Source organism: Enterococcus ureilyticus (assembly GCF_001730315.1).
Lineage (GTDB): Bacteria > Bacillota > Bacilli > Lactobacillales > Enterococcaceae > Enterococcus_L > Enterococcus_L ureilyticus.
Window position 1 is genome coordinate 1 of record NZ_MIKC01000011.1, and the last position, 44,913, is coordinate 44,913.

Genomic DNA, 44,913 nt, shown 5'->3' on the forward strand with positions numbered 1-44,913 from the left:
ATACACCTGTTCCCATGCCGAACACAGAAGTTAAGCTTCTTAGCGCCGATTGTAGTGAAGGGTTTCCCTTTGTGAGAGTAGGACGTCGCCACGCTAAAGTGTTGTCTTGGAGGTTTAGCTCAGCTGGGAGAGCACCTGCCTTACAAGCAGGGGGTCGGCGGTTCGATCCCGTCAACCTCCATTTTTTGAGCCGTTAGCTCAGTTGGTAGAGCATCTGACTTTTAATCAGAGGGTCGCAGGTTCGAGCCCTGCACGGCTCATAGGAATATTTTGCGGGTGTGGCGGAATTGGCAGACGCACTAGATTTAGGATCTAGCGCCTTACGGCGTGGGGGTTCAAGTCCCTTCACCCGCATTTTTAGTCTTGTTTTTAACTAGGCGCTTATACGCCGGCTTAGCTCAGTTGGTAGAGCATCTGATTTGTAATCAGAGGGTCGAGGGTTCAAATCCTTTAGCCGGCATCCAGACTGCGGAAATAGCTCAGTGGTAGAGCACCACCTTGCCAAGGTGGGGGTCGCGGGTTCGAACCCCGTTTTCCGCTTAGCTTGTTCTTTCGCCGGGGTGGCGGAACTGGCAGACGCACAGGACTTAAAATCCTGCGGTGAGTGATCACCGTACCGGTTCGATTCCGGTCCTCGGCATTGCTTTGAAACACTATAAATGGCAATTGTACAATTGACAGAATAGATGTTGGCAAGTACGAAGTAGATGAATTCATCTGACTTTGATCCTTGTTTTAGCACCCATAGCTCAACTGGATAGAGTGCTTGACTACGAATCAAGAGGTTAGGGGTTCGACTCCCTTTGGGTGCATAGTTGAAATGTTTGACTACGGTTTAGAGGGTAGTGGTACTAGTTCCTTTTAAGCATTTAGTCTTTTTTATTATTATAGCTACGGGAAGTAGCTCAGCTTGGTAGAGCACTTGGTTTGGGACCAAGGGGTCGCAGGTTCGAATCCTGTCTTCCCGACCATTTTGTCATTATTTAAACCTGCACCAAAAAAATTTTTTAAGGTGTTAGGTACTGAGATAAATGTGTCGAAGAATCCGCTAGAATTAGCGGATTCTTTTTTATTGTGCGCTTTAATGCTTATTACGGGGTCGAAGCTATCAGCAGCTTCATAAGATAGGTTGCAACTTGAGTATACAAGAACTTTAGCAAATAATGCTTGGTTAAACAAGTGTTTGATATAATTGGGTGCAGTAGCATACACTTTATGGCAACCTTCGATCATCTCAAGAATTCGACTATAGTTCTCTTTTGCATGTTGACCATAATTAACATGGAGCTTCAATTGGTTATCAATACCGATAAGTGAATTTTTCAAAGTGGCTTGTTCCTTTTTGAAAAGTTCGATTGGAATTGCATCTTCATAATGGGCTTCTAGTAATTTCCTTTGTTTTCTTTTTTGACCACTCCTTATTCATTTTTTTGTGTCTCACCAATGTCTTACCTCCCTTGTCAAATAGTCTTTTGACCTCTTCTTTTTATTATATAGACATGGCTCGCAAAAGTCTTTATTCTTATCTAAATAGGACGAAAATATATAGTTCGTCCAACGCATTCCATGCTTTTCTTTTGCATCTGCAAATATTCGTTCAATTGTCTGTTTTCTCTTTCTGTACATTTCTTTATTCAACGTCGTATGGCGTTGATGTTCAAGTTTGTCCATCAGATCAGCCCAAACATATCGAGTCACAACTTTTTGATGTTTTTCACTCAGAGTACAGGGTTCAAGTAATGAACAATGAATGCAGAGTTTTGGATTAGATTTATACGTTCGATAGCTCTCACGAGTGATTGTTGAAAATGACAAATGACTTATACCTTGAGAACAAAAATAAATATCATTAAACATAAATACTTCATAATCGAAGTAACCACTTTTGAAAAGTATAACTTATGTGGTTAATAAAAGTTAAACATAATAAAATATATAGTGGTACTGATTAGTATTGAAATCAATATATAGATGGAGGTGTGTACTATGGCTTGTAAAACACGCTCATAATAGACTTTAACAGTTAGACCAGAGCTTGGGACAAACACCCATGAGGGCGATCGCCCTCACCAAACAGAATGAAAACGAAAGTGATCGACCTGCAGGCTTTTTCCTGTCATACTTAGAGATGACAGGAGTGGCTTGTAGGTCGATCACTTATTGAGGTTCTGCTCCAAGTAACCTTGAGGGACAAACTAGATCATTCTACTTATTTGCACCAATCATTAGGTCATAGAACCTGCGTATAAAAATAAATTGTTTCTATAAGTAGAATAACCTCTTCTGTAATTTTTTTCAAGGAGGAATGTTGAAAATGGAAGATGTACTTCGTTCTTGTTGTGCTGGATTAGACATCCATCAAAAAGTAATTGTTGCGTGCATTATTCGTTCTGCTGAAGGGAAAAAACGCCCAGAAAAATTCTTTGGTAGTTTTGATACGACAACTCGTGGTCTTTTTGACCTATCTGATTGGTTGACTTCTTACGAAGTCACACATATAAGTATGGAAAGTACCGGTGTTTATTGGAAATGCGTGTGGCGGATTTTACAGAATCATTTTGAGCTGCAGTTAGCGAATCCTCGTCACATCAAAAATATTCCAGGAAAAAAAACGGATATGAAAGATGCGGAATGGATTGCTCGTCTCACACGATTAGGAGTCGTTCCTACAAGTTTTGTTCCACCAGAACCTATTCAAGAATTGAGAGATTTAACACGTTATCGCAAACATTTAGTGGAAGATTTGAATCGGGAAAAAAAATCGCGGACACATGGTAATACAGAATGCTGGAATCAAATTAACCTCGGTGATTAAAGATATCTACGGAAAATCAGGTAGAGCGTTGCTCTATGCTTTAGTAAAAAACAGGCCAATCACAGAAACACTCATTTTAGAGTGTGTTTATACAACATTACGCAGAAAAGTGCCTCAATTGCTTGAATCCCTAGAAAAACAATTAGTAGAAGTCGAAGAAACAATAAACGACTATCTCGTTCCTTATGAAGAATACGTAGAACGTTTAGAGGAAATCCCTGGAATCAATCGAAGAACGGCGGCAGTTGTACTTGCAGAAGTAGGAATAGATATGTCTGTTTTCCTCTCATCTGGGCATTTGGCTTCATGGGCAGGAGCGAGTCCAGGAAATAATCAAAGTGCTGGAAAGACGCGAAGTAAACGGGTAGGAAAAGGAAATTCTTATCTAAAAAAAGTCTTAGCACAAGGGGCACTGGCGGTTTCTCAAGGGAAACCTACTCGAATTCAAGCATTTTTCTTTCGAGTAAGAAGAAATGCTGGACACAAAAAATCGGTTGTAGCGACCGTTCATTTATTGTTACGTATCATTTATCGGATGTTTTCCGATCAGTCCCGCTATGATGAACTTGGAGAAAGTTATTTAAAAAATAGAAAGAACACTCTAATATATAACTGCTAAAGTGTTCTAGACCAATTATGGCTAACTACGCATTAGGTAGGAGGTAGCCTTTTTTTGTTTTTTTTACGAGTTTAGTTTTCGTATAATAAGTCCTAACGAAAAATCCAGATACCAGTCAAATTGATTGGCATCTGGATTATTTTTAAAAATTATACCACAAATCAAGTCATTCTTCCTCTAGATTTTAGCTTTCAGTTAGAAAATAATGATATCGCATTCGCTATTGATCAATTAGTTGAAAGTATTCCCGAGGCACATTTTCTTCCTTTTCACCATCAAATGGGCCCTTCTTCTTATCATCCGAAAATGATGATGAAGATGATTTTATGTGCCTATACACAATCTGTGTTCTCTGGTCGAAAGATTGAAGCTTTAACGAAGGATAGTATCCGGATGATGTGGCTCACTCAAAGTTATCAGCCGAGCTATCGAACGATCAATCGTTTCCGTGTGAATCCCTTAGTGAACGCACTCCTTCGGGAGTGCTTCGTCCAATTCCGTAGTCAATTAGTCAAGGAACAATTAATCGATGAAGATGACATTTTTATAGATGGCACAAAGATTGAAGCCAACGCAAATAAATATACCTTTGTTTGGAGAAAATCCGTTGATAACTTTGACAAAAAGCTCACTGAGAAATCAACCTTCCTTTATAATGAATTTTCGAAATTATTCTATTCGTACAGATAAGTATGGGTTTACACGGTATTTAAAACAATATGAACGTGAAGACTGCTCGAATAGTCCTCTTCGAAGCCAATGTACAAAAGCGAAGAGTAACAAGAATTGTGGGATTCATAAGAACATGAACTGGGAATACTTTAAAGCGAGGATTCAACAGCTACTTTCAGAAGCAAAAACAGGTAAACTCTACCGTCAACGAAAAATTGACGTTGAACCAGCTTTCGGACATTTGAAAGCTTGTTTAGGCTTCACTCGGTTCTCTGTTCGAGGAAAACAGAAGACACATAATGAAATTGGCTTTGCGTTAATGGCTGTAAATTTAAGGAAATATCGATTGAATAGACCCAATAATAAACATGATTCTCCCCATAATCTAAAAAATAGAAGACTGAAAATCTTTTTTATGATTTTCGGTCTTCTATTTTTTGGTTCTTAGGACTTACGTCCCAAACTCTAGTTTGCATGGTAGGAATGGGTGTTGGAATATACTTAGTAAGATACTGTATTTGGAACAGTTAGAATAGACTAATTCTGGCTTTTTTTTTGTATTTTAAGCATAAAATAGAAGAAAAAAGTATTTCTATAATTTCTTAATAAACTGTGAATAAAAGAAAAAATTTTGTTGCTTAGCATAAAGTATTAAAAAAATGCTGGCTTTTTATTAGAATTAAGTTAAAAAAGGTGGAGATTAAATGGGTGAAAGGATGAGAATGTTTATTGCATTATTCTTATGTAAGAAAAAATGTATTCCACAAAAGAAATTATGTGAAGGAATTATAAGTGAAAGTCATTTTTCAAATATGATATCAGGTAAGTATCATTTTGACCAGCAAACATATTTTTTGATGTTAGATAGAATGCAGGTATCAAATCATTTTAAAAATATGAGATTAACAAATGAGTTATTTAAACATTTTTTTATTGATAATATTTATGAGATCGCTGATTTATTTTCAAATTGTCAATTTGAGTCTGCAATGTTCAAATTAGACTGTATTAATTTTGATATTTTCTATTCTTTAATCAATAAAATGTCTGAATTAATTTCTTCAGAAGATTCAAATGTTATAGAACTAGTTTTTTGCTTAAAAAAAATTTATGAAGGAGCCTCTGCTTGTAATGAGCAGTTGATAAAAATAGGAAGATGTACGGATAATATCGAGAAGAAAGTGAATTGGCAAGTTGAAGAAGTTATACAAATTATGGCAAGTTTAAATACAGAGGTCGAAAATACTGTTTTTCAAGATGAAGTGAGTGATTCAGACTGTAATCAAAAGCAATTAATGCTGCTTATCATGGAGCATATAACAAAAGAAAGCTTTCAAGATAGTCTAGAATTGATTGATAAGAATAATGAGAAATTACCTAAAGACAATTTTCTAAAGATCATTAAGAGTTTTTGCTTGTTAGAAATCCGCGAAAAGGAACTTGCAAAAGAAGAATTAAAAAAAGTCAAAGGAATAATTTACAATAAAACACTAGAGCATATTTATATGTATTGTTGTATTAATTTAGAAGAAAATATTAATTTTTTACATTATGAAGAGACAATGCTTTTGTGTTGTAGTTTTTTTTGTAACAATCATGTGCTTTTATATCAAAAAGCTGCTATTAGAAGCTTGGCCCATTTTTATTTTAATCATAGAAAATATAAAAAAGCTGCTGAATACTTAATAAAATCAGAAAAGTTGACTAAATATACTATGTGCAACAAAAAAGTTCGTTAATATAAAACAAGAATTCCTTAAATAAATACTGTTTGAATAGGTAAAATGAACAAAAAATTATTATAGCAACTTAGGAAGGAGAATGCGATATTCTATATAAAAATGTGATTAAAAATGCAAAAAATAGTCCTTATAAAATTATTTTTAAGTCAGGGAAAAATGAACTAACTAATAAAATCTTATATGAAAAAACTCAATGTTGTATAAATTACTTCAATGCCCATAAAATATTTGATCAAAGTATATTAATTGAATTTTTTGATGAGATTGAAATTATTCCTATATTGATAGCTACAATTACTTTAGGAATAAATGTCTGTTTAGTTGATTTAAAAAGAGAAAGTAAATCAAAAAAACAACGTAGAATTATTTTTCATCCAGAAATAATTATTATGGAGAGTGAGAATGTATTAGTTAATAATGAGATTTCTATCAAGTCAATTTATTCCTCAAAGTATACTGGAAATAAAACTGATATTGACTATTTCATTGAAGATAGACAAGTACTGACCATTTTTACTTCAGGTTCTACAGGTGTACCCAAAGGGATTAAAATAATGATGTCTAATATTTATTTTTGTATCAAATCTATTTTAAAGATATTGAAACTAAGTTCGGAGGATAGAATTGGTCTATTTCTTCCGATTACATTTGATTACGGATTGTATCATATTTTTTTTACAGTAATTAAAAATTGTAGATTAGAATTCTTTTCTGAAGAGTATTCAGAGTTTGCGCTGCTGTCTTTTATTTCAGAGAGAAAAATAACTTTTCTGCCCTCATTACCTAAAACGACAACAAATTTAATCTGGTTGGCCAAAAGAAACAATTTGTTGAATATGTTGTCGTTAAAAACGATAACAAACACAGGAGAATATTTATCTCCTTCAATACAGGAACTAATTTGGGAACAAAATCTAAATTTAAATATCTATTTTATGTACGGCATTACGGAATGTAAGAGAGTTTCTATTTTAACTCCGGAAGAATTCAAATTTAAACCAACTTCTGTAGGAAAACCATTGCCGGGAACAAAAGCTTATGTGATAGATCATGAATCAAATAAATTAAGTGAATATGGTTATGGCGAATTAGTTGTAGAAGGACCAAGTGTTACATTTGGATATTTATCAGATAAATCAACAGAAGAAGCTATCCACTATTTTGAGATTGATAAAGCGCGATATTTTAGAACTGGAGATCAATTTTATATTGATCAGCAAGGTTACTTATTTTTTGAAGGGCGCAGTTCAGAATTTATCAAATATAATGGCTATCGGATTGATCCATTTGAAATAGAATCAATCGCAATGAAAACCCCTGAAGTGGTTTTTGCAAAAGTATTTACACTTGATGACAATTTCTTTTTGGTCTATCAGGGAGAATGTTCAGAAAAAATCGTAAGAGATGGATTAAAGTTTAAACTCGATAAGTACAAAATTCCTAAAGTGTTAAAAATAAAAAAAATGCCATTGACCTCTAACAGAAAAATAGATGTTCTAAAGCTTAAAAAATATTGTGCTGAATTGGAGAGCCCTACTGAATGAAAAGTATAAATATATCAAAACATTTCAATAACAAAGCTTATCAGAAAGATGATCTTGATAATGAGGCTATGCTGACTTTATTGGGTACCGCTTTTCCTTACCCTAAAAATATATTTAGCAATCGATCAGATTATAAAATTTGCTATGATGAAGAATTAGATAATTTTGAAGCGAAAAATAATAATATTAAAATTGAAGCAAAAGAAAAATTTGATTATCTGGGAATCATCGCTTTGGGGTTGTATGGTGATTATATAGAAAAAGTCGTTGTTGGATCAGAAAGAGGCGAGTATGAAGTAGAAGTTAATTTCCCGAATTTTAGCAGAACATCTGTCAATTTTGAGAATACTTCTATTTTTTACACAACAAAATATGTTATTTCCCAACACCCAGAAGCAAGAAAAATCAATCAACAGGCTTCTGTTTTTGAGATGAAGGTACCTTTAGATTCAGAATATAAAGTAGACTATATAAAATTACCAGATAATTTATGTATTCGGATTTTTGCAATCACATTATTTTAAAAATAGAGGGGTAGATTAAATGTTACAAGAGCCACAGTTTAATTGTTTTGAGATGCTTTTAGCAGAAAAATTAAAAGCTATGAATTATGAATTTAAACATTTTTTTTGGAGAGCTGGTTTGGAATATGGAAAGCAATGCCACTCTAATTTATTTACAATCGCTACCCAAGATCATTATTATGATTACTATTTCTTGAACTATTTTGGTATACTTCTTGAGGAAAAAATTAATCCTGCTATTGAAGTGGAAATAGAGCAGAGTGGGAGTTATATAATTAAACTAGATTATTTTTTTCTGAATTACTGTAATATGTATCAAAAAGAGCATCATATTCATGCATTCATAATAGATATAAACGAAGATCTAGTTTCGATTCAGGATAATTACTTTGGCTGTGAGAAAATCATAGAGAAGGAAACCTTACTATCATGGTGGAATTATTCCCAAGAATTTGTTAAATGTAAGTTTGTTCGAATAGAAGTAATAGATGCGGCAACTTGCAAAGAGATTAGTACGTTAGAAGCATTGCAACATAATATAAAATTGATGACTGATCAGAATATATATCAGTCCTATGGGGATTACCAGTTTAGTTATGGATTCGACGCCTTAGAAAAAATTGTAACAGATATTTTAAAAGCAATAGTGAACAAAGATTTTTACAGACTAGATAGCTTCTCAGAAGGAATTGATACTATTCGAAGAAGTAGGAAACAGGCAGCCGATTTTTTTGAGCTTAGAGGTGAAGTAAAAATTCGATCTCTCTATCTTAAAATTTATACTAAATGGTCAAATGTATTTATGTCTATTTTAAAAATAATCGTATCAACTTGTATTCAAGAAGAAATTTATGACACAATGGAGCGATTATTGAAAGAAATAACAGTAATGGAACATGATGCAGTGGATTTTTTAAAAGAAAGGGTCAAAGAGATAAAAAATGAATCTTGAAAAAGTAATCGAAAACTACGGCAGCCCCGTATATATCTATGATTTGAATATAATTTCGAAAGCATATACACGACTGAAAAAAGCTTTACCAAAAGATAGTACTATTTTATATTCAGTGAAATGTAATAACAATCCAGGGGTAATTAGGCATTTAAGTAAGTTAGGTAGTCACTTCGAAGTCGCAAACAAAGAAGAATTTATGCTATTAATAAAAAATAATGTAGAACCTAGCAAAATTCTTTTTACTTCTCCGGCAAAAACGTATAATGAAGTACATTATATGATTTGTCATGGACTTAGTCTGATTTCATGTGAATCTATTCCAGAATTTGAAATGCTCAACCATCTTTGTATGTCATTAAATAAAGAAATTGGCATTTTTATTAGGTTAAACATTTCTTCAAAAAATAGTCACTCATCATTAAAAATGGGGGGCAGTTCGAGTCAATTTGGCATAGATCTCGAGGTTTTTCTAGAAAATATAGACAGGTTTAAATCGGGACACATTACAGTGAAGGGTATACACAGTTTTTTTGGTAGTAATATTACAGACTTGAATGAAATAGTTTCAAATGTAGAAGCGATAGTGGAAATAGGAAATAAAATTGAGCACATGGGTATTTCTTTACAGATGCTAGATTTAGGTGGTGGATTTCCAGCCCCGTATGCAAGTAATGATAATGCATTTGAGCTTACTTCCCTAAAAGAAAATCTTGAAAAATGTTTTATGAAGATTGATAATCGAGAAAGTAAGAAATGTTTCTTTGAATCTGGCAGATATTTGACTTCTGAATCTGGAGTTCTTTTAGGGAGTATTTTATATAAAAAAGTGAGCAAAGGCATACCGTATTTGATTTCAGACGTTGGAATACATTGTTTGAACGGTTTTTCTGGAAGTAGGAGAACACTACCACCTAAAAATGATATCAATTTTATGAATAGTAGCCGGGGAGAAAATTGTTACAGATTAGTTGGGCCGTCATGTTCTCCTTTGGATATCGTTAATTCTCGCGTTGAAACATCAAGAGAGATTTACTCGGGAGACCTATTTTATATAAACAATGTTGGAGCATACGGTTTATCCTCTAGCTTAATCAATTTTTTAAGCAGAGAAGTACCTAAAGAGATTTGCTTTTACAATAATCAAATTGTTTCTATTTCTCAGACTATCATTGAAAAAAGTGAAATTGAATTTTAATTAGATATCTTATAATATTTGGACGTTAATGATCTAAAGTATACATTGTTTTACGTTATTTTTAAAAGACAAAAGAGTTTAGTTAACAGCTTGAAAAACTTAATCACGCTAAAAAAATTTTGGAAAACAGAGATAATCTAGTTTACCTTTTTCTAGTACTTTATAATAAAAGAAGATATTAATCAGTATCAATTTTTGAAAAAGGAGGATAAAATTATGAGAATTAATTCGAAAAAAGAAGTGAAGTTTGATTCAAAAAAAGAAATGAAACTTTGTATGTGAGAAGTTGGATACAAATATGTTTTGTGATGAAATAGAAAATGGAAATATTTTTCTGAACTATAGCCGCGAACTGTCATTAAATTATGATAGTTCGCGGCTATAGTTTTTTTGAATATTTTATAAAAAGCGGTAAAACAAAATGAATGTTTGAAATATGGATTTATATGTATGATAAAAATCTTCTTTTGACCTTTATCTAAATTATTAACTTCAGTTCCTATTTTTACTATAATCGTTAATAATCAAATTCTTTTTTTGTGGAAAGGCTTTGGTAAAAAAATAAATAGTTAGCATAGTAAAATATCGAAAATAACAGGGATATTTGGGAGGAATGCCACCAGACAAAAGATAATTTTTAAAGGTTTTGAAGTCAAAAATGTAGATTGGAGTTATAAAGTGGAAAAAAAATTGGAACGTATTATAAATAATTATTTATATGAAGACATTAAGGAAATTCAAAAGAGTGAAAATTTAAGAAACCTCGGATTAGATTCTATGTCGTCAATTGAGCTTCTGATTTCAATTGAAACTGAATTTGATATTCAAATCCCTGACAGCTATTTAGTTCCTGGAACATTTGAAAATTTTGAGAAGCTTAAAGAGACGATTGAGAGCATACTACTGCCTTGACCAACAATTTTGAAAAGAGGAGAAGGGTTGAAGGAAATAGAAAAAATCAAATACTGCTTTTTTGATATTGATGGAACGATAATTACAAAAACAAATGCCAATGTAAAGCCAGTTTTAAGAAGAGTAGAGCAGTTAAAAAAATTAGGAATTATCTCCATTATTATTAGTGGACGAGAATATGATAGTCTAGAAGAATTTGTAAAAAAGGATCAAATAGATCAATATTTTTATGAGAAATCTTTGGGTCAGTTCGGAAATATTACCTATTCAGAAAGTGGAAAAAATCAATTTATTCACAGACTCAATTCGGAAAGCATAGAAAAAATAATTACGTTTGTTACTAGAAGAGGATATGATTATGCAATTGTCTGTCCAGAACACATCTATACTATAAATAAAAAAAGTAGAATAAAATATCAAATGGTTTTTCAAGTAGCTTCAAGTAGACTAGCCGAGATATCAAGTGATTTGCTTAAACAAAAGCTAAAAGAAGAAGCTGTATTAAGTATTTATATATTTCCTAACACGTCATTTAACTTGGAATATTTAGAGGTAGAAGGTGTAGTCATAAGACAGTACAGAAAGCTTAACACCGTAAGGATTTTTCCTGAAATAACAAAAAAAGAAGGGGCAGCACAGTTTCTTTTTTCAGAATTTAAGGAATCTACATTTCAGAATACGATGTTCTTTGGAAACGATAAAGATGATGTTGAACTGTTAGAAGCAGCTAGTATTGGAGTTAGTGTTAGAGAATCAGAATCAGAAGCAGTAGAAGCTTCAAATATTTCTTTAACAGGAGAATTAGTTTGTTTTTTAGATTTATTTATTGAAAAATTAATCAATTGGAGAAAAATATGAAAATCAGTGAAATGAAAAAAGAATATAGGTTAGTTACTTTGTTAGCTAAATATTATTTAGATGAAAAAGAAGAGCTTGAACTAATTCATTTAATGGAGAATGGATTAGATTGGTCCGTTGTTTTAGGTCAGTTGGCAATACATCGGATTTTCGGTATTTCTTGGGCAACTGTAAAGAAATACTGTTTTAAAAAAGAAAATTTTTTGTGTTCCTATGATCGATTTATAACGATTTTAGATCAGGAAAATAAATTATTGCAAAGCATTAACAGTGCACAAGAGAAACAAACGCTTAGGATTACCCAAAAAATGACTGAAGAAGCGATTGAATATGTTTTAGTCAAAGGTCTTGCCCTATCTGAATACGGGTATCCAGAAGATGTATACAGAAGTTTTAATGATAATGATATTCTTGTTAAACAAAAAGATCTAGATGCTATTGTCAGAATTGCAAAAGATGAAGGATATGTTTTTGGAAAAAAGGACTATATTCATAATGGAATTAAAGAAGCCACCAGAAAAGCAGTGCTGATGAGGCCTCTGTCTTCTCATGAAATTTATCCATTGATTAAGCAAGTGGATAATGAGTATCTGAATTATCATATTCTGGACTTTCAATTTTCGTTAGATTTATTTTCAACCAATAGAACAGATGAGTATGTAAATAAGATGCATGGTAGCCGATTTTTATATGCTGGAAAAAAAGATAAACAATCTTTTTATTCGTTGAGTTTAATCGATTTGCTTCTTTTCGTCTGTATCCATTTCTACAAAGAAGCTGTATCATTGGAAAAAGTTAAAACCTACAAAGATTTAGCGCTTTATAAGCTTTGTGATGTTCATATTTTGATTCATAAAGTATTGAAAGAAAAAAAACTAGATTCTTTTATTACCAGAGTGGAGGATTTTCAAGTATCTGATGAAGTACTCTATACTTTTTCAATTTGTAATGACTTCTTTGGTTTAAATGAACCTTCAATTTTAGATCTAATAAAAGAATATCCATCTGCCAAGACACATGAATTGTATTCTTTTGATGGGAAAACAAAAATAATTGATTCCTTGCATATTGGAGAACGTGTTTTTGACTTTAATCGTATGGAAAAATATCAACAATTCAGAAAGGAATGAGGCATTATGAAGTATGACTTTAAGTACCATTTACCTGTGGAGGTTCACTTTAAAAAAGGAATTTTGAAGGAGATTTTAGAATATACAAACAGACTGAATATGTCTGCTATCCTAATTCTGACAGATGAAGAAATTAGTAAAAAAAAATGGTTTGAGAAGATGCGGGAAGATTTGTGTAAGGATAGTATCAGCGTAGATGTTTGTCCTTATGTAGTATGCGAACCTACAGATCAGTCTATTAATGCAATTGCAGAAATATGTATGGATTGTTCTTATGATGGAATCATCGGAATAGGCGGTGGCAGTTGTTTGGACTCGGCAAAAGCTGTCAATATATTATTGAGCTCTAAAGCCAATAATATTGAAGACTATCTCGTCCCAAACACAACTTTGGCTGAGAAAAAAATTCCTATGATTTTGATTCCGACAACTGCAGGTACTGGTGCCGAAATTACCAGAGGGACTGTACTATATGATCAACAGCATAAAATTAAGCGGGGATTTAGTAGTGGAGGGTGCTTTGCAGACATCGCGTTGATTGATCCACTAGTAGCAAAAACATTGAAAAAAGAACAGATTGCTGCCTCTGGAGTAGATGCCTTGTCTCATGCACTAGAATCTTATCTTGTTAATGATAAGAATGAAATTTGTCGTTTATTCTCAATCTCTGCACTAAAGCTTATTAGTATGAATCTTGAAAAACTATATCAAAATAATCAGAATGAAGAGGCTGCAGAAAATATGTTTTTAGCAAGTTTACTAGCAACGATGTCTTTCGCAACTGGTGTAGGTTTAACTTTTTCACATCATATAAGTGATGTATTGGGACCAACATATAAAATACCACATGGTTTTGCGAGTGTATTTACTTTAGTTGAAACAATAAAGCAACTTCGTTCTAAGGATAAGAAAATCGATGAAAAAATGAAGAATATTGAGACTGCAATTGGTAACAGTTGTATTGAACAGACTTTGATAGAAATGTTTGAAAATCTGCAGGTTCCACATTTTACTGAGTATACTGATCCTATTAATGAACTAGAATTAGATAGTTTGTATAACAAAATAAACTCAAGTGATTACAGAGGTGTAGCTTTAGAAAACAGAGAGTTAATGATTGTTCTGAGAAAGTGTTTACAGAAAGAAAAACCCTAAGAACGATAAAATGAAAATAGGAGGGAACTATGAAAATAATTGGTTTTGGAGGATCAACTCATGATTTTTCAGTTTGTTTAGTTGAAAATGGAGAAGTGAAAATTGCGATTGAGGAAGAACGGTTGGCAAAAAAAAAGTATGGGTACGGCTGTGAGTTAAGAGAGAATCTGGCTTATAAATATGTTCTTGAAAAAACGAATACTAAAGAAGCCGAAATTGACTATTTTGTCAGTAATGACTTATTGAATAAGGACTATTTTGATTGTGTAAAAGGGAAGATGAGTCAACTTTATAATCATCACTATACACATGCAGCAAGTGCATTTTATGAGTCTGGATTTGAAGATACAGCTATTTTGGTGATTGATCATAGTGGCAGTATCATAAAGGACTCCAAAGGGCTTTCTACGGAAACTATTTCATATTATAGAGGGACAGAAAATAGAATTGCACTTATGGATAGAGTAAGTGGTGATGGTGAGATAAAAAATGGAATTGTAAAAAAACCGAATAATTCAATAGGTTATTTTTATTCCATGATAGCAAAAATGCTTGGATGTCAAAGCATGGGTGGAGATAATAAGATTCACAGTGAATCAGGAAAATTGATGGGCCTATCTTCTTATGGAAAACCTGTATATAAAGAGGATTTTGAGCGTTTTATTCGTTTTGAACAAGGGCAGGTAGAGATTGAAATTGAGAATATCAGACAATACGTAGAAAAAGTTTTGGCTGAAACTAAAAGTGAGCAGGAAACTAAAATGAATTTGGCCGCTACTGCTCAGAAGATATTAGAAGATTTAGTAGTAAAATGTGCAGATTATTTATATGAAATTACTAAAAGTAAAAACATATGTATCGCTGGAGGTGTTGGATTAAACGGATTAGCAAATCAGAAAATTTTAATGGATACAAAATTTGAAAACATCTTTATTTGCCCAGCAGCAAATGATGCGGGTACCTCAATAGGAGCTGCTTTATCAAAGTTTTATGAAAAAAATAACTGTTCAAAAAAAGAGATGAAAAATAATTTTTATGGTTTCTCGTACAATAACGAAGAAATAGAACAGAGCTTGGAAAAGCAGCAAGATAAAATTTTTTACAGTAAATTAGCGAACGGTGAAAAGCTTGCAGCAAAACTCATAAAGGAGAATAGGATTATTGCTTGGTATCAAGGAGGTTCTGAATTTGGACCCAGAAGTTTAGGCAATAGAAGTATATTGGCAAATCCTTGTAATCCGAAGATGAAGGACATTTTAAATAATAGAGTAAAGTTTAGAGAAAGTTACCGGCCATTTGCTCCTGCAGTGATGGCAGAACATGAAAAAGAATATTTTGAAATGATAAAAAGCAATGAGTATATGTTGCTAATTCCGGAAACAAACAAAGAAGTGATTTCTCGAATACCCGCTGTGGTTCATGTTGACGGAACAGCAAGAGTACAATCTGTAACGAAAACGTTCAATCCACAATTTTATTCAGTTATACAGGAATTTTATAAACTGTCCAGTATTCCAGTTGTTTTAAATACATCATTTAACATTAAAGGTCGTCCTATTTGTGAAAGTCCACACGATGCAATTGATTGTTTTTTGGAGTCAGATATTGATTATTTATTTATGGGGAATTATTTAGTATGGAAAATTTAAAGAAGCAGGAAAAAGTTATGTTAAGAAATGATGGAAAACTTGAAAAAAATAAAGAATTCACAGAAATTTCTGATTTTCCAGAATATATAGAGATTCAATTTTCCGGGAAATGTAACGCCTTTTGTAAGGTATGTCCACATCCACAGGTTAGAAAAGAAATACCTCTCGGGAAAATGGAAGTTCAACTGATTGATCGGATTTTAGAAGAATGTCAACATTATCGACATAAAATTATCAACATTGAGCCATATTTGAATAATGAACCTTTTTTGGATAGAGATTTTTTAAAGACACTAAGAAAAATTAAAAAAATAGGTTGTAATGTAGAAGTTTCAAGTAATCTTTCGGTTCTTAACTACGAAACAATCGATGCTATTGTGGAAGAAGAGCTTATCAGTGAACTAAGATGTAGTATTTTTGGTTTTTTTTATGAGACATATCAGTCGATTATGGGGTTGGACTACATCAATACATGGAATAATTTCTTTTATCTTCTGAAAAAAGTAAAGCAGAAAAAATCATTAATGACCATCCAATTCACCATGATAGATAAAGTCGGTTTAATAAGCCAAGAAGAAATTACTGTTGCAAGAAAATACTTTAAAGAGTTGGGAGTAAAATTTAAAGTTTATCCGTATTTAGATCGCGCTGAAAATAATGGTAGTAAAAATGAAAAGACGTTTTTAGAAGATAAATACAAAGTTGTTGGCTGTAAATCGGATTATTTGAAAAATCGATTGGCGATTAATTACGACGGTACAGTATCGTTATGTTGTCAGGATTGGAGAAAGCAAGTAATTATTGGCGATTTGAAAACTCAAACTATAAAAGAAATATGGGATTCAAAAAAAGTTAATAGCATAAGAGAGCAAATATATGGAGAAACAGATCCTGCGAAAGCCTTTTTTTGTCAAAAATGTGAATTAGCTTTATTGGAACAGGTGAATGTAAGATGAGAATTATTTTAGAAGGAGTAACAGGATCAGGAAAATCAAGTGTTTTTAAAGAATTAAGATTGAAACAATTGAAACTAAACACGCTGGTGTTATCAGAGTATTATACACTTAGAACATTTGAAAAAATGGCTAATAAATCTGAGTATGTATTTGATCAACTTCTAAGTTTCATAGAGCTCCAAGATCAGCTTTTTTTTGAAGCACAACTAGATAAAACATCAAATGGACAGCAACAGAAAATCAGCGTCTGTTTTGAAGGGTTTCATCTAAATGCTTATTCACGAGAGTTAATTTCGGAAGATGAATTTATAAGAATTGATCAACGATTAAAGAAACTTGGATTTAAAACAGTATTTTTTGAACTACCAGAAACATTACTAAAGAAGCGTTGTATTGAGGAAACCTTAATGTATAGGAAGAGCGGGTGGAAAAACTATATTGAAGCTTTAGGTGGAAATGAAAAGGCGCTAAAAATTTTTACAGAAAGACAGTTGCTGATGATTGAAAAACTCCAAGGAGTTGCGGGTGAAGTTTTGAGGATCGACACCAGTGAAAAAGATTGGGAATACTATACAAAGATAATTCTTTCAATGTGTGAAATGAGGAAATGACTAGATGAAAATAATGATGCTATCAGGTATAACTGGTTCAGGAAAGTCTACTTTATTTAAAAAAATGATGATGAACTGTGAAAAACTAAATTTTTCATCCGTATTTTTTTTGTCAGCTTACCACTCTCAAAACGCATGTAAAGACTTAGAAAAAAGTTTGAAGGAGTTCTATGAAACCATAGAGGAATTTCTTGCGACACTTGAACGGATGGAAGGAAAAAAAGAGATAGGTCTGCTTTTGGAAAATTCTATGAGTAACAGTTTTATAGAAAATGAGACAACGAAAGAACTAGAAGAGCGAGTACTGGATAGGTTAAACAATTATGATACAAAACAAGTATTCTTGCAGCTTGAGGAAGATTCTATAGAGAAGAGATCCGTATTGTTAACAAAGAAGTACCGCACTCCAGCGTGGAGTGCTTATCTAGATTCGTTTCACCTTAATACCCAGGAATTGACTCAGATGTTTAAAGAAAAGCAGATAAAACTAAAACAGGCACATGCAAAAAATGACTTAGAAGGTTTCATACTGAACACTACCGCTATGGAATGGCAAGACTATGTAGATAAAATGATAGATTTTTGGCAGTCTTGATTTTACTATAGATAATGACTGTAAATCTAGAAGGAGTAGAGGAAGAATGAATGATATAATATATGAGCTTTTTAATAGAAAAAAAGAATTGAATAAGAGTAAAGGATACACATTTTATGATTCTCAATTTCATTTCTATTCACCGAACAGTAGAGACTTGGATAAAATTGATAAACTAATTGAAGACTATTCACATACTGGAGTCGACAAAATGAATCATACAAGACAGTTTGAAATAGTTATGATTACTTCTCCAGTTCTGTTTGAGAACATGTTCATTAAATTAAAGAACATGGAACATAATCTAATAAAAACATTTAAAGACGGCATTTTTCATAAAGAATACCTAGTTGGAAATGAAAGTACAATCTATATAGAAGAAACCGGGAATCCACGCTACCTAATATTAAAAGTAGATCTATGTTACTTTATTATTCTAAAAAATGAGGTTGACCTTAATTTGGCATTTAGGGTGGTGAGAGAGGTTATTTTTAGAACTTCTGAAGATGATGGCTTCATAATGTTTCACGCTGGAGCAGTTGTTTTTAAAGAAAGTGGAATTATGGTTTGTGGAGATAAGGCTTCAGGAAAAACAACGATGCTACTTTCACTGATTTTAAATGGAGCGGATTATATTTCTAATGATAGACTGTTGGTAAAGGAAACAAAACAAGGTTTTTTAATGAAATATTTTCCAATTTCTATGAGAATCGGCCGTGGAACGATAGCTGCTATTCCACAACTAGCAAAAAAAGTGAATGATAATGGTCAAAAATGGAGCAGGCCGCAAGTTGAAGAAATTAGAAATCAAGTGAATCTAGATGAACGTGAAGATTTTGGCTCGGCTGTGAAACTCGAAATTACTTCGAAAGAATTAAAAGAGCTATTCGCCGTAAATCTGAAAGAACAGGCTAATCTAAAAACAATTATTTTTCCTAAAATAAATCTGAGTATATCTGACATACATGTTTCAGAAATGGACAGTAAGAAGGCGGCGACATTATTGCAGGAACAATGTATGAGCCCTTTGGATGAAAATTGGATTGAACCATGGCTAAAAAAAAGAAGAGAGACCGATCAATTCATTTTAGAGTACTCGGAAAAATTGGTTGACCATATGATTGAACAAACAAAGGTTTATCAAATTGAGTTTGGGAAAAATATTTTTAATGATAGTCAACAGCTATTAAACGATTTTGAATAACGGAAGGAAAGTAGATGCAAAATAATAGTCAGAAATTTACTGAGATCCTTACTGGGTTGGCTAATGAAGGAACACAGTTTGCTTTAGATAGTGGGACTAAGGATATATATACTTTTTTATACCAGCATAAATTGACTCCGTTCTTTTTGAGTTATCCTAATGTATTGGCTGAAATGGATTTTGGTGAGGGAAAAAAAACTAGGGTATGTTTGAAGCAATATGAAAAAAAATTACTTGGAAAGAGTGAGAAACATTTAAAGTTGTTAGTTGAGTTGGCTAGTATATTTAAACGATCTGAAATCAGCTGGCTTCCTCTAAAGGGAATTTTACTATCAAAACGTCTATATAATCATTATCATATGAGAATAGTTGGAGATATTGATCTGTTGATCAGGAAAAAAGATATCTACACTGTGGCAGACAGTCTAGAAAAAAATGGATTTTTTATTAACAGAGAAGAAATGGAAAAAAGTTTAAACAATCACTACCACTATACTGCGTTTAAACAGGATATTCCGATTGAGATACATTGGAATATTGATTATGGGAACTTGGATTATCCCGATATCTTTTTTAAAGAAGCCCAAACGAATTATCTGCTAAATGAAGAGATACAAATAGTAAGTGATGAAAATCAAATTATTTTGGCACTTGTTAACATTAGTAAAGACTGGTATACCAGAACTTGTTTATCCAAATATTTGGATTTGATTTTCTTATTAAAAATCGGGAAGTATGATTGTACCAGCTTGGCGAATAAGATTGAGCACTTTAAACTTAAAAATAGAATTTACCCAATAAAAATAATTCTTCAGCAATTATTTTCTTACTGGGGGATGACAGAGATTACCAGTAAACCATCACTACTTACGAAAATAGTTACAAAGTGCTTTATTAGATGTGAAGATGTGCTGCGATTAAAGCCACCTGCAATCTTAATACGAAAATTAGGAGAACAAATTATGTGGGATACTGCAAGTTATTATTATAGTTCAAGAGGAGGCCCTATAAAAAAATGTTTTTAGTGTTATTTTTAGTTATATTTTTTAGGTATGTAAGAATTAACTATAATATTTTATGGACATTGAACAAGTTGAAAACCCCCGCATTGGTCGAGGAACTCGATACTGGTCTCTTCACGTTGAATATTTGTATTCCATGTTTAAGAGAACAAAGTATTATTGAAAAAACCATATCAGAATTATTATCTTGTTTTAAGATTGTGAATGTTAGAATCTATGTTGTAACTACTTCAAAAGAAAATAGTGAAAAAACAGAGAATTATCATTATTTAGAAGAATTGGCTTGGAGTATATGCAAGAGGGAAAAGAGCTTTTCAATCTGTGAAAAATATAATCATTTATTTGATAGGGAAGAACTCATATGGATTTGTGAAAAGTATCAGTCAGAAGAATTCAAAGATGTTTTGGCATCTATTCAAGCAATCTATTCAGATAAAAAAACAACATACGAAACAGTAGTAGAATCGATAAAAATAAACAATTGGAAAAATGTTATTTTACTAGAAGAAAAAAACGATACCAGCTGTATGGCCTCTCAAGTTAATTATTGTTGGAAGACTATCAATAATGAAAGTAGCGAGAAATCTCCAAATGACTATTTTATGGTCTATAATGCTGATTGTAAACCATCGACTGATTTAGAAGCCTCACTTGTCAAAGAGATAAAAGCCAATGAATATCCTGATGTGTTACAGCTTATAAGGGTTTATACTTTAAATTATTCACAATATTCTGGGATAATTGGCCATTATTTAAAAGGAAGTGCACTTTATCAGTCTAGGTGGAGTCTAGGTTATGAATATCCTATGTTAAAAAGAACTTCTGATAATTGGAAAAAACAATCTTTTATGTTTAAGTTAAGAAGTAGATACATGATTGGGCATGGAATGACTTTCCGAATGGACTTTTATGGGCAAATGGGAAAATTAAATGAAAAAACTAATTTGGAGGATTTATATACAGGTTATTTATTAAGTTGCCTGAAAATTCCGATAATACCTATTTTAGCTATTGAAAATACATTGAATCCGAGTACCATCTATTCATTATTTAATCAAAAAATGACATGGTTTTCAGGTATGTTTGATGTATTCAATTATAAGAATTATTACAAAAAAAATCACAAAGAAAATTATTATCGTTTACGTTCATACTACTTTACTATCTGTTTTCTTATCAGAGATACCTTCTCATGGCTGTTTGGGCCATCGATCTTGATTATCTGTTTGTTGCTTTCATTTACTAAACTGCCTTATTTTTTGCTATTGAGTACATTGATAACAGCAAATGCTTGTTTTTGCCTATTGCTCCAATATCAGCTAATGGAAAGAAACCTAATTAATAAAAAAAAATATAATTGGCTGTTCACGGCAATAGGAGTTGTATTTTATTCTTTTACAAGAAATTTGCCTGCACTAACATTTATTTTGAAGAAAATAAAAATAAAAAATTACAAGAAATACAAAACAGATAGGTAATAATTTTTTATGAAGGAAGTGAGAGCACTAAATGGAATTTACTAAATCAATAAAAGAGTATTATGCTGCGCAATCATTGATTGTCGGTGGCGTAAAGAAAATGAATAAATTAGGACCAATAGAAAAATTTCCCATTTATTTTTCACGAGCAAAAGGTTCTATTGTTTGGGATATTGATGGAAATGAATATGTAGATTTTATTTCTGGAAAGGGTGCGATAATATTAGGTTATGCAAATGATGAAGTGAACAGTCAGGTTGTTAATCAGATAAATATGTCTAATTTTATGCCATTGAGTAATCCTATACAAAATGAACTGGCAAGAATAATCAATGAAAAAATTCCATGCGCAGAAAGGGTCAGACTTTTTAGAACCGGATCTTGTGCGGCCTCTGCGTTGATAAGATTAGCCAGAGCATATACTAAAAAAGAGATTATTCTAACATCAGGTTACCATGGGTGGCATGATACTTTTACTGGGGTACGAAATGGAGTTTTAACAGAAAATAGCAACTATACATTGGATTTCCAATATAACGTCAATCTTTTAGAAAAACTTTTAGTCAAATATTCTGGCTCAGTAGCGGCTATATTTATTACACCGGAACTCTGTTTCTTTGGTAAAGAATTTTATGAAGAATGTTTTCACCTATCGAGAAAATATAACACCCTATTCCTATTTGATGAAATAAAAACAGGTTTCAGAACGAGTTTAGAAGGATTTCAGAGTAAAATAGGAATAATTCCAGATGCAGCTACTTTTAGTAAAGCTATGGGTAATGGATATGCGATTTCTGCAGTAGCAGGTTTTGATAAGCTGATGTTTGCCGAAGAAGAAACTCATTTATCTGGGACATTTGATACAGAAGCATCTTCTATAAGGGCATCGATAAGTACAATTGAATTGCTTGAAAAATATAATGTCGCTTCATATATAGAAAATTTAGGACGATACTTTGCTGAAGAATTGGACAAATTATTTTTAAAAAAGAAATTCCCAGCAAAATGTTTTTACAAAGATGCTTCGGCTTTTCATATCATATTTGAGACTGAAGATTTAGGGAATGAATTTTATGGAGAATCGATAAATAGAGGAATCTTGTTTTATTGTTTTAATAATGTTAACCTTAATTATTCACACAAAAAACATCAAATTGATGACGTTTTGAATAAGCTGGTCAATGTTATTGACGTTTTGACATTTGATAAAGGACTTTTAACGGAATCTGCTTATAAAAATTATTTGATTAAAAATAGGTTTGTATCTGAGTATGAATAACGAATTGATTAAAGAATATCTATCTGCAGCCTATGATAGTATGCCAAAAAAAATTGAACGAATTCAATCAAAATTTGAAACGAATAACCTATATCTTCTAAAAAATGACAAACAGTGCAGAGTCTTAAAATTTTATAAATCTAGGCACTCATTTGTAACAGATACAAATTGTTTAAAGTTGATTTATGGTGATTCGTTTATTTTAAATAGGCGTATAGATAATGAAACATCAACAACTAACATTTATTCGGTGATAATGGAATATGTACCTGGAGAAACAGTCCAATTTAATGAAGAACAGTCCTCGGATACACAAGTCAAACTGGCCCGAAAAATTGGTGAAGCATTATGTTGTTTCCACAGATATTCTAGACAGCTAGTCAATCAACAGACAGGTACATTTTTACCTGTAAACTGGAAGGTATATGTTAATGATAGGATTAAGCAGTTTGAGTTAAATTTGCAAGACCGACAACTGGGTCTTGCAATAAATTATTTGAAAGAAAAAAGTATTTTTAATCAGACCAAAGAAGAAATGACCTCTCAGCTTCTCCATAACGATCTTCTTTCAGATAATATTATCTACAATCATGTAAAAGATCAAGTTTACCTAATTGATTTTGAACGAGCGATTGTTGGACACTATGAGTATGATTTTGCTAAGTTGTTTTGGCGAACCTTTCACTTTGATACTTCAACAATAAAACATTTTTTACACGGATATGGAATAGATAGGATTGATGAGACATTTGAAAAAAATCAAATTTTCTATCTTGTTTTTCATATACTCGAAATGATTAGTTATTTAAATAGTCAAAAAGAAACTATAGAAAATAAGAAAACCTACGAATCAGGATACAGTATTTTAACATTTCTTATTCAAACTGATTTTAATATCTATCCCTCATCTGATGATTTGTTGGATGAGGGAGGGTATGGTAAATTTCACAAATGATGTTTTTTCGAATGCTGTTTCAGCAACCGTTATAAAAATACAAATGAGGATAGGATAGATGAAAAAAACATATAATATTATCCAATATTTTTTGATTGTTACTTTTTTCTGCACAATATCAACAGTTATTGCAATAAAAATACCTGTTGATATTAGAGCGACAGAAACTATTACATTAGTAAAAAAGAGCGAATCAAAAAGTTATCGTTTTATAGGAAATGGGAACATAATTACGAATCAGGTATATGTTTATAAAGAACGAAATCAAGATGTTCAGGTAGGGAATGTGGTTGATCAAGAGGGAACGTATATTTATATTGATTTTCCCGCTGAGGAACACGCAGAGTTACACTTACGTCTAAAAGAAAAATATATTCTTGAATATACAACGAAACAACTTTCACTTTTAGAATTATTATTTTGCAGAGGAGGGAAGACTTTTGAATAGAAAAGAAAATTTTATCAGTACCTATAAATTTATTGATATTTTTTTGAAGGGATATAAGGGAAACCTGTTGCTTTTTTTTATTAGCTGCTTCTTTGATTATTTTTTATATATTATTACTCCGATTATTTTTGGTTTAATGCTGGATCAAATTGTCTACTACAAAAATATCAGTTTATTTTTGTCAATAAGCAGTCTCATTATCGTGTTTTTATTTTTTTATATTTTTCTCTATGTACATATGTATAAACAACACGATATTCTAACTACTGGTTTCATTATGAATGTCAAAAAGAAGGCTTACGAGCATCTGTTAGAAAGTAAATCAATATATTTTATTAATAAAAAAGCAGGTGAAATTGTTACTATTGTTAATCAGTATAGTAATGATTGTTTGGCATTTTTGATAAAAGACATTATTTTTAATCTAAATAATCTTTTTAATGTCATTTTTTGCCTAGCCTATATTTATATAATGAATGTTCAACTCGGATTCCTTATCTCACTGCTTATACCAATATCGGTATTTTTTTCTACATTGTTAAACAAGAAAATAAATAGCTTGTTTAATAACAATAGAGTACTTAAAGAAAAATATGATGGTAGAATTTTTGACTTGCTGGCTAATTTTACTGAAATAAAATTTTTGAGTGGAGAAAAAAATGCTATAAAAATATTTAGCTTTGAAAATAACAAACTTCTAGATAACAAGTTAAAGGTAGATACTTCGATAAATAATTTGAAAATTCTTTATGAAGGGATCAACCTTATTATACAGTTGATCATATACAGCCTTTTAGCGATATTTTCTTATAGAAACCAATTAACAATAGGAATGATTTCAGTCATTCTCATCTATTTTTTTGATATAGGAAAATGTTTATCTGCTATTGTTCATTCTAACTTGGTTGCACAAGAGAGAATAAACAATATACATGAACTGAAGATGTTTCTTCATTCAGAAAGTGAAAAAGAGTATGATGGTTATGATGATATCCAAATAACTGCTGGGCAAATTGATTTTTGTAAAGTCAATTTCAGTTATAAAAAGAAAGCGGATATTTTAAAGGATCTGTCACTCTCAATGTCTCCAGGAGAAAGGATCGCAATCGTTGGTGAAAGTGGTAGTGGAAAATCTACGCTAGCATTATTACTATTAAGATTTATGGAGATACAGTCGGGTGGCATATTTATCGATAATCAGGATATAACAAAATTTTCTGTAAAAAGTTTGAGAAGAAATATTGGGATTGTTCAGCAACAGATATTAGTATTTCCAGGAACATTAAGAGAGAACATCACTATGGGCAAAATGGATGTTAGCGATGAAAAAATTCTTGATGCCTGTAATCGAGCAGGCTTAAATGATTTCCTTCGAATGCAGCCAGAAAAATTGGATACTTGGATAAGTGATACAGAGAATATTTTTTCTGGGGGACAACTACAAATGTTAGGAATTGCCAGAATTTGTCTTGAGGATCCAGCCATTCTCATTTTTGATGAGGCAACGAGGGGATTAGATAAAATATCTGAGACAAAAGTTTTAGCTTCGTGGGAGAATTTGACTCAGAACAAAACAGCTATTATGATAACCCACAAATTGAGTAATACCAATTATTGTGACAGGGTGATTGTGCTAAAGGCTGGGGAAATAATTGAAACAGGTGCGCCGAATGAAGTATTAATACGGTCAGCTGAGCTAAAGAAACTATTTAATACAGGAGGGGGATATGATTAAGGAGAATGGGTTAATTAAAACTAAGGTCAGTTTATTTAAGACATTTAATTATAAGGGACTGATAAAAAGAAAGCTGTTATTATTCAGTGGACTTCTGTGTTTGTTGCTGTCTGGTTCCCAGTTCTTATTTCCACTTCTGTATAAAAGTTTCATTAATGAAGTAATTTTGGAAAAGAAAATTGCAGTATTGCCACAGTTACTGTTACTGTATGTAGTTGCTTATGTTGTTAAAAGTGCGATAAATATGATCTATTTTAAGGTGAGTTACAAAAATGCATTTGCTCTAGTTAGAGGAGTGAAAGAGCTATTATGGAAAAAAGAGATTTCCAAAAGTCTATCTGCATTGAATGGGCTGGATATCGAGGATAAATTCATAAATATCGAAGCGGATACAAGACCGTTATACACTTTTTTATCCGAACAAATTGAAGGATACATTGTTCAGCTTTTTACAGCGGTCGCAGCAATCCTGTTATTATTTTTGATTAATCTAAAACTAGGTTTTTTAGCATTAATAGTCTCAGTGATTTCAATTGTAGTGGACGGAATGATTTCAAAAGCGCAAGGTAAGATGAATTTGGAGAACAGGGAAAATGATCGGACGATTTCAAATTGGATTAAAAATTCTGTTTATGGTTGGAAAGATATTAAGGCCTTTGGAATGCAGAACTTTCAGATGGAAAAATTTAGTAAATTAGTACAAAATTACGCATCGTATCATCGGAAATGGACAAATCTTTGGGTGATTAGCAATAGAATTCTTCCAAGAGTAAAAAATGAATTTATTGCAAAATTTAGTTTATATTTTTTTGGCGGATTGTTAATTATACAAAATGAAATGACGGTAGGATCCCTATTGGTTTTTATATCCTACTTCAATTTTTTTCTCCAATCTATTAATCAATTGACTGCTATAAACAACAGCCTGAATAATGACAAGCCATACTACGCTAATATCTCTGCAGAGTTGAATACTATTCAAACCATACTAAAAGTTCCTCAAAATGAAAGGATACTTGAGAATATAGATTCTATAGAATTTGAGAACATTTCTTTTTCATACAATCATAAACCTGTGTTGAATAACTGTTCATTTGTTATTAATAGAGGGGATAAAGTAGCGATCATTGGAAATAGCGGTTCTGGAAAGTCAACATTGATGAAGTTACTTGCAGGAATTGTTTTCCCTGATCAAGGCAGAATTCTTTTATCAGGAAATGCTATCAAAGAAATTGGAGAAAGTACCATATTGAAGAGAATTGGTTTTGTTTTTCAAGATGCCAATCTTTTTTCAAGTACGATCGAGGAAAATCTCTTTTTTGGTTTGGATAAAAAGAGTAGGCTGCAGCATCAAATGGACATAGAAAAAAGTAATTTACTGACTTTTGTGCAGGAATCTTCAGCAGGTTATGAGCGTAACATTGGTGATAAGGGGATGAAACTTTCAGGTGGTCAGAAACAGAGATTGATGATTGCCCGACAAGTGGTTAGAGAAATAGAAGTTCTTGTTCTTGATGAGGCGACTAATTCTTTGGATTTAAATAATGAAAGAGGCATTCTGTCTGAATTGGATACTATTTGGACGCACATAAGCACCCTTATCATTATTTCTCACCGTAGGTCTACTATAGAGAAGTGTAATCGATTCTTAAAAGTAGTAGATGGCAAAGTTATAGAGCTTGACAGGGAGGAGGCGCTGTTAGGTGTTGAATAGTATGGAACAAGAAATGATCGCAAAAAATAATAACTTAAAAAGTTCCAACCTGGATGAATATCTGGAGAATCATATTTTACCGATTTACTCAGAATTTGATCAGGGACATGATCCAGAACACATCATGGAAGTTTTAGAACGATCTTTGAGTATAGCAAAGCTATTTAAATTTGTAGATTTACAGGTAGTGAAAATAGTAGCATATTTTCATGATATTGGGTTGAATAAAGGACGGAGAAATCATCACTACTATTCTGCTCAGTTATTGGCACAAGATCCAGTTATTTCTCGTAAATATTCTGAAAAAGAAATCACAATAATGATGGAAGCCATTGAAGACCATCGTGCTTCCAATCGTGGGAAACCACGGAATTTATATGGCACTATATTATCACAAGCAGATAATATTACAGATGCATCGAAGATAATAAGGCGAACCTTAAGCTATGGGAAAGATGTATTCAGTCATTATGATGAAGAAAGTCAGATTATGCGCGCCTATTTCTATCTAGTAAATAAATATTCTGAAGGTGGATACTATGAAATGCAACTCGATATTCAAGGAGATCAGGAGCGTCTTTTAAACTTGAGGGAAATCTTAAAAACCTATATTGGGTTTAGAGCATATTGTGTAAAAATAATGAAAGAGGAAACTGAAATCCTGACTTTAAGAGAATAAATAGCATGAGCATATTTAATTGTCCAGATAAAATATAAAAATAGTAATGAAGGCTGAATAATTTATCAGAGGAGACTTTGATCAATCATTCAGTTTTTTTAGTTTATTATATCTTTTAATTAGTAGTGTAGTAATGAAATATCAAAATTTTATTATTAAAATGAACTTTATTACCAAAATAGAGACCGTATTTTGAAAGGTATTCTTTATAGAGACAAAGGAATATTCATGTGATTAACTATACTAAAGGTTAGCATAAAATAATCAAAACAAGGAGAAGACTGAAGGAAAAATAAACTGACTGCTGACATCCACGAAAAAGCATCTAAATCTTTTAAATATGCTACAAGAAAATGGGAATGTATTTCAATAAATTCTCTAATAAGGGGGAATGACAGAATGATCAAAGTAAATATTAAAAATCAGTTTAATAATAAAGCTTTTCAATGCAGTGAAGGTGGCAAAGAAGTAACTCTAACCCCATTAGGTTCTGGGTTTCCTCTACCATCAGCAAATACTTTTGAAAAAAGCAATTATGATATTCATTACGCTGATGATTTAGATAATTTTGAATGTAAAGGAAATATTGTTGATATTCACTGCAGTGACTCTGTTTCAGTAGTGAGATTAATAGCATTAGGTCTTTATGGAGATTATCACGAATCGGTTGTTATAGGGGAAGATAATAAAACGACTGAGTATAAAGTAACCTTCCCATTTATGCACCGGACTTCTTTATCTGTAAAGGAAGCAAAATTATTTTATACTTCTGAATATGTTGTATCGCAAAGCTCTCTTTCTGGTGTTGTCAAACAAGGAATATCACTTTTTGAAATTGAAATCAACTTGTATCAGCAAACTAAAATTAGTTTCATAAAGTTTCCAAGGCACTTAGGGGTACATATTTTTGCAATAACATTATTCTAAAATAATGAGAGGGAGGAATTAGATGAATGTTACAGGAGCCTCAACTGAACTGTTTTGAAGTACTCATTGCAGAAAAACTTATAGAATTAAATATTGATTACAAAAATTTTTTCTGGAGAGCAGGATTAAACTACTACAAAAGCCAGAATAATGAAAAGAACATAGTCAACGTTCAACCATATTATTACGACTATTATCTTAATAAGTATTTTGGCATTCAATTTATTGAAACCATTAATCCACCTATAGAAGAGATAATAAGAGATCAAGGGGAATACTTAATAAAATTAGACTATTTCTATTTGAATTATTGCCATATGTTTCAGAAAAACCATCATGTTCATGCGTTAATTATTAAAGTGAAAAAAAATATGATCTTCGTTCAAGATAATTATTTTAACTATCAAGATGAAGTTGAGCCTGAACTACTTATTTCGTGGTGGAATCAATCTCAAAAACACTTGAACTGCAAACTGATTGATCTGAAAAAAGCAAAACATACCTCAAAAACAATCAGTACTGTTGATGCTATAGCGGATAATTTAAAAATAATGACAGAGGCAGCACAATATGAGAACTATGAGAACTATCTATCTTATTGTGGCTTATCTGGGTTGAAAGAGATGACTACGGATATCGTAAGTGCAATAAGAGAAAGAAACTTTATTGCGATTGACTTCCTGTTAGAAGAGATAGACAAGATCTGTAGAAGTAGAAAACAGGCGGCAGACTTTTTTAGATTAAGAAAAAGACAAAATTTGGAAAATGAATATTTAAATTCTTATAGTAAATGGTCGAATATATTTTTAACACTTATGAAGGCAGTGATAGCAGAAAAAGCAAATTTGAAAGATATTGAGAAGCAATTTAAGGAGATCGTTCACTTGGAGAGTGCGATTATTGATATGTTACAAAAAGAATTTGATATATTAGATAGTAAGGTAAGGGATTAATTCAGATATATGAAAGTTACCTGTTGCTACTTTTGTTATAGCGGAATTTTATTTGAGTGCTATTATCAATTTCTTAAACTAGATGGAGGGAAGGGTCTTCTCCTAAGAAATGCGATACTAGGTTTAAGTTATACAAGAGGCTGGTCTAGATTTACATTCGTATTGGCTTCTACAAAGCTTTTAAGGCTAAACAATCTACTAAGATGGTTTGTGAAAGCTTAGAAAAAAAGTGTGAGATAGAGTTAAATAGCCTTTGACGGCATTCCAAAATGTTAAGATTGGCAAGGTCAATGATGCTAAGTTTGGTAGTGAGGATGGCTAAATTTATTGAGAACACGACAAAAATGGAACTGAGATTATTTTTATTATGTTTGAGATGAAAAATGAAGGTGATGAGACTGAAACTAAAAAGAAAAATGAACGCTTTTTCAAAGAATTAGACAAAGATAAAAATGAGAAAAAGGTGAATAGGCTATTCTCGTTTCTATGCTTGAAGCAGATAATGAGCTTTGATAGTAGATGTTTCCTAGGAATATGAAAAAATGTATATGATTCGTCCTCAATTCTTTATTCCGATTATCTCGCTTCTTAGAAATGCTGTACTTAATTTCTTGGAGTATAAGCAAGAAGTAGTTTTTATGCGGGAGCAAAATATAGATATTACTAATTTTGAATAAGAGCAAGATGTACTCCTCTCTTCTGAGAATAATTTGAGAGTGGCAAATAATAATGCTGAGGATTTAACGGTGAAGAAAAAGTTTGATAATATTCATAGAGGAGTGATTTGAGATGAAACTACATAAATTGAATAATAAAAAGCATTTATTACAATCGAACCGCGAGAGGTTAAAATATCTTACTCCTCATCTCAACCCCATTCTTCTTGAGATGTCTGCTGACTGTCTGTCTATGACAACCATATATATCAGCTAGTTCATATATGGTGCAACTATCTTTGTATTTAGCTACTATTTCAGAAATCTCCTTATCAGATAATAGCTTCTGACGAGGTTTACTAGATTTAATATCACAAATTATCTCGTCATATTTCTTCAAATTGTTCTTACAAGAATTACCAGCCTTATATTCCATTATTCTATCAGTAAGGTTTATATCAAGGACCGATAGGGCGATTGAAAGAACAGAGTTTTCACTCTGTTCTTTTTTTCTATTTAAGTTGATTTAGCAGTGAATTACTTGAATGTTTATCTTTTCTTATCAAATTAGGCATTCTCCTTTATTAAACAGTTGAAATTATGTATAATTAAGGTCAGTATTAGTCAAGGGAAAAGGATGAGTGTGATGAGTAATCAAAATACTTCGGATTTAATAGAAGCATATTTAAAGAAGATACTTGAAGAAAGCAGCAAGATTGAGATTCGCAGAGCTGAAATGGCTCATTTATTCAATTGTGTTCCGTCCCAGATTAATTATGTCATTAATACACGCTTTACGATTCAAAGAGGCTATTCAGTAGAAAGTAAACGCGGTGGTGGAGGATATATTCGGATTGCTAAGGTCCAAATTTCTGATAGTGATCAATTACTAAAACAAATTGCCAAGTTTACAGGAAATGAGCTTTCAGAAAAGGATGCACTGATTTTTATACAAAAGTTATATGAAGAAGAAGTAATCACCAAAAGAGAAGGAAATCTGATGCTCTCTGTCCTAGGTAAACAAGTTTTAGGCAAAGCAGGAAAAAGTGAAGAATATTTACGTGCTCAATTGATGCAGTCGTTTTTAGAACGCTTGAGTTACGAGGAGGAATGATAATATGGATGAATTATTTACAGAAAGTGCACGAGCGGTTTTAGCGATTGCACAAGAAGAGGCAAAATATTTTAGGCATCAATCTGTAGGCTCAGAACATTTATTATTGGCACTAGTTCTAGAACCCAACGGTATTGCAGGGAAATCACTGCGCCAATTAAATGCAGATAAGAATGATATTCGTGAAGAAATCGAACATTTAACAGGATATGGAACAGTCAAAGCATATCCTAAAGGAGCTTATTTACCATATTCTCCTCGTGCAAAACAAATTTTTGCTTATGCAGGTGATGAAGCGAAACGATTGGGTGCACCGAATATTGGAACGGAACATATTTTACTAGGTCTACTTAGGGATGAAGATATATTAGCGTCACGTATATTATTGAATCTAGGTTTAAGTTTATCTAAAATGCGTCAATTACTAATGAAGAAAATTGGGATAACTGACCCGCAAATGAGTGGTAATGTTGGACGCCGCCGTAACAATCAAGCTCAAAAAGCAGCACCTAAAGGAACTCCAACACTAGACTCATTAGCTCGTGATTTGACAAAATTAGCCCGTGAAAAAGACTTGGATCCTGTCGTTGGGCGTTCACAAGAAGTCAGACGTCTGATTCAAATTTTGAGTCGCCGGACAAAGAATAATCCTGTTTTAGTCGGTGAACCTGGTGTTGGTAAGACAGCGATTGCGGAAGGATTAGCTCAAAAAATCGTCAATGGTGAAGTTCCAGAGGATATGCAGGAAAAGCGTTTAATGATGTTAGATATGGGGGCTTTAGTAGCAGGTACTAAGTATCGTGGAGAATTTGAAGATCGACTGAAAAAGGTTATTGACGAAATTTATCAAGATGGCGAAGTGATTTTATTTATTGATGAATTGCACACGCTGATTGGTGCGGGTGGTGCGGAAGGTGCGATTGATGCATCCAATATCTTAAAGCCAGCTCTTGCAAGAGGAGAGCTGCAGACAATTGGTGCCACAACATTAGATGAATATCAAAAATATATCGAAAAAGATTCTGCTTTAGAACGTCGTTTTGCTCGTGTACAAGTGGACGAGCCGACCCCAGAAGAAGCTGAAGAAATTTTAAAAGGTCTACGTTCGCGCTATGAGGAACATCATGGGGTGGAAATCACAGATGATGCATTGCATGCGGCTGTTCAGTTATCTGTTCGTTATATCAATTCACGTCAATTACCTGATAAAGCAATTGATTTGATGGACGAATCATCCGCCAAAGTTCGTTTGGATTTGGCTGATGAACCTTCTGAGGTGAATAGTTTACGCATTGATATTGCTCATTTAGTTCAAGAAAAAGAAGCTGCAATTCAAGCGCAGTCATTTGAAAGTGCAGCAAGATTACGCCAAAAAGAGAAAAAAATGACACGGAAGCTAGAAAATATTCTCTTATTAGAACAAAAAGAAGCTTCTGGCTACGCTAATCGTGTGACTGAAGAAGATGTAGCGAACGTTGTTTCACAATGGACGGGTGTACCGTTACAACAATTAGAGAAAAAAGAAAGTGAACGCTTACTTGAATTAGAAAGTATCTTACATCACCGAGTAGTTGGTCAAGATGAAGCAGTTCAAGCTGTGTCACGTGCAATTCGCAGAGCTCGTAGTGGGTTAAAAGATCCAGATAGACCTATTGGCTCATTCATGTTCTTAGGTCCAACAGGGGTTGGTAAAACTGAGCTTGCAAAAGCGTTGGCTGAAACAATGTTTGGCAGTGAAGATGCCCTTGTTCGTGTCGATATGTCTGAATTTATGGAGAAATACAGCACTAGCCGTTTAATTGGTTCACCTCCAGGTTATGTAGGATATGAAGAAGGTGGTCAGTTGACTGAAAAAATTCGTCAAAAACCATATTCTGTCATTTTACTAGATGAAGTTGAAAAGGCACATCCCGATGTTTTCAATATTTTATTACAAGTATTAGATGATGGGCATTTAACAGATTCTAAAGGGCGTAAGGTCGATTTTAGGAATACTATTTTGATCATGACCTCAAATATTGGCGCAACAGCAATTCGCGATGAAAAAAATGTTGGCTTTAATGTCCAGGATTTAACTAAGGACTATGGCGCAATGCAAAAACGGATCATGGAAGAGTTGAAAAAAGCTTTCCGTCCAGAGTTTTTGAATCGTGTTGATGAAACAGTCGTCTTCCGTTCATTGGATCAAGCAGAAATTCATGAAATTGTGAAGATCATGAGTAAATCGATTGTTCAACGTTTGCGAGAGCAAGATGTGAATGTAAAGATTACGGCAGCTGCAATTGAGGTAATCGGTAAAGTTGGTTTTGATCCTGAATATGGAGCGCGACCGATTCGACGTGCATTGCAAAAAGAGGTCGAAGATCGTTTGAGTGAAGCTTTACTATCTGGACAAATCCATCTAGGTGATAAGGTGACCATTGGCGCAAGTAAAGGTAAAATAACGTTGAATGTCAAATCACCTAAACCTGAACAAATTTTACAAACAATATAATCAATAATTCGCTGTGCAAAACGAATCTGTTTTGTACAGCTTTTTTCAATTGAAGTGGCTGTAGAGTATTGTTTTTGTGAAAAATGAGCGTTAAAATTACTAGAGGCTATTGGAAAGTTTGTGAACCTATGCTACTATGAAACAGTTGTTAGAAGGCTGGTAAATAGAGATGAAATCATATAGAAACTAGCTTTATTTTTCAATTGATACTAGTCGGGTCCATTCAGCTTTTAAGGGAGGATACAAAATGATTGAACTTATTGCAACTGCTGAATCAGTAGAACAAGCAGAGGCGTTATTGGCAGTTGGGGTAGACACTTTATATATTGGAGAAGAAACATTCGGGTTACGCTTGCCGACATCATTTTCGCGTGAAGAGCAGCAAAACATTATTGAGATGGCTCATAGAGCAGGCAAAAAAGTGACGGTTGCACTGAATGGAATCATGCATCCGGAGAAAATGAAATTGGTACCTGAGTATTTGAATTTTTTGCAAGAAGTCAAAGCGGATCAATTAACTGTGGGAGATCCTGGCGTTGTATTTGTGATCCAGCGTGATGGAATCGAGATTCCATATATTTATGATGGTGAAACTCTAGTGACCAGTTCCAGACAAATTAATTTTTGGGCGAAGCGTGGCTCGATAGGTGCAGTCTTAGCACGAGAAGTTCCTTTTGAAGAAATGAAAGCAATGAAGGACAATTTGCTAGTTCCAGCTGAAGTGCTTGTATATGGTGCTACATGCATCCATCAATCAAAACGTCCGCTGTTGCAAAACTACTATAATTTCACAAAGAATGATGAGTCAACCAGTAAAGAGCGTGGCTTGTTTATATCTGAACCCAAAAAAGAAGAAACACACTATTCAATTTATGAGGACAGCCATGGTACACATATTTTTGCGGATAACGATGTGAATTTAATTGGAGAACTCGAAAAGCTTCATGAACATAATTACACAAAGTGGAAACTTGACGGAATCTATGCACCAGGAGAAAACTTTGTAGAAGTAGCGAAATTATTCGCAGATGCAAAAGAACAAATCAAAGTAGGTCTTTGGTCAAGCAATCAGGCACAAAAAGCAATTGAACAAATCAAAGCCCTGCATCCAGAAAACCGTGGGTTAGATATTGGTTTCTTTGATTTAGATCCAGACGAGATAAAATAAGGAGAAAAAACACATGACAAACGAACGAACACTGAAGCGTCCTGAGGTCTTAGCACCAGCAGGGACGCTAGAAAAACTAAAAACAGCTATTCATTATGGCGCAGATGCAGTTTATATCGGCGGTAACGCATACGGCTTGCGCAGTCGTGCCGGCAATTTTACAAAAGAAGATATGATTGAAGGCGTAGCGTTTGCTAATGAGCATGGAGCAAAAGTTTACGTGGCGGCAAATATGGTCACTCATGAGGGAAATCAAGAAGGAGCAGGGGACTTTTTCCGAGAAATCCGTGATGTTGGTATTTCTGCAGTAATCGTATCTGATCCGGCTTTGATTGAAATTTGTGCAGCGGAAGCACCGGGCTTACCGATCCATTTGTCTACACAAGCTTCAGCTACCAACTATGAAACACTGGAATTTTGGAAAAATGAAGGATTAGAACGTGTTGTTTTGGCACGTGAAGTATCGATGGACGAAGTGGCAGAAATCCGTAAAAATACGGATGTTGAGATCGAAGCGTTTATCCATGGGGCAATGTGCATTTCTTATTCAGGTAGATGTACGTTGTCTAATCATATGTCAATGCGTGATGCGAACCGTGGTGGTTGTTCTCAATCTTGCCGTTGGAAATATGAGCTTTACGACATGCCTTTTGGTGGAGAACGTACAAGCTTAACGGATAAAGGTGAAGTAGAGGAAGAATTTTCTATGAGTGCGGTCGATATGGCTATGATCCAACACATTCCCGAACTGATTCAAAATGGTGTAGATAGCTTCAAAATTGAAGGCCGAATGAAGTCCATTCATTATGTTTCAACAGTAGCGAATGTTTACAAAAAAGCGGTCGATACCTATATGGAAGATCCTGAAAATTATGAATGTAAACAAGAATGGATCGATGAGCTGTGGAAAGTTGCACAAAGAGAACTTTCAACTGGTTTTTATTATCATGTACCGACAGATGAAGAACAACTATTTGGAGCACGTCGTAAGATTCCTCAATATAAATTTATTGGAGAAGTCATGGCATATGATCCAGAAACAAAAGTTGCAACGATTCGTCAAAGGAACCATTTCAGTGTAGGCGATGAAATTGAATTTTATGGTCCTGGGTTCAATCACTTCCATCAAACAGTAGAAGTTATGTATAATGAAGAGGACGAGTCGATCGATCGAGCACCAAATCCAATGATGATTTTAACGATGCCGGTTGAAAAACCAGTGGCTGTTGGTGATATGATTCGTAAGAAGAAATAAATACTATGATTGAGGGATTCGCTATTACAGCTTATCCCTTTCATTGCAAGGAGGATAAGTAACTATGTCAAAAGAATATGATTATATCGTCATCGGTGGTGGGAGTGGAGGAATTGCTTCTGCTAATCGTGCCGGTATGTACGGCGCTAAAGTATTACTAATTGAAGCTAGTGATATCGGTGGAACATGTGTCAATGTGGGCTGTGTACCTAAAAAAGTCATGTGGCAAGCAAGCTCAATGATGGAAATGGTAAAACGCGATACACAAGGGTACGGAATGGATGTAGAAGTAAAAGGCTTCAGCTTTAAGAAGCTTGTTGAAAATCGTGAAGCGTATATTGATAACTTACATGCGGCTTATTACCGTGGATTAGATAGTAACAAAGTAGAGGTTTTAGCTGAGTACGCTACATTTATTGATGATCATACAATTGAAGCCGGTGGTGAAAAGTATACAGCACCTCATATTTTGATTGCTACAGGCGGACGACCTAAAAAATTAGGCATTCCTGGTGAGGAATACGCGATAGATTCTAACGGTTTCTTTGCTTTAGAAGAACTACCAAAACGAGTTGTATTTATTGGTGCGGGCTATATCGCAGCTGAACTTGCTGGAACCATTCATGGATTAGGTGCGGAAACTCACTGGGCATTTAGAAAAGAACGGCCATTGCGAGATTTTGATGATATGCTATCTGAAAAAGTAGTTGAACATTACCTTGAAGATGGAATGCACATTTATCCGAATTCAATACCTCATTCAATTGAAAAACTTGAGTCTGGAGAATTAGTGATTACCTTTGAAAATGGGACTAAAATTACGGCAGACAGTATTGTTTTCGGAACTGGTCGCCAACCAAATACAGATAATTTAGGATTAGAAAATACCCACATTAAATTGTCGGATAAAGGCTATGTGAAGGTTGATAAGTTCCAAAATTCAACACAGGCTGGCGTTTATGCAGTAGGAGATGTGATTGGAAAAATAGATTTGACACCAGTTGCTATTGCTGCAGGAAGAAGATTATCCGAACGTTTATTTAATGGAAAAGAAAATGAATATTTGGATTATGAAACAATCCCTACAGTTGTCTTTACTCATCCAACAATTGCGACTGTTGGACTAACAGAAGCACAAGCAAAAGAAAAATATGGTACTGAAAATATCAAAATATACAGCTCAACATTTACACCAATGTATTTTGCACTAGGGGAGTATCGCCAAAAATGTGATATGAAATTAGTTTGTGCAGGTGAAGAAGAAAAAATCGTTGGTCTACATGGTATTGGCTTAGGTGTCGATGAAATGCTTCAAGGTTTTGCTGTTGCAATCAAAATGGGTGCTACGAAGAAAGACTTTGACAATACAGTAGCGATTCATCCGACAGGTTCAGAAGAATTCGTGACAATGAGATAAAAAATAAGGATGAGGAAAAACTGAGTTTAGTTTTTCTCATCTTTTAATTTTTGATAGTTCAGTGTGATTTATTTATACAGGCAAATTATATTAGGAGTAATAGTTCAGTATGAACTTTATAAGCAGCTATGTAAAAAAATAGTTAAGAAAACTATTTTCCTTAGTACTACATTAGTGGTTTTTATGGCAGTAGGATTAGTTTTCATATTTATTGTTAAGGGGTTTAAAATGCCTCATGTAACGGTAGAAGATATAGTAATAATCCTTATTCTGGGTTTTTCATTGCCAATCATAATTCTTGGAATAGTAATAGGGTTACCACTTTTATAAATAAATTATCAGATCAATAAGTACCTTACTGAGAGTCCAAAGTTAGAGCAAGAGGAATTGTATACTGTGCTTAAAAGAGAATGTTCAGACAAAGGGGCTAAGTAGCATCTTCAAGCACACTATAGCAATCAATTTATGGTTCTCTTACCAGATGTTATTATAAAAAGAGATGACTTTGTCATCATGCAAACGGTTTGGCACAAAGCAGTATCGAAAAGGGACCTATTATCGGGTGAAATTTAAGTTAAAAAGCGGTAAAGAGAAAGTGATTGACTGTTCTTCGACACTTGGCGTGGATGCTACCCTCAGATGGCGGTAACAAAAATAGGTTAGGCCTATCATTGATAATGGCCTAACCTATTTTAATTTGTTCGTGCAAGAATAGCCTGTGTGATTGTGAACAATTTATTTTTAGCATCAGTAGATGTTTCAGGTAATTTAGTAATACCTTTCAAAGCTTGTTGTGTATACTTTTCAGCAAGTTTTTGCGCTTTAGTGACACCGCCAAACGAATGAACAAGTTCGTAGATTTTATTTGTCTCAGTGTCTGTTAGCGCTTCTCCTTTTTCAAGGTAAGGAAGTAACGTTCTACGGCCTTCTTCTAAAGCATATAAAAGTGGCAATGAATAAATCCCTTGGCGGACATCTTCCAGTACTGGCTTGCCAATTTGTTCAGGGCTTTGGGTATAATCCAAGACATCATCGATAATTTGAAAAGCAATCCCGATATTCTCCCCGATCTGTCCACAATTTTTAGCAAACCGCTCTGAAGTTCCACTTTCGTAGGCACCGACGAAGCAACTTAATGAAAAAAGCTCAGCAGTTTTACCAGAAATATTTTCAAGGTATTGATCGATCGTCATATCAAGATTATAGCGATTATCCATTTGGCCCAATTCACCGCTCAATATTTTTTCCATACTTCTAGAATTCAGTTGAATACTCTTTAAAGATGATGAATAGTCAGCAAGTAGTTTAAAACAGCTGACAAATAAATAATCACCAGCATAAACGGCTGTACTATTACCGAATTGAGAACGTATAGTTGGCAAGCTGCGTCTGATATCTGAATCATCTACAATATCATCGTGAATCAGCGTTGCAGTGTGCAGTAACTCGATAGCTGCAGCTAAAGCAATAGCTTTTTTGCTCTCTCTATTCTCGCCAAATTGTGAAAATAAAAGTTGGTATGCTGGTCGTAATAGTTTGCCGCCAGAGTGGATCATGGACATAACAGCATTTTCGACCTCTTTATTTTTTAAATTAACGCTATTTTCCATCAGCTTCAGTGTAGTATTTAATTCTTTAGCTAGTTCAGGATATGTTTTCCACATAGGATGAATGTTCATAAGATGACTCCTTCGATTGTACTCAGTCAAGCCAAAATGTTATTGGAAATATTGGCTCCATTTATGTTTCGTTGTCGATTCGTAATTTAATTGAAATTGCCGTAAGGTTTGAACATGGCGTAATAGGTAATTTGCTGCTATTCCTATCGCGATTCCGGATAGTAAGCCGATAAATGAAAGAAACGGTAGATAAAGCATCGGAGCCCACGATTGAGCAAAGAAACAAGTGGTCAATAGTTGTCCAACATTATGTAAAAAACCGCCGGCTGCACTGATTCCGATAATACTGACACGTTTTGGGCCTAACTGCATGATGATGAGCATACCTAAATAGCTAAGTAATGCACCACTAGCACTGTAAAAGAAGGTAGAAATTGTACCACCAAGTAAGGTTGTTAAAATCAGGCGCATACAAACTAAAAAGAAACTATCTCTTTTGCGCATCGTGAAAATAGCAATGATCGTAATCAAGTTTGCTAGCCCTAATTTTGCACCTGGAGCGAAAGCAAAAGGATAGGGAATCATATTTTCTATCAATCCAATTATCACACCTTGAGCGACTAACATGGAAATATAGATATTTTTTTGTAATTTGCTCATAGTATACTGGCGATGTTTAATAAATCAAACTGCCATCCTCACTCCCGTCAGAAGCCTCAACTGTAATGAATAAGTTGTGGGGTAAACACGCGATCGGTGTTTCGCCAGCTTTAGATATCCACCCTCGCTGTACGCAAATTTGATCTCCGCAATTTGTTTCAACCATACGGATTCTGTCACCGCTCACTTCTATTACATTATAATCACCATCAGCTGCTTCATATTTATATGTATAGGTGGGACCATCTTCTTTCAATTCAAAGACTTTGATGACTTCTCCATCTACTTTTAAGACTGCTTGTTTTGTTGCATCATCTGTTCCAGTATTTTGTATACCAAAAACAACAAGAGGCAAGAAAGAGCTAATTGTTAAAAGTAAAATAATGGCAATATCCCAAGGACGTAAATAACTTTTCTGAATAAATTCTTTTAAATCCAACTCTTTCCTCTCCCTTATAGTTTTTATTGTTCTGTATTCTATCATAATGAGAAAAGAAAGTTCTAGGAGTAAACCTAGAACTCTCTTAGACTTTTACTATAAAAAGTAATTATTTACTGGTATATCTGGATTTAGGTGTTCCATACCACCATTTACCTAGTGTACGTTGTACCCAAGGGATAACCCAGCGGTCTAAACCAAGTGCGCGTCCAGAGCCATTCATTAAAGCGAAGGCTACAAAGATAAACCAGATGTTTACCCAATAGAACATACCTGATAGACAGAAGGCAATTGTTAAACCGATTGTAGCTGCACTACTTATCCAAGTGAACAATCCAGCAATCAAGGCTAAAGCAATCAAGACTTCAACGATCGTCATGAATTTTTGCATGAATAACGCAACTTCTTGGTTAGGCATCATGAATTTCATCACACTTTCAAACCATTTAGGCATATGTTCGAAGACTTGCATTGGTTCTTCACCATAGGCATAGCTTAAACCAAATTGAGCAGCTTTTGCTGTAGTCTCAGTTGTTTCAGCTCCTGCAGCAGATGCACCTGTTGTTACTTGTTCTTGTAACCATGGGAATGGGAAGGCTACTTTATCGGTAAACCATGAACCATCACCAAACCAAGTACTCGGTTTTAAGTAATCACCAGTTCCGACAATTTTCTTCATAGATTCGACTAACCAAACCATACCGTAGAACACACGCAAAGGAACGCTCCATAAAACATTACCATAACGAGATGAATGTCCACGTGTTACATTGCGGTCGTCTTTAATATGGAAGAACTCGTGCATGATATATTGGAACATGTAATAGCCAGAACGGATATCAAAGAAATATTTCAAGTTAACGATGTGTTTCATAATGATTGCTAAGAAACCGCTAAGGTGAATTTTATCAAATAAGTTTGCCACACCCCATTTAGAGCCGACAGAAACCATGAATCCTTGATAATTCCCTTTGAATTTGTGTTTTTCACTACCTTTGATGTCAGCCACAATATTCGCAGCGGCAGTATGACCTGTCTGTTCGGCAGCTTGAACAATTTGTGGTGTTGGTGTTTCAGGGAACTCTTCGTAATAAACCAAGTCACCAACAACATAAATATTTTTGTCTTCATAACCTTTGGCTTGCATGAATTCATTTGCGATCAAACGATTGCCACGAGCTGATTCTAAACCGAAGTCAGCAGCATCAGAAGTTGCTTTAACACCAGCTGTCCAAATCAGTGTGTGTGTTGCAACAGAAGAGCCATCTTTTAATTTAATGTGATCTGCAGCGACTTCAACGATTGGCGCGTTAAGAAGTAATTTAACATTTTTCTTTTCTAAATAACGTTCAGCTTTCGCTGCATCATTGCGAGATAACATGTTTAAGATTGTCGGCATTGCTTCAACGACCATTAATGTAAATTCATTTGGATCAAGTTTGAAGTCCTTTGCAAGACGATCTTTCCAGTCGATCAGTTCGCCGACCATTTCAATCCCAGTAAATCCTGAACCGCAGACAACAAATGTCAGCATTGCTTTACGAACTTCTGGATCTGGTTCGATTGCTGCTTTTTCAACTGTTTCCAAAATATGTTCACGAATTTTCAGAGAGTTTTCAAAAGACCATAAAGTAAATCCATGTTCTTTCACTCCAGGAGTTCCAAAATCATTTGGTTCGCCCCCCATACCGATGATCAATTGGTCAAATTCATAAGAACCTAACTTCGTTTGAACCACTTTTTTGGCTTTATCGATACCAGTTACAGTGTCTGTGACAAGGGTAACATTCTTTTTACGTGAAAATAGGCGTTGTAAATCATATTGAATTGCAGAAGGTTCAACACGCCCTCCGGCTACTTCGTGTAACTCAGTCATCATGGTGTGGTAAGAATGACGATCAATTAAGGTAATCTCAACGTCAGAATCTTTTTTTAATTTTTTGGCTAAAAATTTAGTTGCTGAAACTCCAGCATACCCAGCTCCCACAACGACAATTTTTTGCTTTGTCATTGATAATCCGCTCCTTAAGATAAATAAAATAAAAAATGATAATAATTACACAATTGAATTCATTATATAGCGATTTTGGGGTTTTGTCTAATAACAATTCTTAAATATAGGAAATAAATTTTTTTTATTAAAAAGACGTGAAAAACGAGTAAAATTTTGTTTTTCTTTTATAACTTTAATTGACATAATTGTAATTTTCTATAGAATGTAAATTATATCACAAACAAAAATTGTGAATGTTTAAGAAAAGGAAAAGGTGAACAAAAATGAAAATGAACAAAATTGTAAAGGGCTTCACAGCTATCGCACTTTCATCTCTTTTATTAGCAGCATGTGGATCAGACGACAAAAAAGATACAGCAAAATCTTCTGAAACAGATACTGCAACTTCAAAAACAGTTGAATCTTCTACAGCAGGAGAAAAAGAAGCTGGCGCAGATTTACAAGATGGTACGTATAAATTAGAAGAAAAAAATGAATCTAACGGTTACCGTGCTACATTTGAAATGACTGTTAAAGATGGTAAAATCACTGAATCTAAATACGATAATATCAACGCTGATGGTAAATCAAAAGCGGATGATAAAGACTACGAAAAAAATATGAAAGATAAATCAGGCGTAGGCCCTGCTGAATATATCAAAGAATTAAACGATTCTTTCGTGAAAGCTCAAAGCGCTGACGGTGTAGAAGTTGTAACTGGTGCGACTCATTCTAGTGAATCATTCCAAAACTATGCACAACAATTGATCCAAGCAGCTCAAGCTGGCGACACTAAAACAATCGAAATCGATAATGGTGCTGACCTTAAAGATGGTACGTATGCATTGAAAGAAAAAAATAACTCAAACGGCTACCACACAGAATTTTCAATCGTTGTTAAAGATGGTAAAGTAACAGAGTCTAACTACGATAACGTGAATGATGAAGGCAAATCTAAAAAAGATGATGCTGACTATAACAAAAACATGAAAGACAAATCAGACGTAGGCCCTGCTGAATACATCAAAACGTTGAATGAAGAATTAGTTAAAGCAATGAACGAAGAAGACGGATCAGCTGCAAATGTTGAAGTCGTAACAGGTGCAACTCACAGCTCCCACTCATTCGTAATCTACGCAGAACAATTAGTAAACGCTGCTGAAAAAGGCGACACTAACGAAATCGTTGTAGATAATATCGTAATGAAAAAATAATTTGTCATAGTACAAATTAGAAGATAATTATGGGCAGAATCCAGTACTAGATTGGATTCTGCTTTTTGCTGTGAATCACTGCGACTGGCTATGCCAGAGCAGATGATGAACAGTACTTGGCGACCAAAGGGAGCGAAGTAACCTTACTAGGAATCACCAAATGCTATGATCCAAAACATCAAGAGGTAATCAGTGACGCAATGAATCACCATGACTGGCTATGCCAGAGCAGATGATGAACAGTACTTGGCGACCAAAGGGAGCGAAGTAACCTTACTAGGAATCACCAAATGCTATGATCCAAAACATCAAGAGGTAATCAGTGACGCAATGAATCACTGCGACTGGCTATGCCAGAGCAGATGATGAACAGTACTTGGCGACCAAAGGGAGCGAAGTAACCTTACTAGGAATCACCAAATGCTATGATCCAAAACATCAAGAGGTAATCAGTGACGCAATGAATCACTGCGACTGGCTATGCCAGAGCAGATGATGAACAGTACTTGGCGACCAAAGGGAGCGAAGTAACCTTACTAGGAATCACCAAATGCTATG

At 33.7% G+C, this 44,913-nt stretch carries 36 protein-coding genes, 8 tRNA genes, 1 rRNA gene and 4 pseudogenes; 43 read left to right on the forward strand and 6 right to left on the reverse strand.

Annotation, left to right across the window (positions count from 1 at the left end; translation table 11 throughout):
• From rrf to BCR24_RS06300, 9 genes are all read left to right on the forward strand, one after another.
• Nucleotides 1-94: ribosomal RNA gene (gene rrf, locus BCR24_RS06260) — 5S ribosomal RNA — on the forward strand; the annotation flags it as partial.
• A gap of 14 nt (nucleotides 95-108) precedes the next feature.
• Nucleotides 109-181: transfer RNA gene (locus tag BCR24_RS06265), tRNA-Val, on the forward strand.
• Between the two features lie 6 nt (nucleotides 182-187).
• Nucleotides 188-260, forward strand: a tRNA-Lys gene (locus BCR24_RS06270).
• A 12-nt stretch (nucleotides 261-272) separates the two neighbouring features.
• Nucleotides 273-354: transfer RNA gene (locus tag BCR24_RS06275), tRNA-Leu, on the forward strand.
• A 33-nt stretch (nucleotides 355-387) separates the two neighbouring features.
• Nucleotides 388-460, forward strand: a tRNA-Thr gene (locus BCR24_RS06280).
• Between the two features lie 8 nt (nucleotides 461-468).
• Nucleotides 469-540 (forward strand) — tRNA-Gly (locus BCR24_RS06285).
• Between the two features lie 14 nt (nucleotides 541-554).
• Nucleotides 555-640, forward strand: a tRNA-Leu gene (locus BCR24_RS06290).
• A 98-nt stretch (nucleotides 641-738) separates the two neighbouring features.
• Nucleotides 739-812, forward strand: a tRNA-Arg gene (locus BCR24_RS06295).
• An 82-nt stretch (nucleotides 813-894) separates the two neighbouring features.
• A tRNA-Pro gene (locus BCR24_RS06300) sits at nucleotides 895-971 on the forward strand.
• 574 nt (nucleotides 972-1,545) lie between these two features.
• Here BCR24_RS06300 and BCR24_RS16405 read toward each other — a convergent pair.
• A pseudogene (locus BCR24_RS16405) lies at nucleotides 1,546-1,887 on the reverse strand (transposase); the annotation flags it as partial.
• A gap of 427 nt (nucleotides 1,888-2,314) precedes the next feature.
• On the opposite strand from BCR24_RS16405, the pseudogene BCR24_RS06310 reads away from it, so the two are divergent.
• The 27 genes and pseudogenes from BCR24_RS06310 to BCR24_RS16415 form a co-directional block, all read left to right on the forward strand.
• Nucleotides 2,315-3,434, forward strand: a pseudogene (locus BCR24_RS06310) (IS110 family RNA-guided transposase).
• Nucleotides 3,435-3,572: 138 nt separating this feature from the next.
• Nucleotides 3,573-4,554, forward strand: a pseudogene (locus tag BCR24_RS17380) (transposase).
• Nucleotides 4,555-4,810: 256 nt separating this feature from the next.
• Nucleotides 4,811-5,845, forward strand: a complete 1,035-nt coding sequence (locus tag BCR24_RS06325) for a hypothetical protein (protein ID WP_069639715.1) — start codon at nucleotides 4,811-4,813, stop codon at nucleotides 5,843-5,845.
• 104 nt (nucleotides 5,846-5,949) lie between these two features.
• Nucleotides 5,950-7,392, forward strand: coding sequence for a class I adenylate-forming enzyme family protein (locus BCR24_RS06330; protein ID WP_069639716.1), 1,443 nt, complete (start codon nucleotides 5,950-5,952; stop codon nucleotides 7,390-7,392).
• Entirely contained in the window at nucleotides 7,389-7,916 is a 528-nt protein-coding gene (locus tag BCR24_RS06335) for a hypothetical protein (RefSeq protein ID WP_069639717.1), read from the forward strand. Before BCR24_RS06330 ends, BCR24_RS06335 begins: the two co-directional genes overlap by 4 nt.
• A 19-nt stretch (nucleotides 7,917-7,935) precedes the next feature.
• Entirely contained in the window at nucleotides 7,936-8,868 is a 933-nt protein-coding gene (locus tag BCR24_RS06340; RefSeq protein ID WP_069639718.1) for a hypothetical protein, read from the forward strand.
• On the forward strand, nucleotides 8,858-10,066 hold the full coding sequence (locus tag BCR24_RS06345; RefSeq protein ID WP_069639719.1) for a type III PLP-dependent enzyme domain-containing protein: 1,209 nt from the start codon (nucleotides 8,858-8,860) through the stop codon (nucleotides 10,064-10,066). Before BCR24_RS06340 ends, BCR24_RS06345 begins: the two co-directional genes overlap by 11 nt.
• 678 nt (nucleotides 10,067-10,744) lie before the next feature.
• Nucleotides 10,745-10,978: a phosphopantetheine-binding protein gene (locus tag BCR24_RS06350; RefSeq protein ID WP_069639720.1), complete on the forward strand. Its 234-nt coding sequence runs from the start codon at nucleotides 10,745-10,747 to the stop codon at nucleotides 10,976-10,978.
• Nucleotides 10,979-11,005: 27 nt separating this feature from the next.
• Complete coding sequence (locus BCR24_RS06355) at nucleotides 11,006-11,836, forward strand: HAD hydrolase family protein (protein WP_069639721.1); 831 nt, start codon at nucleotides 11,006-11,008, stop codon at nucleotides 11,834-11,836.
• A gap of 11 nt (nucleotides 11,837-11,847) precedes the next feature.
• Nucleotides 11,848-12,966: a nucleotidyltransferase family protein gene (locus BCR24_RS06360; protein ID WP_157804674.1), complete on the forward strand. Its 1,119-nt coding sequence runs from the start codon at nucleotides 11,848-11,850 to the stop codon at nucleotides 12,964-12,966.
• A gap of 6 nt (nucleotides 12,967-12,972) precedes the next feature.
• Nucleotides 12,973-14,121, forward strand: coding sequence for an iron-containing alcohol dehydrogenase family protein (locus BCR24_RS06365; protein WP_069639723.1), 1,149 nt, complete (start codon nucleotides 12,973-12,975; stop codon nucleotides 14,119-14,121).
• Between the two features lie 29 nt (nucleotides 14,122-14,150).
• Nucleotides 14,151-15,770: a carbamoyltransferase family protein gene (locus BCR24_RS06370; RefSeq protein WP_069639724.1), complete on the forward strand. Its 1,620-nt coding sequence runs from the start codon at nucleotides 14,151-14,153 to the stop codon at nucleotides 15,768-15,770.
• A complete protein-coding gene (locus BCR24_RS06375) occupies nucleotides 15,758-16,726 on the forward strand; it encodes a radical SAM/SPASM domain-containing protein (RefSeq protein ID WP_069639725.1) in 969 nt (322 codons plus the stop codon). The genes BCR24_RS06370 and BCR24_RS06375 overlap by 13 nt, the downstream gene beginning before the upstream one ends.
• Nucleotides 16,723-17,337: a P-loop NTPase family protein gene (locus BCR24_RS06380; protein ID WP_069639726.1), complete on the forward strand. Its 615-nt coding sequence runs from the start codon at nucleotides 16,723-16,725 to the stop codon at nucleotides 17,335-17,337. Before BCR24_RS06375 ends, BCR24_RS06380 begins: the two co-directional genes overlap by 4 nt.
• A gap of 4 nt (nucleotides 17,338-17,341) precedes the next feature.
• The gene (locus BCR24_RS06385) at nucleotides 17,342-17,932 is read left to right on the forward strand and encodes an ATP-binding protein (protein ID WP_069639727.1); all 591 of its coding nucleotides are present in this window, start codon (nucleotides 17,342-17,344) and stop codon (nucleotides 17,930-17,932) included.
• Nucleotides 17,933-17,978: 46 nt separating this feature from the next.
• Complete coding sequence (locus BCR24_RS06390) at nucleotides 17,979-19,136, forward strand: hypothetical protein (RefSeq protein WP_069639728.1); 1,158 nt, start codon at nucleotides 17,979-17,981, stop codon at nucleotides 19,134-19,136.
• Between the two features lie 14 nt (nucleotides 19,137-19,150).
• Nucleotides 19,151-20,161, forward strand: a complete 1,011-nt coding sequence (locus tag BCR24_RS06395; protein ID WP_069639729.1) for a nucleotidyltransferase family protein — start codon at nucleotides 19,151-19,153, stop codon at nucleotides 20,159-20,161.
• Nucleotides 20,152-21,636, forward strand: coding sequence for a glycosyltransferase family 2 protein (locus BCR24_RS06400; RefSeq protein WP_069639730.1), 1,485 nt, complete (start codon nucleotides 20,152-20,154; stop codon nucleotides 21,634-21,636). Before BCR24_RS06395 ends, BCR24_RS06400 begins: the two co-directional genes overlap by 10 nt.
• A 31-nt stretch (nucleotides 21,637-21,667) precedes the next feature.
• Nucleotides 21,668-22,915, forward strand: a complete 1,248-nt coding sequence (locus tag BCR24_RS06405; RefSeq protein ID WP_069639731.1) for an aminotransferase class III-fold pyridoxal phosphate-dependent enzyme — start codon at nucleotides 21,668-21,670, stop codon at nucleotides 22,913-22,915.
• Complete coding sequence (locus tag BCR24_RS06410) at nucleotides 22,908-23,870, forward strand: aminoglycoside phosphotransferase family protein (RefSeq protein WP_069639732.1); 963 nt, start codon at nucleotides 22,908-22,910, stop codon at nucleotides 23,868-23,870. Before BCR24_RS06405 ends, BCR24_RS06410 begins: the two co-directional genes overlap by 8 nt.
• Before the next feature lie 58 nt (nucleotides 23,871-23,928).
• Nucleotides 23,929-24,318, forward strand: a complete 390-nt coding sequence (locus tag BCR24_RS06415) for a hypothetical protein (protein WP_069639733.1) — start codon at nucleotides 23,929-23,931, stop codon at nucleotides 24,316-24,318.
• Nucleotides 24,311-26,053, forward strand: coding sequence for an ABC transporter ATP-binding protein (locus tag BCR24_RS06420; RefSeq protein ID WP_069639734.1), 1,743 nt, complete (start codon nucleotides 24,311-24,313; stop codon nucleotides 26,051-26,053). Before BCR24_RS06415 ends, BCR24_RS06420 begins: the two co-directional genes overlap by 8 nt.
• Nucleotides 26,046-27,767, forward strand: coding sequence for an ABC transporter ATP-binding protein (locus BCR24_RS06425; protein WP_069639735.1), 1,722 nt, complete (start codon nucleotides 26,046-26,048; stop codon nucleotides 27,765-27,767). Before BCR24_RS06420 ends, BCR24_RS06425 begins: the two co-directional genes overlap by 8 nt.
• A gap of 1 nt (nucleotide 27,768) precedes the next feature.
• Nucleotides 27,769-28,446 carry an HD domain-containing protein gene (locus BCR24_RS06430; protein WP_141707034.1) on the forward strand — a complete coding sequence of 226 codons (678 nt, stop codon included), beginning with the start codon at nucleotides 27,769-27,771 and terminating at the stop codon, nucleotides 28,444-28,446.
• 399 nt (nucleotides 28,447-28,845) lie between these two features.
• Nucleotides 28,846-29,373 (forward strand): hypothetical protein, encoded by a 528-nt coding sequence (locus BCR24_RS06435; RefSeq protein ID WP_069639737.1) that lies wholly within the window; start codon nucleotides 28,846-28,848, stop codon nucleotides 29,371-29,373.
• A gap of 26 nt (nucleotides 29,374-29,399) precedes the next feature.
• The gene (locus BCR24_RS06440; protein WP_069639738.1) at nucleotides 29,400-30,326 is read left to right on the forward strand and encodes a hypothetical protein; all 927 of its coding nucleotides are present in this window, start codon (nucleotides 29,400-29,402) and stop codon (nucleotides 30,324-30,326) included.
• A 161-nt stretch (nucleotides 30,327-30,487) separates the two neighbouring features.
• Nucleotides 30,488-31,114 (forward strand): annotated as a pseudogene (locus BCR24_RS16415) (DUF2130 domain-containing protein); the annotation flags it as partial.
• 58 nt (nucleotides 31,115-31,172) lie between these two features.
• Here the strand turns inward: BCR24_RS16415 and BCR24_RS17385 are convergent.
• Complete coding sequence (locus BCR24_RS17385; RefSeq protein WP_379896171.1) at nucleotides 31,173-31,418, reverse strand: helix-turn-helix domain-containing protein; 246 nt, start codon at nucleotides 31,416-31,418, stop codon at nucleotides 31,173-31,175.
• Nucleotides 31,419-31,628: 210 nt separating this feature from the next.
• On the opposite strand from BCR24_RS17385, the gene BCR24_RS06445 reads away from it, so the two are divergent.
• The 5 genes from BCR24_RS06445 to gor all read left to right on the forward strand — a co-directional run bounded on the left by BCR24_RS06445 (nucleotide 31,629) and on the right by gor (nucleotide 38,430).
• Nucleotides 31,629-32,096 (forward strand): CtsR family transcriptional regulator, encoded by a 468-nt coding sequence (locus BCR24_RS06445; protein WP_069639739.1) that lies wholly within the window; start codon nucleotides 31,629-31,631, stop codon nucleotides 32,094-32,096.
• A 4-nt stretch (nucleotides 32,097-32,100) separates the two neighbouring features.
• Nucleotides 32,101-34,590: an ATP-dependent Clp protease ATP-binding subunit gene (locus BCR24_RS06450; protein ID WP_069639740.1), complete on the forward strand. Its 2,490-nt coding sequence runs from the start codon at nucleotides 32,101-32,103 to the stop codon at nucleotides 34,588-34,590.
• Between the two features lie 247 nt (nucleotides 34,591-34,837).
• Nucleotides 34,838-35,758, forward strand: a complete 921-nt coding sequence (locus BCR24_RS06455) for a peptidase U32 family protein (RefSeq protein ID WP_069639741.1) — start codon at nucleotides 34,838-34,840, stop codon at nucleotides 35,756-35,758.
• A gap of 13 nt (nucleotides 35,759-35,771) precedes the next feature.
• On the forward strand, nucleotides 35,772-37,013 hold the full coding sequence (locus tag BCR24_RS06460; protein ID WP_069639742.1) for a peptidase U32 family protein: 1,242 nt from the start codon (nucleotides 35,772-35,774) through the stop codon (nucleotides 37,011-37,013).
• 64 nt (nucleotides 37,014-37,077) lie between these two features.
• Nucleotides 37,078-38,430: a glutathione-disulfide reductase gene (gor, locus tag BCR24_RS06465; protein ID WP_069639743.1), complete on the forward strand. Its 1,353-nt coding sequence runs from the start codon at nucleotides 37,078-37,080 to the stop codon at nucleotides 38,428-38,430.
• A 692-nt stretch (nucleotides 38,431-39,122) separates the two neighbouring features.
• On the opposite strand, the gene BCR24_RS06475 is transcribed toward gor, so the two are convergent.
• The 4 genes from BCR24_RS06475 to BCR24_RS06490 all read right to left on the reverse strand — a co-directional run bounded on the left by BCR24_RS06475 (nucleotide 39,123) and on the right by BCR24_RS06490 (nucleotide 43,159).
• On the reverse strand, nucleotides 39,123-40,109 hold the full coding sequence (locus BCR24_RS06475; RefSeq protein WP_069639745.1) for a polyprenyl synthetase family protein: 987 nt from the start codon (nucleotides 40,107-40,109) through the stop codon (nucleotides 39,123-39,125).
• A gap of 39 nt (nucleotides 40,110-40,148) precedes the next feature.
• Entirely contained in the window at nucleotides 40,149-40,709 is a 561-nt protein-coding gene (locus BCR24_RS06480) for a Gx transporter family protein (protein ID WP_034683622.1), read from the reverse strand.
• A gap of 16 nt (nucleotides 40,710-40,725) precedes the next feature.
• A complete protein-coding gene (locus tag BCR24_RS06485; RefSeq protein WP_069639746.1) occupies nucleotides 40,726-41,148 on the reverse strand; it encodes a NusG domain II-containing protein in 423 nt (140 codons plus the stop codon).
• 109 nt (nucleotides 41,149-41,257) lie between these two features.
• Nucleotides 41,258-43,159 (reverse strand): NAD(P)/FAD-dependent oxidoreductase, encoded by a 1,902-nt coding sequence (locus BCR24_RS06490; protein ID WP_069639747.1) that lies wholly within the window; start codon nucleotides 43,157-43,159, stop codon nucleotides 41,258-41,260.
• Between the two features lie 266 nt (nucleotides 43,160-43,425).
• On the opposite strand from BCR24_RS06490, the gene pplA reads away from it, so the two are divergent.
• Together pplA and BCR24_RS16845 are read left to right on the forward strand one after the other, a co-directional pair.
• On the forward strand, nucleotides 43,426-44,355 hold the full coding sequence (pplA, locus tag BCR24_RS06495; RefSeq protein WP_069639748.1) for an extracellular electron transfer flavoprotein PplA: 930 nt from the start codon (nucleotides 43,426-43,428) through the stop codon (nucleotides 44,353-44,355).
• A gap of 210 nt (nucleotides 44,356-44,565) precedes the next feature.
• Complete coding sequence (locus BCR24_RS16845) at nucleotides 44,566-44,721, forward strand: hypothetical protein (protein WP_167351670.1); 156 nt, start codon at nucleotides 44,566-44,568, stop codon at nucleotides 44,719-44,721.
• Nucleotides 44,722-44,913 lie beyond the last annotated feature (192 nt).

Bases quoted from the DNA above. Each gene is read 5' to 3' on its own strand.
- BCR24_RS06390 (WP_069639728.1), top strand. From the start codon at position 17,979: ATGAATGATATAATATATGAGCTTTTTAATAGAAAAAAAGAATTGAAT.
- BCR24_RS06425 (WP_069639735.1), top strand. From the start codon at position 26,046: ATGATTAAGGAGAATGGGTTAATTAAAACTAAGGTCAGTTTATTTAAG.
- BCR24_RS06440 (WP_069639738.1), top strand. From the start codon at position 29,400: ATGTTACAGGAGCCTCAACTGAACTGTTTTGAAGTACTCATTGCAGAA.
- BCR24_RS06475 (WP_069639745.1), bottom strand. From the start codon at position 40,109: ATGAACATTCATCCTATGTGGAAAACATATCCTGAACTAGCTAAAGAA.
- pplA (WP_069639748.1), top strand. From the start codon at position 43,426: ATGAAAATGAACAAAATTGTAAAGGGCTTCACAGCTATCGCACTTTCA.
- BCR24_RS06455 (WP_069639741.1), top strand. From the start codon at position 34,838: ATGATTGAACTTATTGCAACTGCTGAATCAGTAGAACAAGCAGAGGCG.
- BCR24_RS06490 (WP_069639747.1), bottom strand. From the start codon at position 43,159: ATGACAAAGCAAAAAATTGTCGTTGTGGGAGCTGGGTATGCTGGAGTT.
- BCR24_RS06375 (WP_069639725.1), top strand. From the start codon at position 15,758: ATGGAAAATTTAAAGAAGCAGGAAAAAGTTATGTTAAGAAATGATGGA.
- BCR24_RS06480 (WP_034683622.1), bottom strand. From the start codon at position 40,709: ATGAGCAAATTACAAAAAAATATCTATATTTCCATGTTAGTCGCTCAA.
- BCR24_RS06360 (WP_157804674.1), top strand. From the start codon at position 11,848: ATGAAAAAAGAATATAGGTTAGTTACTTTGTTAGCTAAATATTATTTA.
- BCR24_RS06335 (WP_069639717.1), top strand. From the start codon at position 7,389: ATGAAAAGTATAAATATATCAAAACATTTCAATAACAAAGCTTATCAG.
- BCR24_RS06445 (WP_069639739.1), top strand. From the start codon at position 31,629: ATGAGTAATCAAAATACTTCGGATTTAATAGAAGCATATTTAAAGAAG.
- BCR24_RS06380 (WP_069639726.1), top strand. From the start codon at position 16,723: ATGAGAATTATTTTAGAAGGAGTAACAGGATCAGGAAAATCAAGTGTT.
- BCR24_RS06405 (WP_069639731.1), top strand. From the start codon at position 21,668: ATGGAATTTACTAAATCAATAAAAGAGTATTATGCTGCGCAATCATTG.
- BCR24_RS16845 (WP_167351670.1), top strand. From the start codon at position 44,566: ATGACTGGCTATGCCAGAGCAGATGATGAACAGTACTTGGCGACCAAA.
- BCR24_RS06400 (WP_069639730.1), top strand. From the start codon at position 20,152: ATGTTTTTAGTGTTATTTTTAGTTATATTTTTTAGGTATGTAAGAATT.
- BCR24_RS17385 (WP_379896171.1), bottom strand. From the start codon at position 31,418: ATGGAATATAAGGCTGGTAATTCTTGTAAGAACAATTTGAAGAAATAT.
- BCR24_RS06410 (WP_069639732.1), top strand. From the start codon at position 22,908: ATGAATAACGAATTGATTAAAGAATATCTATCTGCAGCCTATGATAGT.
- BCR24_RS06430 (WP_141707034.1), top strand. From the start codon at position 27,769: ATGGAACAAGAAATGATCGCAAAAAATAATAACTTAAAAAGTTCCAAC.
- BCR24_RS06340 (WP_069639718.1), top strand. From the start codon at position 7,936: ATGTTACAAGAGCCACAGTTTAATTGTTTTGAGATGCTTTTAGCAGAA.
- BCR24_RS06450 (WP_069639740.1), top strand. From the start codon at position 32,101: ATGGATGAATTATTTACAGAAAGTGCACGAGCGGTTTTAGCGATTGCA.
- gor (WP_069639743.1), top strand. From the start codon at position 37,078: ATGTCAAAAGAATATGATTATATCGTCATCGGTGGTGGGAGTGGAGGA.
- BCR24_RS06370 (WP_069639724.1), top strand. From the start codon at position 14,151: ATGAAAATAATTGGTTTTGGAGGATCAACTCATGATTTTTCAGTTTGT.
- BCR24_RS06385 (WP_069639727.1), top strand. From the start codon at position 17,342: ATGAAAATAATGATGCTATCAGGTATAACTGGTTCAGGAAAGTCTACT.
- BCR24_RS06395 (WP_069639729.1), top strand. From the start codon at position 19,151: ATGCAAAATAATAGTCAGAAATTTACTGAGATCCTTACTGGGTTGGCT.
- BCR24_RS06460 (WP_069639742.1), top strand. From the start codon at position 35,772: ATGACAAACGAACGAACACTGAAGCGTCCTGAGGTCTTAGCACCAGCA.
- BCR24_RS06415 (WP_069639733.1), top strand. From the start codon at position 23,929: ATGAAAAAAACATATAATATTATCCAATATTTTTTGATTGTTACTTTT.
- BCR24_RS06325 (WP_069639715.1), top strand. From the start codon at position 4,811: ATGGGTGAAAGGATGAGAATGTTTATTGCATTATTCTTATGTAAGAAA.
- BCR24_RS06435 (WP_069639737.1), top strand. From the start codon at position 28,846: ATGATCAAAGTAAATATTAAAAATCAGTTTAATAATAAAGCTTTTCAA.
- BCR24_RS06345 (WP_069639719.1), top strand. From the start codon at position 8,858: ATGAATCTTGAAAAAGTAATCGAAAACTACGGCAGCCCCGTATATATC.
- BCR24_RS06365 (WP_069639723.1), top strand. From the start codon at position 12,973: ATGAAGTATGACTTTAAGTACCATTTACCTGTGGAGGTTCACTTTAAA.